Genomic DNA, 56,248 nt, shown 5'->3' on the forward strand with positions numbered 1-56,248 from the left:
CTTCCAGTACCTGGAGGTAGACCTCGTACGGCTGGTCGCCGCCGCCGTGCTCCGCGGCGTACGGCAGGCCGAGCAGGCCGGATTCGGAGAGCAGGGTGAAGACCTCGCGCGGGAAACGGCCCGCGTCCTCCTCCTCGGCGGCCCTCGGGGCGATCTCCCGCCGGGCTATCTCCCGGACGAGGGTGAGCAGGTCCCTCGCCTCGTCCGTCGGCAATTGACGCTCCACCGGCTGCGGGTCGCGGTCGGACATGGCGTCGGTCTCCTCCCTGGTGGGGAACCGGCGGCACGGCCCACGGGTCAGGGCGGCTCCGCCTGATCGTTCCGTTACGGCCACGGTGCGCACTCCCGGATCACGGAAGCCCGCTGACCAGCGGCTGCGCTGAGTATGCCCGAACATCGGACTTCCGTCACCAGTTAACGACCGCTCACTCAAACATTCCAGCCGGGCGCCGGACGGGGGTGTCGCGGGGAGGTCTCCGGGGCGGGTGGGACACGCCCGGGACCGCACACCCGGGACCGCCCGGGCGCGGCCGGAAACCGCTCCCCCGGCGTTGACCTACTGGTCTAGTCCTCCTACGGTCCAGGACCGGCGCGTCAGCGCGTGCGGGTGTTTCTCTCACGGATGCGAGGAGGCACGATGCGGCATTCTCAGCGGCTTCGGATGCGAACGCTGGTCTCGGCTGTGTGCGCGGCTGCGATCGGCGCCGGACTGCTCCTGGGGGCGGGAGCCGTCAGCGGGGACCGGGACGGGGCCCTCCCGCGCGGCGCCGCGCCGGGGCTGATCAAGTCCCTGGAGTAGGCGCCCGGTTCAGAGCAGGCCCAGCTGGGTGACCAGCATCGCGGTGACCACGACGAGGACCCAGCCCAGCACGTGTTCGAGGATCTTGGGCCCGTCGTCGCGGGGACCGCCGGTGCGGGCGCGGGTGGCGGTGGCGGAGTGTGCGGTCATGCTGGTACTCACAGAGGTCGGACGTACAGAGCGGTCTCCCCCACCCGTCCGTCCACCTTGCCACCCGCGACGGCGCACGCGGCGATGAGCTTGCTCACATGGGTCAGCGCACCCCCACCGCGGCCAGGGCCTTGCGCTGGTGGGCGCTCGGGCGGGCCGGGAAGTAGAGGTAGCAGACCCCGCCGGTGCCGGAGGAGACCGCGCCGGTGGCGTTGTACCGCTTCGTCCGCAGCCAGATGTTCTCGAACTCCCGGCGCTTGTACACCCGTCGTACCGCGTCGTCCCCCGGCGAGGCCGGGTCGTTGGCGATCACATCGCCGTCCGCGGTGAAGCCGATCACCGTCATGAGGTGTCCGGACGTGCCGTAACCCGCCCCGGTCAGCTCGGCGCTCAGGAACGACTGGGACGTTATGGCCGGGATGCCGGCCGCGATCAGCGTCTCCAGGTCCGTCAGCGAGGCGAGCCGGGTGACGACGCCCTGGAGGTCGGCGAAGGTCGCCGCGTAGGCCGCGTTGAACGGCCAGTTGCCGCAGCCCTCGTACTGGTAGTCGTAGGTGAAGCGCGCGGCCGCGTCGACCTGCGGATCGGCGTAGGACGGGTCGATCCAGGACAGTTGGTCGGCCCTGAGCCGGCCGCCCCAGTACTCCACGATCATCTGCGAGGAGGTCGGGCTGCACCACGCCTCGCCGCCGTTGTCGTACTGCGGGTACTGGCCCTTGTGGATCTCCTGCGAGTAGCGCGGCACCACCAGTTCCTGCGCGAGGCCGGGCGTGGAGGCCGGGACGGTGAAGCGGTCGGGGATGTCGGAGCCCATCGCGCCGAGCCGCCACACGGTCGGGGTGAGCCGGGTGCCCGGCCTGCGGTAGAGGGTCAGGCGCAGCCGGTACGAGGCGAGGCGCAGCCCGGTGCTCGCGTCGTCGATGGCGAAGGTGTCGGTCCAGACGCTGCTCCTGCCGTCGCTCTGGCCGTCCACCGAGGTCCGCTTGATGTCCTGGTCGCCGGCCGCCCAGCGGCCCATCACGTACCAGGGCGTCTCGCCGCCGTCCGAGTACGTCCCGCTCAACTCCACCTGGATCCAGGTGCCGTCGGGGGTGTGCGCGTTCCAGGAGGCGACGACCTCGGTGGCCGGGACCGTGAGCCGGTACCGCGGGCCGGTCCAGGTGGCGTACTCCCAGGTCGCGGTGGTGCCGGTGTGCGGGTCGGTGTAGTCGGCGGTGCCCGCGGGGGCGCCGATCCGCACGCCGGGGCGGGGGCCGGAGACCGGACGGGCGCCCTGGGCGGTGCCGGTGCGCCACTCGCTGTAGGTGGTCCAGGCGTGGTAGTCGACGGGGCGGGCCCCGGTCGGACCGGGCTCGTCGGCCACGGCCACCCACGCGATGGCGGTGCCCCGCTGGGCGGCGGCCGCGGCGGGCGTGGCGGGGGTCACCGGGCTGCCGGTGCGCGCCCTGAACCTGCTGACGGCGGTCACGGCGGCGGTGACGGTGACGGTCGCCATGCGTGTCGTCGGGCTGCTGCTGGTCTCCGCGCTGATGGTGGTGCCGGGGCCGGGGCCTTGAGGCGCGTGGACGCGCCGTGCGCGGTACGGATCAGATGAGGTCCATGGCCGCGATCTCGTCGGGGCGGCCGTAGCTGATCGGGCCCTGGAAGCGGCGGCGGGCGGTGGCGAACCACCAGATGGTGGCCACGAGCAGGACGACGGCGAGCGCGATCGGCGCGTAGTTGAAGGAGTCCACGGTGATCGGGGACGCCTGCGGCAGCATGAACAGGACGCTGCTGAGCGCGATCCAGATCACGGCGAGCCAGCCGACCGGCTTGCTCCAGCGGCCCAGGTTCCACGGGCCGGACTCGAAGGCGTCACCGAGCCGCAGCCGCAGGAAGATCGGGACGGCGTAGGCGAGGAACAGGCCGACCACGTTGACGCTCACGATCGCGGTGAAGGCGGTGTGCGACCACCAGCCGGGCACGATGAGGGCGAGCGAGCAGGCCACCGCGAGCCAGACCGCCTTGACGGGCGTACGGGTGCGCGGGGAGACCGAGTGCCACAGCCGGGAGCCGGGCATGGCGCCGTCCCGGGAGAAGGCGAAGATCTGCCGGGTGTTGCTGGTGAGGTTGGCGAGACCGCAGAAGAGCATCGCGCCGATGACGATGAGGAGCATGACCTTGGCGGTGCTCAGGCCGAGGCCGTCGATCAGGATCTGCACGGGCGGCGCGCCGTTCGCGGCCTCCTTGGCGTAGTCCTTAATGCTGTAGACCAGTGCCAGCATCAGGATGAGACCGGTGATCGCCGAATAGCCGATGGCGCGGGTGATCCCCTTGGGCGCGTTGACCGTGGCTTGCACCGTTTCCTCGGACATGTGGAAGCTGCCGTCGAAGCCGGTGAACGTCCAGCTGGTGACGAGCAGACCGAGCATGCCTCCGTAAAGCCCGCTCGTGAAGCCGGTGTTGTTCTCGAAATGCGTGACGAACGACGCCGACTGATGGTGATCCGGTATCACTATGAGTGCGCCCACGATCACGACGAGTCCGATCAGCAGCCACCACACGGAAATGCGGTTGAGGACGGCGACGAGCTGGACCGTGTAGGTGTTGGCGAGCCCCTGGAGCACGATGATCAAGGCCGTGATCAGCACCGTCTGATGGACGGTCGGCTGGTAGGAGGGCCACTGGAGCTGCACGAAGGCCTGGATGAAGGTGGCCGCCGCATAGCCGGTGGCGGCGGTGCCGCCGATCTGTCCGACGAAGTTCAACCAGCCCGTGTACCAGGACCAGGCGCCCTTGTGGCGCTTGGCGAGTTTACCGGCGGAGAAATAGAGGGCACCGCTCGTCGGATACGCGGAGGCGACCTCGCCCATGGCCGCGCCGATGAGCAGAACCATGATCGAGACGCCGATCCAGCCGAATACGAGAATGCGCGGGCCGCCCGCGTTCATACCGAATCCGAAGGACGAGAAGATGCCCGAAAGAATATTGATGATGGTGAAGGAGATCGCGAAATTGTCGAACGCCTTGAAACGGCGGGTGAGTTTCCGCGGATAACCCATCGCATGCAGGGTCGCGTCGTCGTCGAGCACGACCGCGTCTTCTCCGGCGCGGGCCGCGGCCCGGGGAGCAGACATCCGTTCTGACACAGATCGGCCTTTCTCTCGTGCCTCTCGGACGCTCGGGGGGCGGCGCCCGATGAGGGGGGACGGGTGACGGGCAAAAGGGATCAGGCGGGTCCCGGTACGGGCAGCCCGCAGGCACGGCGCGCCCGGGAGAGCTGTTCGGCGGGGTCACCGAAGGCGCTCCAGGGCATGCGTGAGGCGTACGGGCCCATCGCCGTGAAGACCGCGCGGGCCTCGAACTCACGCTGGCCCATGACCAGCGCGTGCGCGAGGTAGGCCAGGTCGAGCACCGGTGTGAAGCGGTAACCGGACACCGCCGGAAGCCAGTTGTGGTAGATCGCGAGCGCGGTGGCACGCCACTGGGGCTGCTCCCAGACGCGGTCGGCGAGCAGTTGGGTCGGGTTGTAGCTCTCCACCAGGGCGACCAGGGGCAGCAGGCGCAGCGCGGAGTCGGCGGGCGCGCGCTGGCTGAGGAAGGCGGCCACGTCCCAGGCGGCGTTGACCGAGCCGCCGTGCCGGGCGAAGAAGGCGGAGAGGAAGCGGTGGTGCGCCTCGCGGTGCCACGGGTCCAGGGTGAGGATGTGCGCGAACAGGCGCCAGGGGCCGGGCGGCGCGGTGAGCAGGCCCTGCGGGGCGGGGTCGCGCAGCCGGTGCAGCCGGGCCATGGCGAGCTTGGCGACCCAGGGAGTGGGGTCCCGCGGGGCCAGGGCCGCGGCCCGCTCGCAGGCGGTGAGCGCTATGCGCTCCAGGGCCTCGGCCCGGTCGTCGTTGCCGTCGGCGGCGCGCAGGGCGCGCTGGACGGCGACGCGGGCCCACATCAGGGCCGCCTCGGGCGAGGGCTCCTCGTCCAGCCAGCGTTCGACCAGGTCGGTGCCGGCCGCCTCGGAGGCGAGGACCAGGGAGCGGTGGGCGCGCAGCGCGAAGTCGTGACGCGTCTCGGCCAGTGCCTCGTACGCGTGCCGATATCGGCCGGCGCGGACATCGACGCAAACGCCGGCCAGGACTCGGTCGTCGGCAGCCGGGTGCCACACATACTGCCCTTCGAATAACTCCGCGGCCATGTCCCCTGCCTTGTCCCCGTACCGTGTCCCCGGCCGCCGCTTCTCGCGGTAGCGCAGGAGGCACCTTACTCAGCACGGCGGACCCCCGGAACGCCGAATTCGACATATCGGTCAGCGATTCGAGAATGTTTATAGAAGTGCGCGGGGGGACGCCGACGGGCGATGGTTCAAGGGGTAACTTTCTTTCGGGGGCACCCTCGGCGGCCCGGCCGCTATGCGCCACTACTAGACTCTTTCCGGAAAACCCCCCACACCGCATCACACCTTCGGGAATCGTCATTCAGCACCTCGCCGCCCGGCTGCGCGGGCTCCCGCCCTCCCTCGGACCGGTCCGGCTGATCGCCGTCGACGGGCACGCGGGCTCCGGGAAGTCGACCTTCGCCGGGCGGCTGGCCGCCGCGCTGGACGGGGCGCCGGTGCTCCATCTCGACGACATCGCCAGCCATGAGCGGCTGTTCGGCTGGACCGATCGGCTGATGACGCAGGTGATCGAGCCGCTGTCCCGGGGCGCGGCGGGGGCCTACCTCCCCTACGACTGGAACGCCCGCGCGTTCGGCCCGGCGCGCCCGCTGCCGCCCGCGCCGGTGATCCTGCTGGAGGGCGTCGGCGCGGGCCGCCGCGCGCTGCGGCCGTTCCTGGCCGAACTGCTGTGGATGGAACTGCCCCGCGAGGAGTCCTGGGCGCGCGGCCGGAGGCGGGACGGGGCGGCGCAGCGGGAGTTCTGGGACGGCTGGGTCGAGGCCGAGCGCGCGCACTTCGCCGATGACCCCACCCGCCCCCACGCCGGGCTCCTGGTGCGCCAGACCGACCGGGGGTACGAGGTGCTGCCGGGGCCCGAGCGACCCCAGGGATCGGGCCAAGGAGTGACCCACAGTGATGGCCCCACCCCCATGTGGTGAAATTGTGAAGGCTCTTGTCGGCCAACTTCCCGAAGTGCCCCAACTTCGCTTGACCGGGGGGTCGTACAGGTCTTACGTTCTCAATGTGCGGCGATTCGAAGCCGCCCGAAGACGCGAAGCCCCCGGTTGTTCCCCCGTGATCGGGGGCTTCGTTCTGCCCGCGCAGCGCTTTCCGGGCCCCTTGCGCGCCGATCCGATCACCCTCGGTCACCAAAGTGTCCGGATTCCGTCCGCCCGACCGCACCGAACGGCCTGTACCGCACCCTTCGGCACCCGGTACCCACGCGGGTACGATGCCCTTGGTGCGACCTTCGGGGACAGCCTCGCGCACCTGCAACTCCGGTCCGCGGCACGGCGGTTCGGCCGCGGCGGCCGCCGGGCGACCGTCCGGCGGTGAACCACGGGGCACGGTCTGTGGGGGACGTGATGGACTTCGGCACGCAGGGCCCCGAGGCCCCGGCCGACCTCGCCTGGCTGCGCGGGGTCGACGCCTACACCATGGGCGCCTATCCGCAGGCGGAGGAGGAGTTCCGGGCCGCGGTGCGGATGGACCCGGGCATGGCCGACGGCTGGCTCGGGCTGCACGCGCTCCGGGTCGACACCACCACCGCGCTGCTGCGGATGTTCCGGCACCGCGAGCGCTTCGGCGAACAGCGCGCCCGGCATCGCCGTACGATCAACTCCTGGTACTGGCTGGGCTGGTGGGTGCAGCCGGTGCTGGAGAGCCCGCGCGATCTGCTGCTGGCGCACGCCTCGCACTGGCTGGACGGCCGGCATGTGCCCGAGCTGGACCGGGCCCTGGCCGGGCTGCCCCCGGTCGACACCGATCCCCAGGTCCGCTTTCTGCACGCCTGCCGCTCCTACCTGGTCAAGGACTGGGAGCAGCTGGTACGGCACACCGATCCGCTGCTGGACGATCCGCTGCTCGGCATAGAGGCGGGGCTGTTCGGCGGCATGGCCCGGGTCCGCCTGGAGATGTACGGCCAGGCCGAACCACTGCTGTCGGCGGCGCTGATGCGCTGCCGCAGCGAGCAGCCGCAGCGCAAGGAGCTGCGCTACTGGCTCGCGCGGGCGCACGAGGGCACCGGCCGCTCCGCCGCCGCGCTCCCCCTCTACCGGGCCGTGCACCGGGTGGACCCCGCCTTCATGGACACCTCGGCGCGGCTCGCGGCGATCTCCGAGGGGGACGGGTACGACGAGGCGGCCGACCTCGCCGCGATCACGCTGACCGGTGCCGGACAGGACACGGTGGACGGGCCCGACGGGTTCGATCCGTTCTTCGGCACCGAGGGGCGGGATCTGCGGCTGCCGGAGCCGGATCTGCCGACCGGGCCGCTGCCAGCCGTCTCCGAACCGGGGGTCCGCGACCGGGGCGGGGTGCCCGGCTCGCCCCTGCCCACCGGGCCGACCGATCCCGCGCTGCTCGAACAGGCGCTCGCCGAGCTGGAGCGGATGGTCGGGCTCGAACCGGTCAAGCGCCAGGTGAAGGCGCTGTCCGCGCAGCTGAACATGGCGCGGCTGCGGGCCGGGCAGGGGCTGCCCGTGCAGCCGCCGAAGCGGCACTTCGTCTTCTCCGGGCCGTCCGGGACCGGCAAGACGACGGTGGCACGCATCCTCGGCCGGGTCTTCTACGCCCTCGGGCTGCTCGGCGGGGACCATCTCGTCGAGGCGCAGCGCGCCGATCTGGTCGGCGAGTACCTCGGGCAGACCGCGGTGAAGGCCAATGAGCTGATCGACTCCGCGATCGGCGGGGTGCTGTTCGTGGACGAGGCGTACTCGCTCTCCAACTCCGGGTACGGCAAGGGGGACGCGTACGGGGACGAGGCGCTCCAGGTGCTGCTGAAGCGGGCCGAGGACAACCGGGACCATCTCGTGGTGATCCTCGCCGGGTACCCCGAGGGCATGGACCGGCTGCTCGCGGCGAACCCCGGGCTGTCGTCCCGCTTCACCAGCCGTGTCGACTTCCCCTCGTACCGGCCCGGGGAACTCACCGAGATCGGGAAGGTGCTGGCCGCGGAGAACGGCGACCAGTGGGACGAGGAGGCGCTGGAGGAGCTGCGGTCGATCGCCGGGCACGTGGTCGACCAGGGGTGGATCGACGAGCTGGGCAACGGGCGGTTCCTGCGCACGCTGTACGAGAAGAGCTGCGCGTACCGGGATCTGCGGCTGTCCACGTACGCCGGGGCGCTGTCCCGGGACGACCTGGCGACCCTGCGCCTCGCCGATCTGATGCAGGCGTACGGCGAGGTGCTGTCGGGGCGGGGCCCGCAGGACCCGTCCCCGACGTAGGAGACGACGTGCCCGAAGGGGCGCGGGGAACCGCGCGAGCGACCCACCACCGAGCCGCACCCGCACAGCCCCCGCACCGCGCCCCCCTGAGCGGCAAGCGCTCTGAGCGGCGAGCGCCTACGTGGCGAGCGCCTGCTCGGGGAAGTCGGGGATCTCCCGGTGCGCGGGGTCGCGGACCTCGCCCACCAGCATCTCCAGGACGTCCTCCAGCGCCACCAGACCGAGCACCTTGCCGGACGCGTCGGCCACCTGGGCCAGGTGCGTGGCGGCGCGGCGCATCACCGTGAGGGCGTCGTCCAGGGGGAGCTCGGCCCGCAGGGTCGTCATGGGGCGCCAGATGTTCTGCGGCACCGCCCGTTCGGAGTCCTCCAGGTCGAGTACGTCCTTGACGTGGACGTACCCCATGAAGGCGCCCTGGTCCGTCGCCGCGACCGGGAAGCGGGAGTATCCCGTGCGCGCGGTGAGCCGCACGATCTCCCCCGGGGTGACCGCGGGCGTCACCGTGACCAGGGACTCACGGCGCAGCAGGACGTCGGTGACCGGGCGGGAACCCAGTTCCAGGGCGTCCTCCAGGCGTTCCCTCTCCTCCGGGCCGAGCAGGCCCGCCTGTCCGGAGTCCTCCAGGAGCCGGTTGAGCTGTTCGCTGGTGACGACCGCCTCGACCTCGTCCCTGGGCTCCACCCGGAACAGCCGCAGCACGGCCTGGGCGACGGCGCCCAGCGACACCGTGATCGGCCTGCACACCCGGGCGAACCAGACCAGGCCGGGGCTGAGCCACAGCGCCGCCTTCTCGGGCGCCGCCATCGCGAGGTTCTTCGGCACCATCTCGCCGATGACCAGGTGGAAGAAGACCACCGCGGCCAGCGCGATGACATAGCCGAGCGGATGGATCACGCCGTCCGGGAGGTGGACGGCCTTGAACACCGGCTCCAGCAGCCGCGCGACGGTCGGTTCGGCGACCGCGCCGAGGGTCAGGGAGCACATGGTGATCCCGAACTGCGCGGCGGCCATCATCTGCGGCAGCCGCTCCAGGCCGTACAGCACCTGCCGGGCCTGGGTGGTGCCGAGCGGTTCGATCTGGCTGCGGCGCACGGACACGAGCGCGAACTCGGCGCCGACGAAGAAGCCGTTCGCCAGCACCAGCAGCGCGGCGAAGACCAGTTGGAGCACGCTCATCGGGCGGCCTCCGCGATGTTCGCCACCGGGGCCGTCCTGACCAGGCGGACCCGTTCGGCGCGGTAGTGGCCGACCTGGCGGACCGCGAGCCGCCAGCCGGGCAGCTCGGCCCGGTCGCCGGGGGCCGGGATCCGGCCGAGCAGATCGGCGACCAGTCCGGCGACGGTCTCGTACGGCCCCTCGGGCACGTCCAGGCCTATCCGCTGGAGGATGTCGACCCGGCAGCTGCCGGCCACGTCCCAGGCGGGCCTGCCGTCCTCGGGCGGGGCGGCGGCCAGCTCGGGCACGTCCTTCGCGTCGTGCTCGTCACGGACCTCGCCGACCAGTTCCTCGACGATGTCCTCCAGGGTGACCACGCCGGCCGTGCCGCCGTACTCGTCCACCACGACCGCGATGGGCTGTTCGCTGCGCAGCCGGGCCAGCAGGGGCTGGACGGGCAGGGTCTCGGGGACCAGCAGCGCGGGGCGGGCGATGCGGCCGACGGGGGTGCGCAGCCGGTCGTGCGCCGGGACCGCGAGGGCGTCCTTGAGGTGGGCCATGCCGACGATCTCGTCGATCTTCTCCCGGTAGACGGGGAAACGGGACAGTCCGGTGGCCCGGGTGAGGTTGACCACGTCCTCGGCGGTGGCCGAGTCCTGGAGCGCGCTGACCTTCACGCGCGGGGTCATGACGTGCTGCGCGGTCAGCTCGCCCAGCGAGAGGGTGCGCACGAACAGGTCGGCGGTGTCCTGCTCCAGGGCGCCGGCCTGCGCGGAGTGCCGGGCCAGGGAGACCAGTTCGCCGGGGGTGCGGGCGGAGGCCAGCTCATCGGCGGGTTCGACGCCGAGGGCGCGGACCAGCCGGTTGGCGACCGTGTTGAGCGCGGCGATCACCGGCCGGAACAGCCGGGAGAAGTGGTGCTGGGGGCCCGCGACGAAGCGCGCGACCTGGAGCGGCCGGGAGACCGCCCAGTTCTTGGGCACCAGTTCACCGATCACCATCTGGATCGCGGAGGCCAGCAGCATGCCGACGAGCACGGCGGCACCGGAGGCGGCGCCGTCCGGCAGGCCGAGCGCGGCGAACGGGGTGGCCAGCAGCCGGCCCAGGGCCGGTTCGGCGAGCATGCCGACGACCAGGGAGGTGATGGTGATGCCGAGCTGGGTGCCGGAGAGCTGGAAGGAGAGTTCCTTCAGCGCGTCCACGACCGTACGGGCGCGCTTGTCGCCGTCGGCGGCGGCCTTCTCGGCCTCGGGGCGCTCGACCGTCACCAGGCCGAATTCGGCCGCCACGAAGAATCCGTTGGCCAGAATCAGCAGGAACGCGGCTGCGAGGAGCAGCAGGGGGGTGGTCACGATGCCGCCGCCTCCCCGGTATGTCGGGTGGGGGCGGCGCAGGTACTACAGGACGATCCGTCCATCGCCGGAGGGATTCACTCCTCGGGTCGCAGGAACCCCTGGCACCGGGCGGCGCACAGGGGCGGAGGCGCGATCGGCGCGGCCTCCGCCCACCAGATTAATCAAGACGCGGGCCGGGCGGGCAGGGTGGGCGACCCGGAGTCGGCCCCGAGTCAGCCCTGATCTTCCCCGGGGCGGACGGCCGAGTGGACCTCGGTGAGCGCCCGCAGCGCCCTGGCGTCGGCGATCGCCCGCTGCTTGGCGAGGCCCGGCTGGATGCCGAGCGCGGGCAGGCTGGTGCCGTCGCTGAGGTTGAGGAACACCCAGGGATCGCCCGGACGGAGGTTCACCTGAAGGATCTCCGCCCAGTCCAGGTGCCGCCTGGCGGCGAAGTTCACGACGGTGACGCCGCTCTCGTCGGCGACGATCTTGATCCGGGCCAGCCGGGCCAGCAGCCAGGAGAGCAGGGCCCCGGTGACCACGAAGCTCATCCGCTCCCCCGGGCCGAGGCCCTCCAGGAGCAGGGCGACCCCCGAGATGGTGAGGAAGATCGCCACGGCGGCGATGAGCAGGATGGCCCGGGTGTGGCCCGGCCGGAAGGTGACGGGCAGGGTGGGCAGGTCGGACATCACATACCCCTCAGAGGCGGCAGGCGTGGATGGCCGTGGTCAGGATGGCGCGGGCGCCGATGGCGTAGAGGTCGTCCATGATCCGCTGCGCCTCCTTGGCGGGGACCATGGCGCGGACCGCGACCCAGCCCTCGTTGTGCAGCGGGGAGACGGTCGGGGACTCCAGGCCGGGGGTGAGGGCGACGGCCTTCTCCAGCTGCTCGACCCGGCAGTCGTAGTCCATCATCACGTACGTGCGGGCGACCAGGACGCCCTGGAGGCGGCGCAGGAACTGCTGGACCTTCGGCTCGGCGGCCTCCTCCGCGTCCGCGCCGGTGCGGCGGATCACGACGGCCTCGGACTTCATGATCGGCTCGCCGAAGACCTCGAGGCCCGCGTTGCGCAGGCTGGTGCCGGTCTCCACGACGTCGGCGATGACCTCGGCGACGCCCAGCTCGATCGCGGTCTCCACGGCGCCGTCCAGGTGGACGACGGAGGCGTCGACGCCGCTGTCGGCGAGGTGCCGGGCGACGATGCCCTCGTACGAGGTGGCGATCGTACGGCCCTTCAGGTCCGCCAGGCCGTTCGCGGTGCCCGGCTTTCCGGCGAAGCGGAAGGTGGAGCGGGCGAAGCCCAGCGGGAGGATCTCCTCGGCGTCCGCGCCGGAGTCGACCAGCAGGTCGCGCCCGGTGATGCCGATGTCGAGGCGGCCGGAGGAGACGTAGATCGCGATGTCGCGGGGGCGGAGGTAGAAGAACTCGACCTCGTTGCCCGGGTCGACGATCCGCAGTTCCTTGGCCTCCCGGCGCTGCCGGTAGCCGGCCTCATGCAGCATCTCCGCCGCAGGGCCGGACAGGGAACCCTTGTTGGGGACGGCGATGCGCAGCATGAGGACGGCTTCCTTTGCGGTGAAGGGGGTTGGTGCGGCGTGCCGCGGCGGAGCGCGGCGGTTCGGTCAGAGGTGGGCGTAGACGTCGTCCAGGGAGATCCCGCGGGCGACCATCATCACCTGGACGTGGTACAGCAGCTGGGAGATCTCCTCGGCTGCCGCCTCCTTGCCCTCGTACTCGGCGGCCATCCAGACCTCGGCGGCCTCTTCGACGACCTTCTTGCCGATGGCATGGACCCCCTTGCCGACCAGTTCGGCGGTGCGGGAGGTGGCGGGATCGCCGTGGGCGGCCTTGTGCTGGAGCTCGGTGAAGAGCTCCTCGAACGTCTTCTTGGACATGGTGGTCCTTACCCTACGCGCTCCGACCGGCGCCTCAGTGCCAGGGTTCGGATACCGAACGCAGCGTCGCGGCCGTCGAGACAGCCGCGATCACCGCCTCGTGGCCCTTGTCCTCGCTGGAGCCCTCGATGCCGGCCCGGTCCAGGGCCTGCTCCTCGGTGTCGCAGGTGAGCACGCCGAAGCCGACCGGGACGCCGGTCTCCACGGAGACCTGGGTGAGGCCCTGGGTGACGCCCTGGCACACGTAGTCGAAGTGGGGGGTGCCGCCGCGGATGACGACGCCGAGGGCGACCACCGCGTCGTAGCCGCGCGCGGCCAGCACCTTGGCGGCGACCGGGAGCTCGAAGCTGCCCGGCACCCGGATCAGGGTCGGCTCGTCGATCCCCAGGTCGCCGAGGGCGCGCAGGGCGCCGTTCACCAGACCGTCCATCACCTTCTCGTGCCACTGCGCCGCGATGACGGCGACCCTGAGGTCGCCGACGTTGCGTACGGACAGTTCCGGTGCACCCTTGCCGCTCACGTCTCTCCTAAGTGCCTTCTTGCTCGACTGGTGTTGCTGGTGCTGCTGGTGCTGCTTGTCTGCCGGTTCTACCGGTTCTACTGGTTCGGGCAGGTGGCCGGGGTGTCCAGCCAGGGCAGGTCGTGGCCCATCCGGTCCCGCTTGGTGCGCAGGTAGCGCAGATTGTGCTCGCCCGCCTGGACGGGCATCGGCTCGCGCCCGGCGACCCGCACGCCGTGGCGCTCCAGCGCGGCGGCCTTGTCGGGGTTGTTGGTCATCAGCCGGACGCTGCGCACGCCGAGGTCGGCGAGGATCTGGGCACCGGCCCCGTAGTCGCGGGCGTCGGCGGGCAGGCCCAGTTCCAGGTTGGCGTCGAGCGTGTCGCGGCCCTGCTCCTGGAGCTCGTAGGCGCGCAGCTTGGACAGCAGACCGATACCCCGGCCCTCGTGCCCGCGCAGATAGACCACCACGCCGCGGCCCTCGTCCTGGATGCGGGCGAGGGAACTGTCCAGCTGGGGACCGCAGTCGCAGCGCAGCGAGCCGAAGACGTCGCCGGTGAGGCACTCGGAGTGCACCCGGACCAGGACGTCCTCGCCGGTGCCGATCTCGCCGTGGACGAGGGCGACGTGCTCGACGCCGTCGACGGTGGAGCGGTAGCCGTGCGCGGTGAAGGTGCCGTGCCGGGTGGGCAGCAGGGTCTCGGCCTCGCGGCGGACGGTGGGTTCGGTGCCGCGGCGATGGGCGATCAGGTCCTCGATGGAGATGATCGTCAGACCGTGCTTGCGGGCGAACGGGATCAGCTCGGGCAGCCGCAGCATCCGGCCGTCCTCACCGGCGATCTCCACGATGGCGCCGGCCGGGCGGAGCCCCGCGAGCCGGGCCAGGTCGACGGCGGCCTCGGTGTGGCCGTTGCGCTCCAGGACGCCGCCGGGGCGGGCGCGCAGCGGGAAGACATGCCCGGGGCGCACGAAGTCGGCGGGCCCGGCGGTGCCGCTCGCGAGCAGCTGGAGGGTGGTGGCGCGGTCGGCGGCGGAGATGCCGGTGGTCACGCCGTGCGCGCCGGAGGCGTCCACGGAGACGGTGAAGGCGGTCTTCATCGACTCGGTGTTGTCCTCGACCATCTGCGGCAGCCGCAGCCGGTCGAGTTCCGCGGCCTCCATGGGGGCGCAGACCAGGCCCCGGCACTCGCTCATCATGAAGGCGACGATCTCGGGGGTCACCTTCTCGGCGGCGATGACGAGGTCGCCCTCGTTCTCCCGGTCCTCGTCGTCGACGACGATCACGGGGCGCCCGGCGGCGATGTCGGCGACGGCCTGCTCGACGGCGTCGAGGGTGAACTCCTCGATGCCGTCACCGTCGAAGGAGTAGGAGTAGGGGTCGTAGAGCGGGGTGGCCGGGGTCATGCCGGTGCTCCTTCCAGAACGGGCCGCGGGCTCTTGCGGGAGCGCAGCCACCAGTCGCGCATGCCCCACAGGACGAGTGCGCCGTAGATGACGTAGACGAAGCCGGAGAAGGCGTAGCCGTTGGCGAAGTTGAGGGGGACGCCGACGAGGTCGACGAGCAGCCAGGCGAACCAGAACTCGACCATGCCCTTGGCCTGGGCGTACATCGCGACGACGGTGCCGACGAAGATGTAGGCGTCCGGCCAGGGGTCCCAGGACAGTTCGGGGAACGCGGTGAACAGCAGGGCGACGGCGACGGTGCCGATCGCGGCGGCGCCGACCAGCGCGGCGCGCTCGCGCCAGCTGGCGAACCGGGGGGAGATGTGGCCGTCACCGGCGCCGCCCCGGCCGCGGTTCCACTGCCAGAAGCCGTAGAGGGCGACCACCATGACGACGGCCTGCTTACCGGCGCTGCCGGTGAGGTGGCCGTAGAAGGCGGCGAAGAGGACGAGACCGGAGACGAACTGCACCGGCCAGCTCCACAGGGATCGGCGCCAGCCGAGGGCGAGTCCGATCAGGCCGAGGATGTTGCCGGTCATGTCGGACCACAGGATGTGCTGTCCGAAGAGGGTGAACGCCTCGGTGTTGAGCGAGTTCACCGGCCGGCCTCCTGTCCGCTCCCGTCGGCGCGGCCCGCCGTGAGGAGCCGCTCGACGTACTTGGCGATGACGTCCACCTCGAGGTTGACCGGGTCGCCGGGCTGCTTCACGCCGAGCGTGGTCAGGGCGAGGGTGGTCGGGATGAGGCTGACGGTGAAGTGGTCGGCGCCGGCGTCCACGACGGTGAGGCTGATGCCGTCGACGGTGATGGAGCCCTTCTCGACCACATAGCGGGCGAGGTCGGCGGGCAGGGAGATCTTCACGATCTCCCAGTGCTCGGAGGGGGTGCGCTCCAGGACCTCGCCGGTGCCGTCGACATGGCCCTGCACGATGTGGCCGCCGAGGCGGGCGCCGACGGCGGTGGGGCGTTCGAGGTTGACGCGGGAGCCGGTGGTGAGCGCGCCCAGGCTGGAGCGCTTCAGGGTCTCGGCCATGACGTCGGCGGTGAACTCGTCGCCCTCGTGGTCGACGACGGTGAGACAGACCCCGTTCACGGCGATGGAGTCGCCATGCCGGGCGCCGTCGGTGACGACGGGGCCGCGGAGCCGGAAACGGGAGGCGTCGCCGAGGTCCTCGACGGCGGTGACTTCACCCAGCTCTTCGACGATTCCGGTGAACACTTCCCGGGTCCTCCTGCCTCATGGGGCACGGACTCCGGGGCCTGTCGACGGACGACAGAATCTACGGATGAGCACACGCTGGGGACGTCGCCGACGACGGCTCGCCCGAATACGGACGAGACCGGATACGGCGGCGCGCACACGGAACGCATGCCCGCCCGCCGCGCACTGCCTCCCATCCGGACTTTAACCGTCGGTCCAGGAATTTCACCTGGTCAACCGGTCGCTGGAGGCGACCGGGTCGCGGACTGTAACCGCCGGTTCGGACTTTCACCGACCCCGGAGTGCGCTGCTTCTGGTACACGGCCAGTGTGCCACGCCGGGTGGCCGCGCCGACAGGGGGTCCGTGTGGGCTCGCTCACAGTCCGTGTCCCCGCACACGGGCACCACGACACCCGCCGCCAACCCCCTCCCCTCCGGCACAGGTTGGCCCCTCCGCTCCCATTGACCGTAATGGTCTAGTCCTTTTAGGGTGCCGATCGGGCCCGGCGGCGGTGACGACGGCCCTTGCCCGCCGCCGGGTCGCCAGCGGTCCGGAACCGGGGCGATGTCACTTTTCCGGGCGGCTGTCCGGTCTCTTCCGGCAGAGGGCGTCCCGACGGGGGGCGACCGGGTCCGGAGGGACGGAAACGGCATGACCACGATCCTGGTCACCGGGGGCACGGGCACGCTCGGCCGGCATGTCGGCGAGCGGCTGCGGACGGACGGGCAGGAGGTGCGGGTGCTCAGTCGGCACGCCCTGCCGTACGGCGTCGATCTGCGCGCGGGCGGGCCGGATCTGGACGCGGCGCTCGCGGAGGTCTCGACGGTGGTGCACTGCGCGAGCAGCCCCCGGGGCGGGGACGAGGAGGCGGCCGAGCACCTGCTGGCGGCGGCGCGGCGGGCCGGGGTGGGGCATCTGGTGTACATCTCCATCGTGGGGGTGGACCGGGTGCCGTACGGCTACTACCGGACCAAGCGCGCGGTGGAGCGGCGGATCGAACGCTCCGGGATCGGCTTCACGATCCTGCGCACGACGCAGTTCCACGATCTGCTGGTGTCGCTCTTCGGCGCCCTCGCCAAGTCGCCGGTGATGCCGCTGCCCGCGCAGGTCTCCGACCAGCCGGTGGAGGTGACCGAAGTCGCCGCCCGGCTGGCCGATTTGGCCCTCACCGCCCCCGCGGGCCGCGTCCCCGACCTGGGCGGTCCCGAAGTCCGCCCGCTCTCCTCCTTGGCCCGCGCCTACCTCCGTGCCACGGGCCGCCGCCGCGCGATCACCGGCCTCCCCCTCTTCGGCCCGACGTACCGGGCCTTCCGCGCGGGCGGCCACCTCGCACCGGAACGGGCGGTGGGGAAGGGGACGTTCGAGGAGTATCTGGGGAGGCGGTTCGGGCGGGTGGGGTGAGGGTCGGGATTCGAGACGGGTGAAGCGGCGGGGCGGGTCGGCCGGAGTTCGGGACCCAGTTCTGGCGGCCGGTATCCCGCCGGGCGGGCCTCAGGCAGACGGGAGTTCCCGAATCACCGCCACGACGCGCGCGGCCCCGGGCCCCGCGCGGCTACGACGGGACCGGTGACCGCGGCGGGTCGGACCACAGGATGTCCTGGGCCCGGTCGCGGGCGGTCAGGAGGGCGCCGCGCAGGACGGCGGAGCCGCCGAGGGCCCCGGCGCGGACCTCGGTGGGCAGGGGGGACATCCGGCGCAGGCGCCGCGCCACGAGCCCGGCGAGGACGTCGCCACCGGCGCGGCCGATCTCCCCGCCGAGGACCACGCAACCGGGATCGAGCACGGCGACGACGGAGGCGGCGCCGATGGCGATCCGGTCGGCGAGGGCGGAGAGGAAGCGCTCATCGGCACCCACCGCCGTCCCGGCCGGGTCAGCCGCCGTAGCAGGCTCCCGGCCTGCCGGTTCGCCCACCGCACGGGCTTCCTCGCCGCCGAGCGCCTCCCGCGGCCCACGCCCCACCACGGCACCCAACCCCGCCTTCGCCTCCGCAACCGCACCCCGCGCCACGACCGGCTCCCCCGCCGCCGGGATCTCCTCCCACGCACCGCCCCCCACGACCGGCCGCCCCTCCTCCGGCCGAGGCTCCCGCCCCGTCGAGTGACCCGCGACCGGCTCCCCCGTCACCGGGATCTCCTCCCCCGTCGCCGCTCCGGTCGACCGGTTCGCCGGGGCGTCCTCCGGGCTCCCGGTGCCGGTGGGCCGCCCCGCCGTGAGCAGCCGTTCCACCGCTCCCCGTACCAGTTCCGCCGCCCCCGGTCCGTCCGCCGTCGGAGGTGGGCGCAGGCCGTGCTCCGCGGCCAGGGAGACGACCGCCGCGGCGCCCGCCAGGGTGTGGAAGCCGCCGGAGCAGTCCGTGGCGGAGGGGAGCGTGGGGGTGCCCGGGACCGGGAGGAAGCCGATCTCGCCGGTGCCGCCGGAGGCGCCGCGGCGGAGGGTGCCGTCGAGGACGACCGCCGCGCCGGTGCCGTGGCCGAGCCAGAGGAGGACGAAGGTGTCGCGGTCGCGGGCGGCGCCCTCGCGCTGTTCGGCGAGGGCGGCGAGGTTGGTCTCGTTCTCCACCGTGACGCGGGCCCCGGGCAGCCGTTCCTGGAGGGCGGCGGACAGGCTGCGGTGCCACGCGGGCAGCCCCGCGGAGTCGCGCAGGTCACCCGTGGCCGGGTCGATGAGGCCCGGCGCGCCGATGCCGACCGTGTGCGGCCCCTCGACACCGGCCCGCCCGACGGCCCCCGCCACCGCCGCCACCACCCGCTGCACCGCTGGCCCCGTCCCGGTGTCCCCCTCGATCGGCACGGACGCCTCCGCGAGCACCCGCCCCACCAGATCGGCGACCAGCACGGCGACCCCCTCGGTGCGCACATCGAGCGCCGCCAGATGGGCGCGGTCGGCGGCGATGCCGTAGAGCCGGGCGTTCGGCCCCCGGCGGGCCGCGCCGGACTCCCCCACCACGGTGATCAGCCCGGCCGCGCCGAGCCGTTCGACGAGATCGGCGACCGTCGGCCGGGACAACCCCGTCAGCTGCTTCAACTGCCCTGCCGTCAGCGGGCCTTTGTCCTGGAGGAGCCCCAGGGCCAGCCGGTCGTTGATGGCCCTGGCGGTGCTCGGTGATGCGGGCATGGCGGGGATCCTTCCACAAGGGCGCGCCGAAACCGGTCGGGCCCGGCACGCCCGCCCGGTCGTACCCCGGCGCGATAAGCGCTATCTATCAGGTAGGGACCCTGATAGTTTACGGCGCACCGATCGACGGGGAGGAACGCAGACATGGAGGACAGGAGCGGGGTGCGCCGCGCGCGGTACGCCGTCGCGGCCGTGTTCGCCGTCCACGGCGCCGTGACCGGCTCGTTCGCGACCCGGGTGCCCTGGATCCAGGACCATGCCTCGCTCGGCGCGGGCCGGCTGGGCTTCGCGCTCGCCTTCACCGCGCTGGGCGCCTCCTGCGCGATGCCGCTCGCGGGCCGGATCAGCCACCGCTTCGGCAGCCGCAACGCCCTGCGCGGGCTGATCGCCCTGTGGACGCTGTCCCTCGTGCTGCCGTCTCTCGCGCCGAACCTGCCCGCCCTGTGCCTCGCGATGTTCGTCTACGGCGCCTGCGCGGGCATGGCGGACGTGGCGATGAACGCGCTCGGCGTCGAGGTGGAACGGCGGCTCGGCAGGTCGGTGATGTCGGGCCTGCACGGGATGTGGAGCGCGGGCGCCCTGGTCGGCTCGGCCGCCGGTACCCTCGCCGCCCATCTCGGCGCCGACGCGCGCACCCACTTCCTGCTGGCCTCGGCCGTGCTGACCGTGCTCGGCGTGCTCTCCTGCACGTGGGTGCTGGACATACAGCCCACCGAGGACGAGGAGCCCCCTCCCCGGTTCGCGCTGCCGCCCCGCTCGGCGCTGCTGATCGGCATGGTCGGCTTCTGCGCGGTGTTCGCGGAGGGCGCGAGCCTCGACTGGTCGGCGGTGTTCCTGCGGGACCGGCTGGACAGCTCGGCCGGTCTCGCGGCGGCGTCGACCACCGCCTTCATGCTGACCATGGCCGTGGCCCGGATCGCCGGGGACGCGGTGGTGAACCGGTTCGGCGCGGTGCGCACGGTCCGGTCCGGCGGGGTGCTGGCCGTGCTCGGCGGTCTGCTGGTCGTCCTCGCCGGGCAGCCCTCGGTGGCGATGGGCGGCTTCGCCCTGATGGGGCTCGGCATCGCGGTCGTCGTACCGCTGTGCTTCGCCGCCGCCGGGCACGCCGGACCCAACCCCAGCCAGGCCATCGCGGGCGTGGCGACCATCACCTACACCTCGGGGCTGATCGCGCCCAGTCTGATCGGCGGGGTGGCGCAGGCGACCAGCCTGGTGGTCTCGTTCGGCGTGGTGACGGCGCTCGCGTGCGGGCTCGCGGTGTGCGCGGGCGTGCTGCGCTCCGCCGAGCGCGGCGCCGAGCGGGAGGTCAGTCCGCGGGCCGCAGCAGCTCCCGGGCCACGGCCCTGAAGCCGTCGCTCCACGGCGCCGGGCGCAGGGTGGTCGCGTCCAGCCGCACCAGCACCCGGGCGCCCCGGGCGTAGGTCTGGGCGCCGTCCGCCGAGCAGAACCGGAAGCCGTAGGTCAGCCCCGTGTCGCCGAGCCGCTCCAGCCACAGGTGCACGGCGTAGCGGCCGGGGCTGGTGACCGGGGCCTCGTAGCCGATGCGCAGTTCGCGCACCGCGTTGCAGGCGTCCCCGGCCGCCACCCAGTCGCCGTCGAAGCGGATGCCGTGCTCATGCCACAGCTCCGTCCAGGCGCGCTCGACCAGCAGCGGATAGCGGGCGTTGTGCAGCAGGCCGAGCGCGTCGAGGTCGTCGAAGTGGACGGTGACGGGGATCAGCCGGCCGTGCGGGACGGCGGGGGCGGCGGGGGCGGCGGGGGCTTCGACGGTCACGGCGGGGCTCCTGGACAAGGGGGCCGGGGGTGGCCCCCGGGGACGTACGCTTCGCCATACTAAGCGACCGCTCAGCACGTCCGCCGGGACACCCCCGCGCGGGCGGTGTGCACGGACCGCGCCGACGACCAGCGACAATGGTGCGGACAACCCCCTGTCCCCCGGCCCGCCCGGCTGCCCGGACACGAGGACGCAAGGCCGCACCACAGAAAGCGAAACCCCACCATGGACCTCGGCGTGCGCTGGAAACTGCACGGTGACGGGAAGACGCCCGCGCCCGGAGCGGTGGTACGGCCCGACGAACGGCTGTCCTGGCCCCGGACGGTGGGCCTCGGCGCCCAGCACGTGGTCGCGATGTTCGGCGCCTCCTTCGTGGCGCCGGTACTGATGGGCCTGGACCCCAACCTGGCGATCATGATGTCCGGCGTCGCCACGGTCATCTTCCTGCTCGCCACCCGCGGCCGGGTGCCCAGCTACCTCGGCTGCTCGCTGTCCTTCGTGGGCGTCGCCGCCGTCATCCGCGCGCAGGGCGGTACGAGCGCCACGGTGACCGGCGCGACCCTCGCCGTCGGTGTGGTGCTGTTCCTGGTGGGCCTCGCGGTGCAGAAGTTCGGGGCGCGGATCATCCACGCGGCCATGCCGCCCATCGTGACCGGCGCGGTCGTGATGCTGATCGGCTTCAACCTGGCCCCGGTGACCGCCTCCACCTACTGGCCGCAGGACCAGTGGACGGCGCTGCTGGTGATGCTGTTCACCGGGCTCGCGGTGGTCTGTCTGCGCGGCTTCTGGTCCCGGATCGCGATCTTCCTCGGGCTGATCTTCGGCTACGGCATCTCCTGGGTCTTCGACCGGGTCTTCGGCAAGATCCACTCCGTGGGCGGCGACGGCAGGCTGACCGACCACTGGCGCCTCGACCTCTCGGGCGTGTCCAAGGCCGACTGGATCGGTCTGCCGCACTTCCACGGCCCGTCCTTCCAGTGGTCGGCGATCCTGGTCGCGCTGCCGGTCGTCATCGCGCTGGTCGCGGAGAACGCGGGCCACGTCAAGGCGGTCGGCGAGATGACCGGCGACCCGCTGGACGACAAGCTGGGCACGGCGATCTCGGCCGACGGCGTCGCCTCCATGCTGTCCACCGCGGTGGGCGGCCCGCCGAACACCACCTACTCCGAGAACATCGGCGTGATGGCCGCGACCCGCGTCTACTCCACCGCCGCGTACTGGGCGGCCGCCTGCTTCGCCCTGTTGTTCGGCCTGTGCCCGAAGTTCGGCGCGATCGTGGCCGCCATCCCGGGCGGTGTGCTCGGCGGCATCACGGTCATCCTCTACGGCATGATCGGCCTGCTCGGCGCGCAGATCTGGCTCAACGCCAAGGTCGACCTGCGCAATCCGCTGAACCTGGTGCCGGCCGCCGCGGGCATCATCATCGGTGTGGGCAACGTCAGCATGAAGTTCACCAGCAACTTCTCGCTCAGCGGTATCGCGCTGGGCACCCTGGTCGTCATCACCGGCTACCACGCGCTGCGCGCCTTCGCCCCGGCCCACCTCAAGCAGCAGGCGCCGCTGCTGGACGAGGGCACCTCCAGCTACGACCCGGACTCCCCGGAGCCCCCGACCACGGAGTCGTAAGGACCCGTTCCCACCGGGTCGTCCAGAACCCGTTCCCCCGTTCCGGCGACGCACCGGGCCGGTCGGCACCTCGGCCGGGCCCGGGCTGCGACCCTTCCCCCATGTCGCAGTCGTCCCCCGTCATCGGCCCCGCCGGTACCACCGGCCCCGTCGACGCCGTGGTCTCCCGGATGCGGGCGCTGGCCGCCGTCCTGCCCGAGCGGGACGGCGTCGCCGTCTTCAACCGCGTGTACCTCACCGTCACCGAGGACATCGACCGCCGCCTGGGCACCGGGGAGTTCCCCGATCCCCGGGCGGCCGCGGCGCTGGACGTGCGCTTCGCCGAGCGCTACCTCGGCGCGATCGACGCCGCCGAGGCGGACCTGAGACCGCCCGCCTGCTGGCGGCCGTTGTTCCAGCTGCGCCACCATCCCCAGGTACGGCCGCTCCAGTTCGCCTTGGCCGGTGTCAACGCGCACATCGGGCACGACCTGGCCCTCGCCGTGGTGGACGCCTGCCGCACCGTCGGCTGCGAACCCGCCGATCTGGCCGACGAGTTCGACCAGGTCGGCGAGATCCTCACCGCCCTGGAGGAGCGGGTCCGGGAGGATCTGATGCCCGGCCCCGACCTGCTCCAGCTCGCCGATCCGCTCACCCATCTGCTGGGCGCCTGGAGCCTGGAGCGCGCCCGGGACGCGGCCTGGGCGGCGGCGCGGGCCCTGTGGGCGCTGCGGCACAGCCCGGACATCGCCGAGGAGTTCGCCGAACGGCTGGACGCGGTGGTGGGGTTCGCGGGCAGGATGCTGCTGACACCGCTCGCGTGCTGAAAACCGCGCGTGCCTGAAAACCGCGTGTGCCTGAAAGCCCGCGCGCCTGAAAATCGCGTGAGCCCGTCCCCCCTGCTCGGCAAGAACCCGATGGCGAAGGAGCGTTGGCATGACGACCCGGCTCGGACTCGGTCTTCCCCAGATGCGGCAGTTCTCGATCGGCAAGGACGTCCCGGCGGTGGCCCGCGCCGCCGAGGACATCGGCTACGACAGCCTGTGGGTCTTCGAACGGGCCCTGTTCCCGGAGCCCGCCACCCAGGGGCTGTACGGCGTCGACGGGCTGCCCTGGCCCGACCAGTACCGGTCGGTGGCGGAGCCGCTGGTCACCCTCGCCCTGGCCGCGGCGGCCACCGAGCGCGCCGAGCTGGGCACCAGTGTGCTGGTGGCGCCGCTGCATCTGCCGTTCCAGCTGGCCAGGGCGCTGGCCTCGCTCGATGCGGCGAGCGGCGGCCGGGTGCTGGCGGGCCTCGGCACCGGCTGGTCCCTGGACGAGTACGCGGCCGCGGGCGTCCGGCCGTTCGAGGAGCGCGGCGCGGTGCTGGACGAGATCATCGACGTGTGCCGCGCGGTGTGGGGCCCCGATCCGGTCGCCCACGACGGCCCCCTGACGAAGATCGCCCCGGCCGTCGTCGGACCCAAGCCCGCCCGCCCGATCCCGATCCTGCTGGCCGCGGGCAACCGGCGCTCCTGGCGGCGCCTGGTCGACAAGGCCGACGGCTGGCTGCCGGTGGCCATGGGCGGCGCGCGGGTCGCCGACCAGTGGCGCCAGCTGCGCGAACTGGCCGAGGAGCGGGGCCGTACGGAGCCGATCCGCACGGTGCTGCGGGTGAACGCCGAGTTCCGGCGCGAGGGGTACGAGGGCGCCGGCCGCGAGCCGTTCCAGGGCGGCGTGGACCAGATCGTGGGTGACCTGGTGGAGTACGCGGAGGTCGGTCTTGAGGAGATCCTCCTCGACCTCCAGGGCACCGCGCGGGACGCGGCGGAGCTGACGGACGTCGCCGCCGAGGTGTTCGAGAAGGCGCGGGCGGCCGGGGTGTGACCGGCCGCCCGCGCCCCGCCGTCCCGTCTCCCGGGGCGGCGCCCGGTCAGTCCTCCGGGAGCTCCACGGGCGCGATCTCGTCGTAGACGTCGCCCGGTCCGGGGTTGGTCGCGTCGGTCTCGCCGCCGAAGTGGTGCATGACGCCCCAGACCGCGTTCAGCGCGGTCTGGACGGCACCCTCGGCCCAGCCGGCCGTCCAGGAGATGTCGTCACCCGCGAGGAAGATGCCCCGCTTGTCGGCGGGCAGCCGGTCCTGCATGAAGTGTGTGAACAGGCGCCGCTGGTAGCGGTAGTGGCCGGGCAGGTTGGCCTTGAACGCGCCCATGAAGTAGGGCTCGTTCTCCCAGGAGACGGTCACCGGGTTGCCGATGATGTGCTTCCTGATGTCGACCTTCGGGTAGATCTCGCCGAGCGACTTCAGCATGACCTCCATCCGCTCGTTCGCGGACAGCGGCAGCCACTTCAGGCTGTCGTCGCACCAGGTGTACGACAGGCAGATCACCGCGGGCTTGTCCGGGCCGTCGTCCAGGAGGTAAGTGCCGCGCGTCATACGGTCGGTGAGGGTCATCGACATGACGTCCCGGCCCGTCGGGTTTCCCTTGTCGTCGACGGCCTCGTCCAGCCAGAACGGCCGGTCGACGGGGACGAAGAGCTTGCTGGACTCCATGTAGTGGGTGCGCTCGATGGCGGTCCAGTGGTCGATCGGGAACAGCGAGTCGTCGCAGGCGATCTTGGACAGCAGCATCCAGGACTGGGCGGTGAAGATCGCCGCCTGGTAGGTGCGGATGTCGCCGTTCGCGTCCGTCACGGTGATCTGGTTGCCCGCGGTGCGGTGCAGCCGGGTCACGGCCGGGCGGGGCTCGCCGTTCGGGTGCAGGGAGGCGAGCGAGGTGCCGTACGGCCAGTGGACGATCTTCGCCGGCTCCCGCTCCCACAGGCGCAGCGGCAGCTGCTGGGAGCCGCCGACGATGCCGCGGTGGTGGTCGTCGGCCTCGGTGTAGACGACGCGCAGGATCTCCAGGATGGAGTTGGGGAAGTCGGTGTCCCAGCCGCCGGTGCCGAAGCCGACCTGGCCGAAGATCTCGCGGTGCCGGAAGGACTTGAAGGCATCGGAGTCGCACAGGAAGCCGTAGAAGGTCTGGTTGTCGAGCTTCTCGACCAGCTTCGCCCAGATCTCGCGGATGCGCGGCACGTCCCGCTCGCGCATGGCGCGGTTCATGTCGGAGAAGTCGGCGCCCTCTTCGAGACACTTGTTCCATGCCTCGGCGACGTCCCGGTAGACCTGGGGCAGGTCGTCGACGGTGACGGCGTAGTGCGACTCGCCCTTGAGGTCCACGACGGTCGACGGGGTCGCCTCGGCCAGCGGGTTGGGGAAGGGCCGGGTGGTGAGGCCGACCAGGTCGATGTAGTGCTGGAGGGCGGTGGAGGACGGCGGGAAGCGCATCGCGCCCAGCTCGCAGTTCAGCTCCTCGCCGCAGCCCTCGAAGCCCACGGTGCGCAGCCGGCCGCCGAGCTGGTCGGCCTCGTAGACGACGGGCTTGAGGCCCATCTTCATCAGCTCGTAGGCGGCGATGACACCGGAGAGACCGCCGCCGATGACGGCGACCTCGGTGCCGTGCTCGGTCGCCGGGATCTGGCCGATGCCCGCCGGGTGGGCGAGGAAGTCGTCGTAGGCGTAGGGGAAGTCCGGGCCGAACATGGTGATCGGCGGCTGCTGCCCGTCGGTGTGCTCGACGGCGTTGGGCACCGTGGACGTCATGGGGTACGGACTCCTTGCGCGAAAGAACTGAGAGAGGTGAAGGCGGGCCGAGGGGGCGTCGGGTCAGCTCAGGGAGCCGTACAGGCCCGGACGACGGTCCTTCAGGTAGGGGTTGGCCGCGCGGGAGGCGGCCAGGAAGGCCGGGTCGGCGTCGGCGAACACCAGCTGCTCGGCGCGGCCCGCACGGGTCCGCGGGACGCCGTCGGGTCCGGCGAGCACGGAGAGGCCGACGAACTCGAACTCCCCTTCCTGGCCGACCCGGTTGACGTACGCGACGTACATCTGGTTCTCGAAGGCGCGCACCGGGATCATCGACTCGGCGACGAACTGGTACGGGTGCATCTGCGCGGTCGGGACCAGCAGCAGGTCGGTACCGGCGAGGGCGTGGGCCCGGACGTTCTCCGGGAACTCGACGTCGTAGCAGATCAGCAGGCCGACGGTGAGGCCGTTCAGCTCGGCCTGTACGACCTGGCGCTCGCCCGGGGTGAAGTGGTCGCGCTCGAAGCAGCCGAAGAGGTGGGTCTTGCGGTAGTTCGCGAGCCGGGTGCCGTCGGCGGAGATCAGCTGGGCGGAGTTGTAGACCGTGTCGCCGTCGCGCTCGGGGTAGCCGTAGGCGAGGGCGAGGCCGTGCCGGGCGGCGATCCTGGCGATCGCGGCGGCCGAGGCGCCGTCGGCGGGCTCGGCGAGGCGGCCGATCGCGTCGCCGATCGCGTAGCCGGTGAGGAACATCTCGGGCGCGGTCAGCAGCGCGGTGCCCGCGGCGGCGGCCCGGCCCGCGGCCTCGTCCAGAACCCGGAGGTTCTCGGCGACGGAGCCGGGGTGGCCGGAGCTCTGGAGCAGGGCGGTGCGCATGCGTCTACCTCACCGGTCACGGAGGGGGTTCGGGGTCAGATAGACGGTACGGTCGGCGCGCTCGGCCGGACAAGGAGCAGCCGTTGCGCGCCGGTGCGCGGTTCGTTGCGTGCGCGGGGCGCGGGGCGGCGATTCGTTGCGCGCCCGTGCCCGGGAGCCGCCTGGGGGCGCTGTGCGGGCGCCCCCGTGCGCTTCGGAGCCCGCGTTACTTGCCGGTGCCGACCGGGTCGACGGTGATGCCGGGGCCGCCACTCTCGGTGACGGGGACGTTGATCCCGGCGTTCAGGGTCGTGGAGTGGGTCTCGTTCGGCGGGGTGACGACGAGCTGGGTGAAGGTCTCGCCGGAGCCGCCCGAGTTGTTCGGCGGGTAGTGCAGGGTGAAGCGGGTCTCGGCGCCCGGCTGGAGGGTGACGGTGGGGGCGGTGAGCTTGCTGCGGGAGGCGCTGACCGTGCCGTCCTTGCCCTTCAGGTCGACGCCCGGGAAGCCGTGCAGGGTGCAGTTGGCCGAGCCGGTGTTCTTCATGTTGACGATCAGCTCGCCCTCGCCCATGCCCCCGGAGGTGCTGAAGGACAGGTGGGCGGTGGTGCAGCCGGCACCGGAGGCACGGCCGGAGCCGGTGGGGCCGTGGGCGCTGCTCGACTGGCCGCCGTTCTGACCGGTGGAGCCGCTGGCGCCGGATCCCGTGGACCCCGTGGCACCGGTGGAGCCCGTCGAGCCGCCGGAGCCCTGGGTGCCCGAGGTGTCCGAGGCCGCGCTGCTCGGCGCGGAGGAGTCGCCGCCGGAGTTGTTGTCACTGCCCCCGCAGGCGGTGAGCGACAGGCCCGCGGCGACGGCGACGGCGAGCAGCGAGATCTTCTGGACGCGCATGATTCCCCTTAGGAGGTACGGCTGACGTGCTGTTCCCTGAGACAACCGGGGTGGATCAGGGGTTCCGGTCGACACCGGTCCCCTACACGGCTGTTACAAAACATGGCGGTGACAGACACTAGATCTCGCGCAGCCGGTCGACGATCTCCCGCAGCAGCCCGGGGTCGGCGGTGGGGCCGCCCGCCGGGTCGCGGCGGGGCGCGGCGATGCGGACGAGCCCGGCCTCGGCCAGGTCGCCGAGCAGCACCCGCACCACGGTCAGGGGCAGATCGGCGTCGGCGGCCAGTTCGGCGACCGGGCGCGGGCCGCGTCGTACCAGTTCCAGCAGGGCGGCGCTCGCGTGGTCGACACCGGCCTGGGCGGCGTCGGCGGTCTCCAGGGCGGTGACCCGGGACATCAGGTCGATGGCGTGCCGGTCGGAGGGCCGGGTACGGCCCCGGGTCACGGTGTAGGGCCGCACCATCGACCCGGTCTCGTCCTCGTACCAGTGCTCGTCGCTCACGGCGGGATCATGGGGTGGCACGGGCTGCCGCGTCCAGACGGCTGCCGAGGCGGCGGACCAACAGGGCCATCTCGTGGGCGAGTTGACCGACGTCGGTGTTGGCCTCGCTGAGCACGGCGAGCCGGCTGCCGTGCCCCGCCGGGGTGATGAACAGGTAGGCCTCGTCCAGCATCACCATGGTCTGGCGCACCTCTCCCGCGGCGAACCGCTCTCCCGCGGAGCGGGCGAGGCCGTGGAAGCCGGAGCAGACGGCGGCCAGGTGCTCGATGTCCTGCTGGGGCATGCCCTCGGAACTGCTCAGCGCGAGGCCGTCGGCGGTCAGCAGCACGGCCTGGCGGACGTGGTCGGTGCGCGCCACGAGGTCGTCCAGCAGCCAGCCGAGGTCCGTGCCGGGTGTTCCGGCGGGTGCGGTGGGCCGGTTGCGGGTCTGGTCGTCACCGTGCATCGTCGGTGTCCGTCCCTTCGTCGACGTGGGTGTTCACGGTGTCGCGATCAGTGGCCCCGGGCCGCGCGGGCATCCCCTTGCGCCCCTGGTCGAGCCCTCGCTGGAACGCCCCGAAGATCGACCTCATCTCCTCGGCATCGACCTCCCGCCGCCCGCTCGCCACCCGGTCCCGCGGCTCGTCCCGCAACTGGTGCGCGAGGGATGCCTGACGGACCCGGGTGGGGAGGGCGGGGGCGACCGCGGACTCGGCCTCGGGGGTGCCGGGGCGCCTGGTGGGCAGGACCGGGGGCGGGGTGCTCGCCGGGGCGCCGGTGTGCGGAGACCCGGACGGCGTACCGCCCTCGCGAGCACCGGGCCGCCGGGTGGGCAGGGGCGGGGGTACGGGGGCGCCTTCGGCAGCGCCGGGCGGAGGCTCCCAGGGGGCGGGACGCCTCGCGGGCAGGGGGTCGGGCCGGGCGGGCGGGTGCGACGCGTCGCCGGGCCGGGAAACGGGCTGATCCACGTGCGGCGCCCGCCAGGAGGCTCCCGGCTCGGACGGCGGCGGCACGGGCGATGCGGGGGCGCCGGACCCCCTCGCGGGCCAGGGCTCCGGTGCCCCCGGCGCGCCGGACCCCCTCGCGGGCCAGGGCTCCGGTGCCCCCGGCGCGGCACCGGACGCGGGCGTGCCCGGCCTCCTCCGCGACGGCGGGGGCTCGGACGGCGCGTCCCACGCGACACCCGAGTCGTGCGCACCCGGCTGCTCGGACGGCGTGAGCCACCCGGCACCGGACTCATGCGCACCAGGCTGCTCGGACCGCGTCAGCCATCCGGCACCGGGCTCATGCGCACCAGGCCGTCCGGACGGCGTCGGCCGCCCGGCACCGCGCCCGGACGCACCCGGCCCCCGGTTCGTCGGCGCCTCGGGCCCCGCAGGACCGTTCCCGCGCCGTGCCGGCAGCGGTCGTACCTCGGCATGCTCCTCAGGCGGCAGCGGCGCCCGCGCTCCCCCGCGCTCGGCGCCTCCGCGCTCGGCGCCTCCGTGCTCGGTGCCTCCGTGCTCGGGGCGTGCCCCCGGCGGCGCGGTCACCGGCTCGGTGTCCGGCGGTGTGCCCGTCCCGCCCGTCCCCGCCAGGATCGTCTCCGGGAGGAGGACCGCCGCGGTCGTACCCCCGTACGGGGAGTCCCGGAGGCTGACGTCGATGCCGTGGCGGGCGGCGAGGCGGCCGACGACGTAGAGGCCGAGCCGGTCGTGGCGGGTGGGGTCGAAGGCGTCGGGGTCGGTGAGGGTGCGCTCGGCGTGGGCGTGCGCCTCGGCGTCGAGGCCGAGCCCGCGGTCGTCGATCTCCAGCACGGAGCCGCCGCCGACCCGCCCGGTGCGCAGCGTCACCTGGGTGTGCGGCGGCGAGAACACCGTGGCGTTCTCCAGGAGTTCGGCGAAGAGGTGGACGACATCGGCGACCGCGTCCGCCGCGATCCCGGTGTCCGGCATCGGCGGCACCACCACCCGCGCGTAGTCCTCGATCTCGCCGACCGCCGAGGAGACGACCTGCGCGATGGGCACGGGCCGGCGCCAACGGCGGCCGGGCGCCGAGCCGGAGAGGATGATCAGGCTCTCCGCGTGCCGCCGCATACGGGTGGTGAGATGGTCGATGCGGAACAGCTCGCGCAGGACGTCGGGGTCCTCGGTGCGCCGCTCCAGCGTGTCCACCAGCTTCAACTGCCGGTGCACCAGCGCCTGGTTGCGGCGCGCGATGTTGAGCAGCACCGCGAACAGGCCCCGGCGCAGCGTCGCCTGCTTCACCGCGGCCTCGACGGCGGCCAGCCGCGCCGTGTTGAAGGACCGGCCGACCTGCCCGATCTCGTCGTCGCGGTCCCCGGCGGCGGCGAGCGGCGGCGCCTCGGCCGCCGCGTCCACTTCTTCACCGGCGCCCAGGCGGCGCATCACATCGGGGAGTTGCCGCCCGGCGAGCACATCGGCGGCGTCCCGCAGTGCCTCCAGGCGACGCGAGATGCGCCGCGCGCCGCGTACCGCGAACCACAGCGACAGCCCCGCGACGATCAGCCCGGCGGCACCGGCGATCGCCGCCTTGGTCAGCTCCTGGTAGGCGAACGCCCGCCCGCGCGCGGCGGAGTTGTCACCGGCCTCGGTGCACAGATCGCGGTACTGCTTGACGATCCGGTCGACGGTCGAGCGCCAGCTGTCCGCCGCGACCGCCTGGGACGCCCCGCCGGCCCCGGCCCGCAGCAGCGCGTCCTCGCCCTGGTTCAGCGCGCGGTACAGCGCGCCGTCCTGGAACTTCTCGAACAGCGCCCGGGAGTCGGCGGGCAGGTCGGGCACATAGGTCTGCTGGAAGACGCGCCGGTCCTCGATGGTCTGGGTGAGCGCGTTGTACTGGCCCGGGGTCAGGGTGGTGCCCGCCGCCCGCGCGCCGACGACCAGCGCGTCCTCGCGGGAGACGAACTCGCGCACCCGGACCAGCTCGAAGACGGTCTCGGTCTCCCGGGCGAGCTGCCCGGCCTGGAGCGCGGTCAGCGTGGACTGCACATCGAAGGTGGGCTCGATCAGCGCGCTGTACTGCTCGACCGCCTGGTCCCAGCTGATCTTCCGGGTGAGCACCCGCTGCCGCAGCCCGTCCAGCCGGTCGGTGGCCGTGACCATCGCGTCCAGCGACTGCCGCTGGCGCGCCGTGAGCCGGCTCCGGTCGCCGCCGCGGATCGCCTGCCGCATGGCGTCGACCACCTGGTCGGTACGGCGCTGCTGGCCGAGCAGCCGGCCCGCCCCCGCGGCGTCCCGGCCGCCCGCGCCCAGATAGGCGGCGGACATCCGGCGCTCGATCTGGATCTGCCCGACCGCGGTGTCCACGGGGGTGCCGAAGTCGTCGTACACCCCCTGGACCCGGATCAGCGCGCGCAGCTCCGCGGTGACCGACACCATGGCGAAGCCCCACAGGGTCATCAGGGCGACGGCCGGTGCGAGCGCGAGCGCCACGATCCGGGTGCGGACGGTGGTGGGACGGCCGAGGGGCCAGCGCATGAAAGACCTACCGGTATTACCAGTCAGTAGAGAGCTCGCACAACTTACGGGACGGTCACCTCGAACCGCAACGGTGACCTGCGGTAACCCCAGGTCAGCTCACAGGAAACGCAAAGGAGACAAGGACCGCGGCATGGTCGGAGGGCCATTCGTTTTCGGCCACGTCCGGCCAGGGGCGGGGGTTCCCGGTGACCACGGTGCGCGCGCCCAGGACGGTCAGGCCCCGGTGCAGGACGTAGTCGATCCGGTCCTGCGGCTCGGCCCGGCCGCTGCCGTCCTCGTGCAGCGGGTGGATCGGCGACCAGGTGTGCCCGGGGGCCGCGGCGGGGTCGGGGTGGGCCTGGCGGTAGGAGTCGGCGAGCCCCGCGTCCTCGGCGGCCTTCGTCACCGGCCAGGCCACATCGGGCCGGTCCAGGTGCGAGGGGCAGTTGAAGTCGCCGGTCAGGATGACCGGGACGCCCTCCTTCGACGCCTGCCCGATCCGTTCCAGCACCTCGCGCATCTGGGTGAGCCTGACCTCCTCGTGGGCGATCAGCTCGGCCGCCGCCAGCCCGTCGAAGGCGGACTCGTAGGGCCCGTACGGCGTGTAGTGCAGATGCGCGGTCCATACGTCGACCGCGCGGCCGGGCGCGACCTGGACGCGGACACCGGCGGCGCCGTAGAAGCCGACGTCCGGGTCGCCGAGGCGGGCGGTGATCGGGTGGCGGCTGATGACGCCGAGGTTCTCGCCCGCCCGTTGGTAGTGCCAGCCGAGGGCCTCGGCCAGCTCCTGGGCTGCGGTGCCACCGGTCTCCTGGAGCCCGACGACATCGGCGCCGCTGTCCTGGATCACCTTGATCTGCTTGGCCCGGTGGTCGTCGACCTTCGCACCACCGAGCCAGAGGTTCCAGCTCAGGACGGTCAGCGCGGGCGCGGCCATGGCACTCAGCTCCGAGGTGGTGACTCCCGCCAGGCTGTCACGCACGGTCCGGCCGGGCGCGGCGCCGATCGGGGCGAGCGAGGGCACGGCGAGCACCGCGCACCCGGCGGCCTCGGCGGAGGCCACCCCGGTCGCGGTGTCCTCGACGGCCACACAGGCGGCCGGTTCGACGCCGAGGGCGCGGCAGGCGGCGAGGTAGGGCTCGGGGTCGGGCTTGGTGCGGACGGTGTCGTCGGCCGTGACGGAGTGGGCGAACCGGTGGGCGCCGAGGGCCTCGATGACGATGTCGGCGACCGCGCGCGGGGACGCGGTGACCAGCGCGGTCGGGACGCCGTCGGCGGCCAGCGCGTCCAGCAGGGCGAGGGCGCCGGGGCGGGGCACGATCTTGGCGCGGACCCGGTCGGCGAACTCGCGGTGGAGTCCGGCGGCGAGGTCGTGGGCGGCCCGCCCGGTGGCGTCGGCGAGCCAGTGGGCGGTGTGCTCCACCGGGCGGCCGAGCACGTCCGGCTGGTCGGCCTCGGTCAGCGGCCGGCCGGCGACGGCCTCGACCGCCTCCCACCACAGGTGCTCGGTGTCCACGAGCGTGCCGTCCATGTCGAACAGGACTGCCTGGAGCGGGAGTCGGGGGTTGTGGGGGGTGGTCACGTGGGTGTCTGTCCTCAGTTCTCGGTGCGGGCGGCCACGAGCACGGGGCGCTCCGGCAGCGACGCGGTGACGGCGGCTCCGGCGCCCAGGCCCGCGGCCTCGTGCGCGGGCAGGTCGGCCTTGGCCTCGGTGCCGTCGGCGAGCCGTACGGTGAGCCGGACGACCGCGCCGAGGAAGGCGGTGGCGACGACCCGGGCGCCGCCCTGCTCGTCGGCCCGCACCCGCAGGTTCTCGGGCCGTACCAGGACGTCCACCGCGCCGTCCGCCGTCTCGCCGTCGGCGGGCAGCCGCTGTCCGAGCACCTCGACGGTGCCGTCCTTCAGCCGGCCGGGGATCCGGCTCATGGTGCCGACGAACTCGGCGACGAAGGCGGTGGCGGGGCGGCCGTACAACTCGGCGGGTTCGGCGCACTGTTCGAGCCGTCCGGCGCGCATCACGGCGACCCGGTCGGCGATCGACAGGGCCTCCTCCTGGTCGTGGGTGACGAACAGGGTGGTGATGCCGAGTTCCTGCTGGAGCCGGCGGATCTCCTCGCGCAGGCTCAGCCGCACCTTGGCGTCCAGCGCGGACAGCGGCTCGTCGAGCAGCAGCACGCGGGGGCGCAGGGCGAGGGCGCGGGCGAGCGCGATGCGCTGCTGCTGGCCGCCGGAGAGCTGGTGCGGGAACCGCTCCCCCTTGTCGCCGAGGCCGACCAGTTCCAGCAACTCGGCTGCCCTGGAACGCCGTTCGGCCGCGCGTACGCCCCGCATGCGCAGCCCGAAGGCCACGTTGTCGACGGCGTTCAGATGCGGGAAGAGGCTGTACGACTGGAAGACCATCCCGGCGTCGCGGCGGTGGGCCGGCACCCGGGTGATGTCCCGGCCGTCCACCAGTACCGCGCCGGAGTCGGGGTGCTCGAACCCGGCGAGCATGCGCAGGGCGGTGGTCTTGCCGCAGCCGGAGGGGCCGAGCAGGGCCAGGAACTCGCCCGGGCGGACGGTGAGGTCGAGCCCGTCGAGGGCGACGGTGGTACCGAACTCGCGGCGCAGACCGCGGAATTCGACGGTCGCGGCCTGTTCGGTGGCGGTCTTCTCAAGTGTGGTGGCGGTCATGGTGTGTTGTCATCCCCGGGAAGGAGCGGTTCGGTTGCGTCCGCCGCCGACACCGGCGAGCGCGAGGAGCAGGGCCCAGGTGACGAGCAGGCTGAGCACGGACACGGCGACGGACATCTGGGCCTGGTCGCTGCCGACGTTGTAGATCCATACGGCGAAGGGCTGGTAGCCGAGCAGCTGGGCGACGGTGAACTCGCCGAGGACCAGCGCCAGCGTGAGGAAGGCCGCGTTCAGCAGCGCCCCGCGCAGATTGGGCAGTACGGCCCGCACCAGCGCCTTGGGCCAGGAGGCGCCGCAGCTGCGGGCGGCCTCCACCAGGGTGCGCACGTCGATGGCGCGCAGGCCCGCGTCCAGCGCCCGGTACACGAAGGGCAGCGCCATCACGACGTAGGCGAGGACCAGGACGACGGGGAAGCCGGGGTTCTGGATCGCCACGAAGGTCTGGAACAGCGGGGTCCTGGACAAATGGTCCGGGCCCCACTTGAGCACGCTGACGATGCCCGCGACGAACGCGATCGGCGGCACCACCAGCGGCAGCGAGCAGACCACCTCGACCACCGGCCGCAGCCGGGGCGCGCCGAGCCGCAGGGCGACCACGGCGGGCACCATCAGCAGCAGCACGACCACGATGGTGGCCACCGCCAGCTCCAGCGACAGCAGCAGGCTGGAGACGAAGCCGCCGGTGGAGAGGATCTTGGTGTAGGCGTCGAAGCTGATGCCGTCGGGGTCGTCCACCGTGAAGACCACGGAGGCGGCGAGCGGGACCAGAAAGTACAGGGCGGCGAGGCCGAGGACGGCCCACCGCCAGGGGGTCAGGCGTCGAGCCATCGGGCGCTCCGGCGTTGCAGGGGCAGGTACACGGCCATCACCAGACCGGCCACCAGGACCATGTCGAGGCTGAGGGCGAGGGCGACGTTCTCCTGCCCGACCAGGACGTTGCCGGACAGGGCGTCGGCGATCTGGAGGGTGACCAGCGGGACCGCGCTGCCGACCATGGCGGCGGCGGTGGCGTAGGCGGCGAAGGCGCTGCCGAACAGCAGCACGAATCCGCCGAGCAGGGAGGGCGCGAGCACGGGCAGGGCCACGTGCCGCCAGTACTGCACGCCGGTGGCGCCGTTGTTCAGCGCGGCCTCCCGCCACTGGGCGCGCAGGCCGTCGAGGGCGGGGGTGATGGTGAGGACCATCAGCGGGATGAGGAAGTACAGGTAGACGAGGACCAGGCCCCAGAAGCTGTACAGGTCCCAGCCGCTGTCCTTCAGGCCGAGGTGCAGGGTGAGCACGCCCGCGTTGCCGAGGGTGGCCACGAAGGCGAAGGCCAGCGGGACGCCGCCGAAGTTGGCGAGCACGCCGGAGGCGGTCAGCACGGCCTCGCGCAGCGCCCGGGAGCGGGAACTGGCGACGGCCTGGGCGAGCGGCAGTCCGAACAGGGCGCCGAGCACCGCGGAGATCGCGGACAGCTTGACGCTGCCGAGCAGGGCGGTGAGGTACGCGCCGTGCAGCGAGGCCGTCATGTTGGCGCCGGTGTAGGAGGTGGCGCCGGTGGTGGCGTCCTTCGCGGTGAAGGCGCCGTCGAGGATCGCGAGGGCGGGCAGGCCGAAGGCGACGGCGGTGAAGACCAGCAGCGGCAGCACGGCCAGCCAGCCCGGGGCGCGGCGCCGCCGCTTCGCCGAAGCGACGGGCGCCACGTCCGTACGCGGGAGAGCGGTGGTCATCCGGAGACGGCCTTACCCCAGCCCTGCGCGATGACCGTCTTGGCCTTGCTCTGCTCGGCCTCGGTCGGGAAGGACGCCGAACCGGTGACCTTGGGCAGCTTGGCGGCGGCCGCCTTGTCGAGGGTGCCGGCCGACTCCATGGAGGTCATCAGGGCCGGGCGGGCGTAGCCCTTGAGCCACAGGTTCTGGCCCTCGGCGCTGTACAGGAACTCCTGCCACAGGCGGGCGGCCGCGGGGTGCGGGGCGTCCTTGGTGATGGCCTGGGAGTAGTACTGGGCGTACTGGCCGTCGCTCGGCACGACGACCTTCCAGTCGAGGCCCTTGGACCTGAACTCGTCGGCGTAACCGGCGTTCAGGTAGTCCCAGTCGATGGAGATCGGGGTCTCGCCCTTCTCCACGGTGGCCGGGGTGGACTCGACCGGCGTGTAGTTGCCGTTCTTCTTCAGCTTGGCGAAGAAGTCCAGGCCGGGCTGGATGTCGCCGAAGGAGCCGCCGTTCGCGAGCGCCGCCGCGTAGACGCCGCCGAAGGCCGAGCCGGACTTGGTGGGGTTGCCGTTGAGCGCGACCTGGCCCTTGTACTGGGGCTTGAGCAGGTCCTTGAAGGTGGTCGGGCACTCCTTGACGCGCTTGGCGTCGCAGCCGATGGAGATGTAGCCGCCGTAGTCGTTGAACCAGCGCGCCTGCGGGTCCTTCTGGCCGGCCGGGATGTCGCCGAAGGAGGCCACCTTGTAGGGGGCGAGCAGGCCCTGCTGGGCGGCGCTGAGGGCGAAGGAGCTGCCGAGGTCGAGGACGTCGGGGGCGCGGCCTTGGCCCTTGCGGGAGGTGACGGCGTTGATCTCGTCCTGGCTGGAGCCGTCGGGGCTCTCGTCCTGGATCTTGATGCCGTACTTCTTCTGGAAGGCGTCGATGATCGCGCCGTAGTTCGCCCAGTCGCGGGGCACCGCGATGATGTGCAGCGAGCCCTCCTTCTTGGCCGCCTTGACGAGGGCGTCCATGCCGCCGAAGTCGGCCGCGGAGGCGGCGGTGGCGGCGCTCTTGCCGTCCTTGGTGGTGGTCGACGCGTTGTCGGGGGCGGCGCCGCAGGCACTCAGCGCGAGCGCGGCGACGACGGCGAGGGAGCCGCCGAGCACGGCGTTTCTCGGCAGGGACAACTTCACGGTCTCTCCAGGGGAAGCACGGGGGTGAGGCGCTACGAGGGTTGGTAGACCCGCTCGACAAACTTGTCTGAACAAGTCGGCCTCAGTACGCCCGGCTCCGGTGTCCTGTCCGTAAACACGGAGGGAACATCAGCCGCCGTTTCCCTGCACAGTTACGGCTCTCCCGGAACACTGTGAAACGTCGATTAGGCTGGTCACGCTGTGCACAGCCGCCTACGCAGAGGGGAAGCATGACGGCGCGACACGAGGAGATCGCCGACGAGCTGCGCCGCGCGATCGACCGCGAGCAGTACACGGTCGGCAGCCGGCTGCCCTCGGAGTCGGAGCTGGCCGCCCACTACGGCGTCTCGCGCGGCACGGTCCGCCAGGCCGTCGCCGCGCTCACCGCGGAGGGGCTGATCGGCTCCCGCCAGGGCGCCCGCCGCGTGGTCCTCGCGAGCCGCCGCAGCCAGAGCTTCGAGGAGTTGCGCAGCTTCGCCCAGTGGGCCCGCGCGATGGGCCGCGAGGCGACCGGCCGGGTGGTCGAGCAGACCTATCGGCCGGCCACCCACGAGGACGCCGTACGCCTCCAACTCCCGCTGCGCACACCCGTGTTGCACGTCCTTCGGCTGCGCGGCCTGGACGGCGAGCCGGTCCTGCTGGAGCGCACGGTCTACGCCGACTGGATCTCCCCCGCCGTCGAGTCCATCGAGCCGGACTGCCCCTCGGTCACCCAGCGCCTGTACGACGACACCGGGCTGGTCTTCGCCTACGGCGAGCACATCATCGACGCGGTCGGCTGCGGCGCCCGCGACGCCGAACTGCTCCATGTCCGCCGCACCAGCCCGCTGCTGCGGGTGCGCCGCGTGACGACGACCCGGGAGGGCCGCCCGGTGGAGTGGTCGGACGACCGCTACCGCCCGGACGCGGTGACGTTCAGCGTGCACAACTCGATCGGCAACAACGCGCTGTCGCGGAAGACGGCGGAGTAGGTCCCCCGGGCCGGATTCCGCCCGCGCCGCTCACCCCGGCGCCCCGGAGGAGAACCTCCGCAGCAGGGGTGACAGCACCAGCACGGACTTCGTCCGTTCCACGAACGGCTCGCCCGCGATCCGTTCCAGGACCCGTTCGAAGTGCCGCATGTCGGAGGCGAAGACCTGCGCGATCGCGTCCGCCTCCCCGGTGACCGTCGACGCCGCCACGACCTCCTGGTACCGCTCCAGGCCTCGCAGGATCGTCTCCGGCGAGGTGTTGCGGCGGCAGTAGATCTCGATGTACCCCTCGGTCTCCCAGCCGAGCGCCCCGGGATCCACCCGCACGGTGAATCCGGTGATCGCTCCGGTGGCCCGCAAGCGGTCCACCCGCCGTTTCACCGCGGGCGCGGACAGTCCGACCAGTTGCCCGATGTCCGCGTAGGAGCGGCGGGCGTCCTCGGCGAGGGCGTGCACGATACGTTCGTCGAGATCGTTCAACACAGCGGGTGGTTCACTTACTTTTTCGCGAGACGGGACCGGCGGAAGCCGTATACGAAGTAGAACACGAGCCCGACCGCCAGCCAGACACCGAACACCGTCCAGGTCACGGTGGACAGGCTCCCCATGAGCCACACGCAGAAGGAGAAGCCGAGCGCGGGCAGCAGCGGCGACAGCGGCACCCGGAAGGTGCGCCGCATCCCCGGCCGCGTCCGCCGCAGCACCACGACCGCCACATTGACGAGGGCGAAGGCGAACAGCGTGCCGATGCTGGTGGCGTCGGCCAGCTGCCCGAGCGGGACCGCCGCCGCGAGGACGCCGCAGAACAGGGACACGATGACGGTGTTGGCCCGCGGGGTGCCGCTCCTCGGGTGCACCCGCTCGAAGATCCTCGGCATGAGTCCGTCGCGGGACATGGCGAACAGGATGCGCGTCTGGCCGTAGAGCACGGTCAGCACCACGCTGGCGATGGCGACGACCGCGCAGAAGGCCAGCAGGGTCGCCCAGAAGCGCTGTCCGGTGACGTCCCGCATGATCTGGGCCAGCGCCGCCTCGGAGCCGCTGAAGGAGCGCCACGGCCGCGCGCCGACCGCGACGGCCGCGACCAGCACGTACAGGGCCGTCACGATGACCAGCGACAGCATGATCGCGCGGGGCAGGTCGCGCGGCGCGTCCTTCGCCTCCTCGCCCGCGGTGGAGGCCGCGTCGAAGCCGATGTACGAGAAGAACAGCGTGCCGCCGGCCGCGCTGACCCCGGCCATGCCGAGCGGCATGAAGGGCGTGTAGTTCCCGGCCCGTACGCCCATGAGGCCGACCGCGCAGAACAGGATCAGGGCGGCGATCTTCACGCACACCATCACGGTGTTGACCCGCGCGGACTCCTTGGCGCCGCCGAGCAGGAACACCATGGCGAGCAGGACGACGATCAGGGCGGGCAGGTTGAAGACGCCGCCGTGGCCCGGCGGGGCGGACAGGGCGGCCGGGAAGGTGAAGCCGAGGGTGCCGTCCAGCAGTTCGTTCAGATACTGGCCCCAGCCGACCGCGACGGCGGCGACCGAGACGCCGTACTCCAGGAGCAGGCACCAGCCGCAGACCCAGGCGATCAGCTCGCCCATCGTGGCGTAGGCGTACGAGTAGGAGGAGCCGGCGACCGGGATGGTGCCCGCGAGTTCGGCGTAGGACAGGGCCGAGAACAGCGCGGTGAAACCGGCGAGCACGAAGGACAGGATGACGGCGGGGCCCGCCTTGGGGACGGCCTCGCCGAGGACCACGAAGATGCCGGTGCCGAGCGTGGCGCCGATGCTGATCATGGTCAGCTGCCACAGCCCGAGGGAGCGCCGCAGCGTTCCGCCCTCGCCGTGGCCGCCCTCGGCGACCAGGAGTTCCACGGGCTTGCGGCGCATCAGGCGCGCACCGAGGCCCGCGGACGGCTGCTGACGCGTGATCATCGCGTCCACGGTACGTCACCTGCCGCGACACCGCGCCCCACCGCCGGGCGCGGCGATGGGGCGGGGCGGGCGCGGGATCAGCTCCAGCTGGCGTGCAGCGGCTTGCCCTCGGCGTATCCGGCCGCGCTCTGGACACCGACGATGGCCCGCTCGGCGAACTCCTCCAGCGAGTCGGCACCGGCGTAGGTGCAGGAGGAGCGGACGCCCGCGATGATCGAGTCGATCAGGTCCTCGACACCCGGCCGGGTCGTGTCGAGGAACATCCGGGAGGTGGAGATGCCCTCCTCGAACAGCGCCTTACGGGCGCGGTCGTACGACGACTCCTCCGAGGTGCGGTTGCGCACCGCGCGCGCGGACGCCATGCCGAACGACTCCTTGTAGGGGCGGCCGTTCGCGTCGTGCTGGAGGTCGCCCGGGGACTCGTACGTACCGGCGAACCAGGAGCCCACCATCACGTTCGAGGCACCGGCGGCGAGCGCCATGGCCACATCGCGCGGGTGGCGGACACCGCCGTCGGCCCAGACGTGCTTGCCGTACTTCTTCGCCTCGGCGGCGCACTCCAGGACCGCGGAGAACTGCGGGCGGCCCACGCCGGTCATCATCCGGGTGGTGCACATGGCGCCGGGGCCGACCCCGACCTTGATGATGTCCGCGCCCGCGTCGATCAGGTCCTTGACGCCCTCGGCGGAGACGATGTTGCCCGCGACGATCGGCACCTGCGGGTCGAGGGCCCGCACCACCCTGATCGCGTTGATCATCGACTCCTGGTGGCCGTGCGCGGTGTCGATGACGAGGGTGTCCACGCCCGCGTCGAGCAGTTCCTTGGCCTTGCCCGCCACATCGCCGTTGATGCCGACGGCGGCGGCGACGCGCAGCCTGCCGTTCGCGTCCACGGCCGGGGTGTACAGGGTGGCGCGCAGGGCGCCCTTGCGGGTGAGGATGCCGGCCAGCCGGCCGTCCTTGTCGACGGCCGGGGCGTAGCGGCGGTTGTGCGCGTCGAGGGTGTTGAAGGCCTCGCGCGGGTCGATGTCCGCGTCCAGCAGCAGCAGGTCCTTGGACATGACCACTTCGAGCTGGGTGAAGCGGTCGACGCCGGAGAGGTCCGCGTCGGTGACGACGCCGATGGGCCGCCGCTCGCCGTCCACGACCACACCCGCGTTGTGCGCCCGCTTGGGCAGCAGCGCGAGGGCGTCGGCGACGGTCTGGTGCGGGGCCAGCACGATGGGGGTGTCCAGCACCAGGTGGCGGCTCTTCACCCAGGAGACCACGTCGATGATCACATCGTTCGGGATGTCCTGGGGGATGACCACGATGCCGCCGCGGCGGGCCACGGTCTCGGCCATGCGGCGGCCGGCGATGGCGGTCATGTTGGCGACGACGAGCGGGATGGTCGTTCCCGTGCCGTCCGGCGAACTGAGGTCCACGCCCTGCCGGGAGCCCACGGCGGAGCGGCTCGGCACCATGAACACGTCGTCGTACGTCAGGTCGTACGTGGGCCGGATGTCATTGAGGAAACGCACGTGCCGCACATCCCAGTCGTTCAGAGGTGACCCCCCGACGGGTGCGCCAGGGGGAAAAGAGCACGTACTTCATTCTCCCATGACCCGGGCCCACGCGTCCCCGGGCGGAACCTCCAGGGTGGCAGGTCCGGCTTCGGAGGATCCGCCGAAGGCTCCTTCCCGGTCAGCGCAGCGCGGTGCGCGCCTCCCGCAGGAACGCCTCGCGGGCCCGGTCCAGCGCGTCCGGGCGGGCGTCGCGCCGCACCTGCTCCAGGAGCGCGGTCGCCGCGGCCGCCACCTCGCCGGGTCCTTCCAGGAGCACCAGGTCATGGGCCCGCTGGAGGTCCGTACGGTCCCCGGGCCGGCCCTCGCCGGTCCGCCGGGTCTCGGCGACGGCGCCCACCGCTTCGAGGAACCGGACATACGCCTGCCGCCGCTGGTCGTGGACGCGCGCCGCCCGCTGCTCGGCGGTGCTCAGCCGCAGCGCCTCCAGGGCGGCCGCCGCCTGGCGTTCCCCTGCCTCCCGGGTGGAGCGCGCCGATATGACGCTGCCGCCGAGCGCGGCACCGGCGCCGATGAGCGCGGCCAGCAGGGCGATGAGCCACTCGTTCATGGAGTGCATTCTGCATGGACACGGCACACCACCGGGCCGATTCGGCCGTCCTCGGTACGATCACCTGGCCGGCCCGGCGCGCCACCGGCGCCCGGTGGGAGACGGAGCGCGCCGAGTGGACGGGAGAGTCGGGTGAAGGACGGGCGGGCGACGGGCGACGGGCGCACCGTCCTGTTCGCCGCGCGGTCGCAGAACGCCCTGCACCGGCTGCTCGACACGCTCCCCGTCTTCGCGGGCGACGACCGGGTGCACCGCTACTTCACCCTCGTCCCGGGCTCCGCGTTCTCCCTGGACGCCCTCAGCGCCATCGACCGCGCGGGCGGCCGCACCCTGCCCTGGAGCGAGGCCCTCGAACAGACCTTCGCACTGATCCTCGCCGCCAGTCCCAAGGGCGATCTGCACGCCCTGCACGGCCCCCGGGTGCTGCTCCCGCACGGCGCCGGGTTCAACAAGTCGGTGCCGGGCGAGGGCACCGAGGACTCCGCCTCCGGGCTGGACCCCGCCCATCTGCTGCGGCCCGACGGCGCCCCGCTCGCCACCCGGTACCTGTTCTCCCACCCCAGCCAGATCGCCCGGCTGGCGCCGCTCAGCCCCTCGGTGGCGGCCCGTTCGACGGTCGTCGGCGATCCGCTGCTGGAGCGGTTCCTGGAGTCCCAGGACCGCCGCGACCGCTACCGCGCCGCCCTGCGCACCGGTGCCCGCACCCTTGTCGCGCTGCTCTCCACCTGGGGCCCGGAGTCCCTGATCGGCCGCCGTCCGGGCCTGCCCGCCGAACTGGCCGCGGCCCTCCCCCACGACGAGTACCAGCTCGCCCTGGTCCTGCATCCGAACGAGCGCGCCCGGCGCGGGACCCTCGACCTCGCCGAGTACCTGGACCCCGCCCGCCAGGCCGGTCTGATCCTGCCCGCGGTCCACGAGGAATGGGCGTCGGTCGCCATCGCGGCGGACCTCCTGATCACCGACCACGGCTCGGCGGCCCTCTACCCGGCCGCCCTCGACCGCCCCCTGCTCGGCGCCTACGACGGCGGCCGGGAACTCCTTCCCGACAGCCCGATGTCCGCCCTCCTCTCCGGCGTCCCCCGCCTCTCCCCGCACCTCCCCGGCACGCAGACCGCGTCCCGCCTGGCCACGGCGGTCCGCGCCCACCGCCCGGGCGGCAGCCGCGCCCTCGCCGAACCGGCCTTCGCCGAACAGGGCCGGGCGCTCGACCGGCTGCGGGAGACCCTGTACGACCTGCTGGACCTCACCCCGCCCGACCGCCCCGTGCTGCCCCGCCTGCTCCCCGACCCGGCACCGGCACCGCTCGCGCCCGCCGCCTTCGCGGTCCGCATCGAGTACGACGACCGGGGGACCCCGCGGGTGCTGCGGCACCCGGCGCATCTCGTACCGCCCGCGCCCGCGCACCACCTGTCCGCCGAAGTGGGCGCCGCGCACCGCCGGTTCACCCAGAGCGCGGCCCTGCTGCACCGCCGCGCGGGCGAGCACCCCGGGGCCTGGACGGAACCGGCCGACGAGTGGACCCTGCGCACCCTGGCGGACCACCCCGGCGGCCATCGCACCGCCGCGCTCGTCCTGTCCCCCACCCACTGCCTGCTGCGCCGCCGCTCGGGCCCGCTGCTGTCCGTGCGGCTGGGCCCGGGCGACGGCACACGCCGGGCCGCGCCCGTCGATCCGGTGGCCGTCCTGTCGGCGGTGCACGCCGCGCTGCTCGCGGGGCGGGGCGCCCCGGGCACCGACCTGGTCTGCGCGGTGGGCCCCCACAAGGTGGCGGCCCAGCTGACCCCGGCCACCGCCGAAGAGGCCGCCCTACCGGTCTGACCCGGCCACGGGCAGCCCGAGCCGCTGCCACAACTCCCGGGCCGCAGCGCGGTGTTCCTCCGCCTCGCGCTGCTCGCCGAGGCTCGCGGCGAGTTCCGCGAGGGCGTCCAGCACCCGGGCCTCGTCCCGCACACCCCGTACGGCGCGCGTGCCCTCCAGCGCCGCCCGGTACCGTGCGGCCGCCTCCTCGCCGCGGCCCTGCCCGGCGTACACCCCGCCCAGGGCGAACTCCGCGCGCCCGGTGAGCCGGGTGCGGCCGCCTGCGGCGAACTCGTCCCGGGCCCGCTCCAACAGCTCGGCGGCGCGCTCCAGTTCACCGAGGTGCGCGAGGGCCTCGCCGAGCCGGTACCGCTGGAGGGTGGCCCCGTAGGCGTTGCCGATCTCCTCGTGCACCGCACCGGACGCCTCGAACTCCCGGGCCGCGTCCGCCCAGTTGCCGCGTGCCGAGCCGAGCATGCCCAGGAACTCACGGGTGGAGGCGGCCAGTTTGCGCTCCCGCGCCGAGGTGCCGAAGGCGCCCTGGACCGTCGACCACGCCTGGGTCAGCTGCCGCTCCGCCTCCTCGAACTCCCCCTGCTCCCACAGCGGCCGGGCCAGCTGGCAGCGCATCCGGACCAGCAGCGGAAGATCACCGGCCTGCTGGGCGGCGGCCACGCCCCTGCGGAAGGCGTCGATGTGGTCGCCGTAGTGCGGGTGGTTGAGGAAGTGGGTCCACAGGGGTTCGCAGAGGGCGGCCGCCTCGGTGAGGCCCCAGTCCGCGTCCCCGGCGCTGCCGACGGTGTGGGCGAGGCGGACGCAGCCGAACAGGGCGTGCCGCTCGGCCTCCAGCCAGTGGTAGGCGCGGGCCGCCGCCTCGCCCCGGGCGTCCCCGGGCTGTTCGAAGAGCACATCGCGGGTGCCGGGCACCGGCGGTGCCTCGGCCGCCGTCTTCAGGCGCGGTCCGGCGGCGGTCAGGTCCGCGCGCTGGGCCTGGCGCAGATACCAGCGCACGAGCCGCCGCAGCGCCTGTGCGCGCTCGCCCTGGTCGCCGTACGTCTCCGCGCGGCGGCGGGCGTGGGCGCGCAGCAGCTCAGGGAGGCGCTCGCGGCCGTCGGTGCCCCGGCCGTCCAGCAGTCCGGCGGCGCGCAGTTCGGCGAGTGCGTCCTCGGTGGCATCGAGGTCCCGGCCGAGCAGGACGTCGGCGGCGGCGAGGGTGAAGGAGGGGCCGGGGAAGTGGCCCAGCAGCCGGTAGAGGCGGGCCGCGCCGGGGCCGAGGCTGTCGTAGGCCGCGTCCCACACCTGTTCGACCACGGGGATGCCCCTCTCCCTCAGTTCGGTGCCGAGCCGGTCGAGGAGCCGGGCCAGCGGCGGCTCCTGGTGGCGGCGCAGCCAGCTCCCGGCGATGTGCAGCGCGGCCGGAAGCCCCGAGCACAGGTCGAGCAGCCGGCGCGTCTCCTCCGGCTCACCGGCGAGCCGGGCGTCCTTGGTGACCCGTTCCAGCAGTTCCAGGGCGTCGGCGGGGTCGAGCGGTGCCAGCGGGAACTCGGTGGCCGCCCCCGCCTGGAGGTCGTACAGCGGCCCATGGCTGGTGACGATCACCAGGCTGTCGCCCGAGGCGGGCAGCAGCGGTTCCACCTCGGTGCCGTGGCGGGCGTTGTCGATGACGAGCAGGAGCCGCTTGCCGTGGGTGAGGGACCAGTACTGGCGGGCCCGCTCCCGGAACACGGGCGCGATCCACTCCGCGCCGAGGCCGCGCAGCAGCTCGCCGAGGACGTCGGCGACCTCCACGGCGCCGTCGCGGCGCACGTCGTCCAGGTCGACGTAGAGCACGCCGTCCGGGTGGTGCCGGTGCAGGGCGCGGGCGGGGCGGAAGGCCAGTTCGGTCTTGCCGGTGCCGGCCTGGCCGCGCAGCAGCAGGCACAGCGGGCGGGTGCCGCCGTCCTCGGCGGGCCGCCGCTCCCTGACCAGCTGCCGGGCGCGCGCCTGCTCCCGCTCACGGTCCACAAAGTGCGCCGGCTCCGCCGGAACCTGATACACCACGTCTGACTGGCCCCCGTCCCGCATCGCTCGGCATCACCACGAGCCTATCGGCAAAGGGGAGTTGGCATGCCGTGCTGTGCGGGTGTCGGCCGGACGGGTGTGACCGGGCAAGGCACGGCGGCCGGTACGAAGGCCCTCAGGCCAGGGCGAGAGCCACCGTCAGCGCCGCGGTGCGCTCGCTCGCCTCGGTGAAGACCTCGCGGGCCACCCGCCATTCGTCGGGCCGGGCCTGTGCGTACGGTTCCCATCCCGTGACGACGAGCAGCAGCCCGCGTTCGGCGGCCTCGGGCGGCCAGACCGGGGGGTCGGAGAGGCTGTCGAGGAGCGCGTCCCAGTTCCGGCCGAACCAGTCGGGCAGCTGGAGGGCGCGTGCCACGGCGTCCATCAGGCCGGACTTGTCCGTGACCCCGGCGAGGTCCAGGGTGACGACCCGGCGGTCGGTGAGGTTCTCGGTCATCTCAGTACCGCCCGGAACGAGTTGTAGTGATCATCGGTGTAGTAGAACTCCCCGCCCTGCCCGGTGATGACACGCCGCGCCCCGCGGTCGCGTGAGCCCGGTGTCGGCACGGTGTACTCGTGGTAGTAGCCGCGCTGGTGCTTCGGCAGATGCCGTTCGAAGTTCCCGAAGACGATCCCGTCCCGCGCATAGGGGTAGGGGCCGCCCCGGTCGATGAGCGCCAGCGTCCGCCGCGCCTCGGCCGGCAGCCGCGACGCGGACACGGTCGCCATGCCCTTGGCCCAGCCGGGAGTGGCGGCGGACCCGGAGGACGCGCCGGTACGGGTCCCCGTCGTGCCGTGGCCGGTCGTCGCCGTCGGGGAGCACCCGGCCAGCAGGACGGCGAGGACGACGAGCAGCCCCGCGAAGAGCCGGGACAGGGGCCGGGACAGGGACCGGCCGGACGTCCGGGGACGGGGCCGTTCGGGCGGCGGGGGGACGGAGCGGAGCGACGACGACATGCGGACGATGCTGCCATGGCGGCCGCGGGTACGACGACAGGACGACGCCCCCGGCCGGCACCCGCCCGGCCGGGGGCGTCGCGCAGCCCTGTCGGCGTCCCGCAGGCCCCCTACTCGCAGATCCCCTTACTGCCCGTCGGGGTCCTGGCGGCTCAGCGCGGGCTTCGGTGTCGGGCCCGCCGTCATCAGGTAGTCCGCGGCCGAGGTGTCCGTGACCAGGCTGGTGACCAGCCCGGAGCGGAGCACCGCGTCGATCGCGGACGCCTTGCGCTGGCCACCGGCGATCGCGACGACCTCCGGGATACGGCGCAGCTGGTCGGCCTTGACGGTGATGCACCGCTCCCCGAGGTCCCGCCCGATCCGGCGCCCCTCGGCGTCGAAGAGATGCGCGGCCATCTCGGCGGCGACACCGAGCGAGGCGTAGTGCGCCCGCTCCTCGTCGCTGAGCATGTCGTGCACCGTCGAGATGCCCGGCTCCCAGGAACCGATGGAGACGCAGGCGACCGTGACCTTGTCGAAGTACTCGAAGGCGCGGGCGATCCCGGTCTGGTTGCGCAGGGCCGCCGCGGTGGCGGCGTCCGGCAGCAGCATCGGCGCGTAGATCGGGTGGGCGTCGCCGCCCGACACCTGCGCGGCACGGCGCACGGCCTCGACCGAGCCGCGCTCGGAGGTGCCGGCGTCGTACACACCCGTCAGCTGCACCACCGTGCACGGCGGCAGCCGGTCGAGCGCGGCCGCCATGTGGATGGTGGAACGGCCCCAGGCCATCCCGAGCACGTCCCCCTCGTTGACCAGTTCGCCGAGCAGGTCCGCGGCGACCTCGCCGAGGTTCTCGGGGTCGGGGGTCTCCTCGGCCTCGGCCGGGGACTCGACCACGACGGCGTGCCGCAGGCCGTAGCGGGCGCGGAGCGCGTCGGAGCGCTCGGCGTCCAGCTCGGCCGGTACGCGGATCTCGATGCGTACGAGATCCCGTTCGAGAGCGGTCTCCAGGACCCGGGCCACCTTGAAGCGGCTGACGCCGAACTCCTCCGCGATCTGGATCTTGGACTTGCCCTCGAGGTAGAAGCGGCGGGCCATGGCCGCCGCCTGGACCAGCTCAGCGGGTCCCATCCGCATGGCTGACCGGCCCGCCGACATACCCGACACGGCGATCTCCTCACTGCTGTTCACACTCTGGATTCGCCGTTCATCCTTGCAGATTCGGCGCAACTGATCCGCCCTGATGGGCGGCGTTCTCTCAACCGTTCACGTAGCCGTGGCTCAGTGGTCGCATGCCCAGGACGCCTTGGCGGTGGCCGTCTCCGCCTGGGCGCGCAGGGCACGCACCGCCTCCTCCGGGTCCTGCGCCCCGTACACCGCGGAGCCGGCCACGAACACATCGGCGCCCGCCTCCGCGCACCGCTCGATCGTGGACGCCGAGACACCGCCGTCGACCTGGAGCCACAGCTGGAGGCCGTGCTTGGCGATCAGCTCACGGGTGCGGCGGATCTTCGGCAGCATGATGTCGAGAAAGGCCTGGCCACCGAAGCCCGGCTCGACGGTCATGATCAGCAGCATGTCGAGTTCCGGCAGCAGGTCCTCGTACGGCTCGATCGGTGTCGCGGGCTTGAGCGCCATGGAGGCGCGCGCACCCTTGGCGCGGATCTCGCGGGCGAGACGGACCGGGGCGGCGGCCGCCTCCACATGGAAGGTGACCGACGAGGCGCCCGCCTCCACGTACTGAGGAGCCCAGCGGTCGGGGTCCTCGATCATCAGATGGCAGTCCAGCGGGGTGTCCGTCGCACGGGCCAGGGACTCCACCACCGGCACGCCGAGGGTGAGGTTGGGGACGAAATGGTTGTCCATGACGTCGACGTGGAGATAGTCGGCGCCCTGGACCGCCTTGGCCTCCTCCGCGAGGCGTGCGAAGTCGGCGGACAGGATGCTGGGGTTGATCTGCGCGGCCATGCCCCAAGACTGCCATGTCCGAGGCACTGATGTTCGCGCCCGTCCACAGGCGAGACCGTTCATCATACTGATCCGCTGCTCATCGGATGGTCTGCCCGTGCCTGTGGATAACCGAAGGCGACGAAGCCGACGCACACGGTGAAACAGGGACCGCGCAGCCGCTCTTCGCGACCGTCAGCCGGCCGTCCTGCGGATCAGCGCGAGGTACATCGCGTCAGTGCCGTGCACATGCGGCCACAGCTGGATGTCCGGGCCGTCCCCGAGCGCGGGGACCCCGGGCAGCAGCGGCCGGGCGTCGACCAGTTCGGCGTCCGGGTACTGCTTGAGCACATCGGCGACGACCACCCGGGTCTCGGCGAGGTGCGGAGAGCAGGTGGCATAGCCGACCACGCCGCCGACGCGCACCGAGTCGAGCGCAGTGCGCAGCAGGGCGCGCTGGAGAGGAGCGAAATTGTCCAGGTCCTCGGGACGCCGGCGCCAGCGCGCCTCGGGCCGTCGGCGCAGCGCGCCGAGCCCGGTGCAGGGCACGTCCACCAGCACCCGGTCGAAACTGCCGGGCCGCCACGGCGGCCGCGTGCCGTCCGCCGCGATGACCTGGTACGGCCCCGGGTTGCCTGCCAGCGCCTTGGCCACCAGACCGGCCCGGTGCGGCTGCTTCTCCGAGGCGAGGAGCAGCGCACCGCGTTCGGCGGCGAGCGCCCCCAGCAGAGCGGCCTTGCCGCCGGGTCCCGCGCAGCCGTCGAGCCACTTGGTGTCCGGCCCCTCCAGAGGCGCGTTGGCCAGCGCGAGGGCAACCAGCTGGCTGCCCTCGTCCTGCACCCCGGCGCGGCCCTCGCGCACCGCCTCGACCGCGCCCGGCTCGCCGCCCTCGGCCAGCCGCACGGCATACGGCGACCAGCGCCCGGCCTCCGCGGCCTCCTCACGCAGCAGTTCCTCGGCGGTGGCCCGGCCCGGCCGCGCGACCAGCGTCACCCGGGGCCGCTCGTTGTCGGCCGCGAGCAGCTCCTCGATGCCGGCGCGCCCGCCGCCCAGGGAGTCCCACAGCGCGGAGACCACCCAGCGGGGGTGGGAGTGCACGACGGCGAGGTGGTCCTCGGGGTCCTCGTCGTAGGGCGGCGCGACCTGGTCGATCCAGCCGTCGAGATCGTTCTGGGCGATCTTGCGCAGCACCGCGTTGACGAACTTGGCCCGCCCGTCGCCCAGCACGACCCGGGCGAGTTCCACGGTCGCGGACACCGCGGCGTGCGTCGGGATCCGGGTCCCGAGCAGCTGGTGCGCGCCGAGGCTCAGCACGTCCAGCACCGGCGGGTCGACCTCGCGCAGCGGCCGGTCCACACACGCGGCGATCACGGCGTCGTACGTGCCCTGCCTGCGCAGCGTCCCGTACACCAGCTCGGTCGCGAGCGCGGCGTCCCGCGCGTCGAAGTCGTCCTTCTCCCGCGCCTTCCGCAGCAGCGGGGGCAGCACGAGATTGGCGTACGCGTCCCGCTCGTCCACCGCCCGCAGCGCCTCGAAGGCCAGAATGCGGACGGGGTCCTTCTTGGGACGCCGATAGGGCTTGGCGGGCTTATGGCCCCGCCGCGACTGCTCGCTCACGAAAAAGGTGCTCCGGAGGTGAAAAGGGGTATGCGGCCAAGCCTACGTCGAAGGGGGTGACCGGGAGTGCGGGGGTGCGGAGAGGGGCGTGGACGCGGCGGGGCAGGGCACAGGCCACCTCGCCCCCGGGCCCACCGGGGGCGCCCCGTCGACCTCGTCCGGGACGGCCGGCCTCAGCCGCCCAGTGTCTCGCCCTCGCCGATCCGTGCCCCCCGGGCCCAGTCCGCCGCGCGCATCGGCTTCTTGCCCTGGGCCTGGACCCAGAGGAGTTCGACGGCGTAGGAGCCGGTGCCCACGTGGACGTTGTTCTTGCCCGCGGCGAGGTGGCCCGGGGCGAGGTCGGTCCGCTCGGGGACGGAGGCGAGCTGGATGAGCTTGAGCCGTTCGCCGCGGAACGTGGTCCAGGCGCCGGGCGCCGGGGTGCACCCGCGCACGACCCGGTCGACGCGGAGCGCCGGCGCCGCCCAGTCCACCTCGGCGTCCTCGACGTTGATCTTCGGCGCGAGGGTGATGCCCTCGCCCGGCTGCGGTACGGCCTTCAGGGTGCCGTCCTCGATGCCGTCCATGGTCGCCGCGAGCAGCCCCGCTCCGGCGAAGGCCAGCCGGGTGAGCAGGTCGCCGCTGGTGTCGGTGGGCCGGATCTCCTCGGTCACCGTCCCGTACACCGGCCCGGAGTCCAGGCCCTCCTCGATGAGGAAGGTGGACGCGCCCGTGATCTCGTCGCCCGCCATCAGCGCGTGCTGCACGGGCGCCGCGCCGCGCCAGGCGGGCAGCAGCGAGAAGTGCAGGTTGACCCAGCCGTGGGCCGGGATGTCGAGGGCCACGCGGGGCAGCAGCGCGCCGTAGGCGACGACCGGGCAGCAGTCCGGGGCGATCTCGGTGAGCCGCGCCAGGAACTCGGGGTCCCGCGGCTTGGCCGGCTTGAGCACCTCGATACCGGCCTCCTCCGCCCGCTCGGCCACGGGCGACGCGACCAGCCTGCGGCCCCGGCCCGCGGGGGCGTCGGGCCGGGTGACGACGGCGGCCACCTCGTGCCGCCCGGAGGCGAGCAGGGCGTCCAGGGCGGGAACGGCGACCTCGGGGGTACCGGCGAAGACGAGCTTCATGGGCGGGATCGGGCCTCTCGGGCGGGGATCGGACGGGCAGCGCACCAGTCTATGACCGCCCGGGAACCGGCACCGCGCGGAGCACGGCGCCGGTCAACTGGCCCGGCGCGCGCGTCAACTGGAATCGGGGCGGCGCACGGGTGGACTGACGGCGTACGCATATGCCCGCACGCCCCCACCCCGTGACCAGCGGAGCGTATACGCGTTGGTCAAGAAAGAGTTGACCACATAGGGCCGCTTCGGCCGCCCGATTCCTTTCAACGCCGGTTCGAGAGGCTTGTTCATGGCCGACCATGCAACCCACGACGCCCAGGCTCGGGCCAGCCTGCACTTGCTGGTGCGGGACATCGAGCGGGTCCGTCGGCAGGTGGACGCACTGCGCACGCTCACCGCCCAGTTGGGCAATGTCTACCGTCCGCGCCGCACCGGCCCGTCCACGGGCTTCGTCGTCTACGGACGCGCCCCCGCCCCGACGGTCCGTCTCGCCCAGGAACTCCGCGACAGTGTCGAGACCCTGGTCACGGCCGCCGTGGACTTCGACCGCTCGCTCGGCTTCTCCTGGGACGCGGTGGGTTCGGCGCTCGGGGTCACCAAGCAGGCGGTGCACCGCCGTTACGGCGCCCGCCGCGCCGCGACCCAGGCGGCCGCCGAGGCCGAGCGGACCCCGGAGCCGTCCGGCACCCGCACGCTCAATGTGAACGCCGGTTTGCCCACGATGCCGGTGCCGACGGTCCCCGCCGCCCGCTCCATGCCCACCCAGCCGACCTCGGGCAGCCCCACCTTCCGGGAGGACGCCCGCCCGACGGCCTTCCCGGGCCCGCGCAACGGCTGACCGGCCCCGCGGCGCGACAGCCACCGGCCCCGCCCTCCCGGGAACCTCAGGGAGACCTCCGGGAGGGGCCGGACCCGCTCATCGTCCGGCGCTGCCCGGCCCCGCCCTCACCCGATGTCCGGCGGATCGACCCTCACCCGCACCGGCTCCCCGCTCCCCCGGGCCATCCGCGCGGCCTGTGCGGTCTTCAGGGCGGAGGCCAGTGCCGAGCCGCTGCCCAGAGGGACCCGTACGAGGGCCCGCTCCCAGTGCTCGCCGGGCGGCGCCGCCCCGGGCCTGCGCGGACCGACGGGCGGCGCGGGCGGCACCGGAACCGGCCCCAGCACCTCCGCGTCCGACGGCAGTTGGACGGCGGCCAGGAACTCGGCGAGAGCCTCGGGCGTCCCCGACACGGCCGCCATCCGGGACACCGGCGGAAAGCCCAGCTCGGCCCGCTCGGACAGCTCCCGCAGGGCATGCCCCACCGGGTCCCAGCGCACCAGCGCCTGCACGGGCCGCAGGGTCGGCTCGGCCACCACGACCACCGTGCCGCCCTCGCCCTGCGGCCGCACCAGCGCCCCCGCGGCGATCCACCGGCGCAGCGCGTCCTCACCGGCCCGCAGATCGGGTCGTACGAGCATGGCCCAGCCGTCGAGCAGCAGCGCCGCCGCGTAGCCGCCCTCGGCGACCGGTTCGGCGCCCGGGGTGCTCACCACCAGCGCGGGCGCGGAGGGCACGGTGTCCAGTACGTGTTCGCGCCCCGAGGTGCGCACCGGTACGGCGGGAAAGGCGCGGCCCAGTTCCTCGGCGGTGCGCCGGGCGCCCACCACCTGGGCGCGCAGCCGGAAGCCACCGCACTCGGGGCAGTGCCAGTTGCCCTCCGCGCGCCCGCACCAGCCGCAGCGCAGCACGCCCGCGTCCTGGCCCTGGAGCGGCCCGGAGCAGTGCACGCAGCGGGCGGGCGCCCGGCACCGGTCGCAGGCCATGCGCGGGGCGTATCCGCGGCGCGGCACCTGGACCAGCACCGGTCCGTGCCGCAGCCCCTCGCGGGCCGCCTGCCAGGCGAGGGTGGGCAGCCGGGCGGCGCGGGCGGCCTCGTCGCGGGCGAGGTCCTGGTCCCCGACGGTGCGGACGAGGGGCGCGGACCGCCGTATCTCTTCCCGTCCGGCGATCAGGGGGCGTGCCCAGCCGCTCTCGACGAGTTGGGCCGCCTCCACGGTGCAGGAGAAGCCGCCCAGCAGGAAGGCGCACTTGTCGAGGGTGGCGCGCAGCAGCAGGACGTCGCGTGCGTGCGGCTGGGGGGCGTGCTGCTCGCTGTGGCTGTCGTCGCCGTCGTCCCAGATCGCGACGAGCCCGAGGTTCTCCACGGGCGCGAACATGGCGGCCCGGGTTCCGACGACCGCGCGCACGGATCCGCGTCGTACCGCGAGCCACTGCGCGTACCGCTTCTCGGGCCCGGCGTCGGCGGTGAGCAGGGCGTGGTGGCCCTTGCCGAGCAGGGCGGTCAGGGCGGCGTCGACGCGGGCGGCGGCCCGTCCGTCGGGTACGACGACGAGCGCGCCGCGCCCCGAGGCGAGGGTGGCGGCGACGGCGCGGGCCAGTTCCTCGCTCCAGCGCGGTCCCGGCAGCGCGCCCCACACGGCCCGGGGGGCGCCGCCGTCGGCCAGTGTCCGCAGGAAGGCGCCGCCCTGTTCGTAGCGCGTCCAGGAGCCGGGGTCCGGTGCCTCGGGGGGTGGCAGGGGTGTGGGTGAGGTCCGCTGTTCGGCGCGGGCGCTGCGGGGCGGTACGGCGAGTTGGAGGACGTCGGCGAGGCTGCCGGCGTACCGGTCGGCGACGGCGCGGGCGAGGCCGAGCAGTTCCTCGCTGAGCACGGGCTCGGGGGACACGACCTGGGCGAGTGCGGCGAGGGGGCCGGAGTAGTCGGACTCGGCCCGCCGCTCGATGAGGAAGCCGTCGATGAGGCCCCCGCCCTCGCGGCGGCCCTCGCGCACCCGGTGTCGTCCGGCGCCGAAGCGCACGCGCACCCGTACGCCGGGCTGTGCCGCTTCGTCCAGTTCGGCGGGGACCGCGTAGTCGAAGTAGCGGTCGAGGTGGAGGACGCCCTTGTCGACCAGCACGCGGGCGATCGGCAGTCGCTCCGCGAGCGCGGCGCCCCGCCAGGTCCGCGGTTTGGCCCGGGGTGTCCTGGCCTTGCGCACGCTCTCCCGGATGAGCGCAAGCTGCTCCGGCGGCGCCCCTTCGGCCCCGCCTTCCCCGTCCGCCCGGGGCCCCCCGTTCTCGCTGCTCACGCTTGCATTCTTACCAAATCCCACTGACAACGGCCCAGGGCGCCGGTGCCCGCCCGAGTTCGTCCCGGTCGCGGCCGCGCGCCGTAGGGCACCCACCGGTCAATTCGCTACCGGCGTGCCCGGGGCCCTGCCTACGCTCGCCCCCATGACCGAACCGACCATGACCGGACCGACACCTGACCCGCTGGAATGTCTGAGAGAACGCCTCGTCGCCCCCGGGGAGTTGGTGACCGGCGCCGTCGCCGGTTTCGACGGGGGCGATGTGCTGGTGCTGCTGGCCGGCGACGCGCCGGGACTGCCCTCAGGTCGGGTCCCTCGGCACGAACTGACCTGGCGCGATGTCCGGGATCCGGCGGACGTGCTCACGGTGGGGCAGCGGATCCGCGCGGAGGTGACGATGCGCGGCGGGTACGACGGCCGGACGCTGCTGTCCGCGCGGGCGTGCGAGGACGAGGCGTTGTACGGCTTCCTCCTGGGTCTCGGGCGCGGGGACGTCGTCGCGGGGACGGTGTGCTCCGTGCACCGCTTCGGGGTCTTCGTGCGGATCGACGGTGAGCCCGGGCATCCGGTCTACCCGGGGAGCGGGTTCATCAATGTGCCGCAGCTGTCGTGGTCCCGGTTCGAGGATCCGGCGGAGGTGGTGGTGCCGGGGCAGCGGATCCGCGTCGAGGTGCTCGCCCCGGACACCCGCCGGGGCCAGGTCGCGCTGTCCCTCAAGGCGCTTCAGGACGATCCCTGGGACGAGCTGGCCGTGGCCGCCGGGGACGTCCTGGCCGGGCCGGTGACCAAGGTCATCCCCTTCGGGGTCTTCGTGCGCGTGGACGAGTGCGTGGAGGGCCTGGTGCACTCCGACGAACTGGGCGGGCGGAGCCCAGAGGAGGGTCAGGAGCTTCGGGTCAGGATCCTGGATGTCGACCGCGCGGGGCGCCGGATCCGGCTGGGGCTCGCGGGCTGATCCCCGACCCGGAAGGGCGACGAGGCCGGTGACAACGCCGAGGCCCGGCCCCCCGAAGGGGAGCCGGGCCTCGGCGCGACGTGTGGGATCAGACGCCGGCGGCCTTGCGCAGGGCGTCCACGCGGTCGGTGCGCTCCCAGGTGAAGTCGGGGAGCTCGCGGCCGAAGTGGCCGTACGCCGCGGTCTGGGCGTAGATCGGGCGGAGCAGGTCGAGGTCGCGGATGATCGCGGCCGGACGCAGGTCGAAGACCTCGTCGATGGCCTTCTCGATCCGGTCGGTGTCGACCTTGTGCGTGCCGAAGGTCTCCACGAACAGGCCCACCGGCTCGGCCTTGCCGATCGCGTACGCCACCTGCACCTCGCAGCGCGAGGCCAGGCCCGCGGCCACGACGTTCTTGGCGACCCAGCGCATCGCGTACGCGGCCGAGCGGTCCACCTTGGACGGGTCCTTGCCGGAGAAGGCGCCGCCACCGTGGCGGGCCATGCCGCCGTAGGTGTCGATGATGATCTTGCGGCCGGTCAGGCCCGCGTCCCCCATCGGGCCACCGATCTCGAACCGGCCCGTCGGGTTGACCAGGAGACGGTAG

At 73.1% G+C, this 56,248-nt stretch carries 53 protein-coding genes and 1 riboswitch (1 of these 54 only partly in view); of the genes, 13 read left to right on the forward strand and 40 right to left on the reverse strand.

The window, feature by feature from the left end; translation table 11 throughout:
- A protein-coding gene (locus ACLF5H_RS18195; protein WP_421677055.1) for an acyl-CoA dehydrogenase family protein crosses the window boundary here: on the reverse strand, positions 1–250 show its 5' portion. Its footprint begins 923 nt before the window's first position; the window shows 250 of its 1,173 coding nt (coding positions 1–250); its start codon is at positions 248–250; its stop codon lies beyond the left edge, outside the window.
- A gap of 387 nt (positions 251–637) precedes the next feature.
- On the opposite strand from ACLF5H_RS18195, the gene ACLF5H_RS18200 reads away from it, so the two are divergent.
- Positions 638–799, forward strand: a complete 162-nt coding sequence (locus ACLF5H_RS18200) for a hypothetical protein (RefSeq protein WP_421677056.1) — start codon at positions 638–640, stop codon at positions 797–799.
- 9 nt (positions 800–808) lie between these two features.
- On the opposite strand, the gene ACLF5H_RS18205 is transcribed toward ACLF5H_RS18200, so the two are convergent.
- Positions 809–949, reverse strand: a complete 141-nt coding sequence (locus ACLF5H_RS18205; protein ID WP_421677057.1) for an SCO1431 family membrane protein — start codon at positions 947–949, stop codon at positions 809–811.
- A 103-nt stretch (positions 950–1,052) separates the two neighbouring features.
- Positions 1,053–2,375, reverse strand: a complete 1,323-nt coding sequence (locus ACLF5H_RS18210) for a peptidase C39 family protein (RefSeq protein WP_421677058.1) — start codon at positions 2,373–2,375, stop codon at positions 1,053–1,055.
- On the opposite strand from ACLF5H_RS18210, the gene ACLF5H_RS18215 reads away from it, so the two are divergent.
- Positions 2,326–2,505: a metal ABC transporter permease gene (locus ACLF5H_RS18215; RefSeq protein ID WP_421677059.1), complete on the forward strand. Its 180-nt coding sequence runs from the start codon at positions 2,326–2,328 to the stop codon at positions 2,503–2,505. The two genes, ACLF5H_RS18210 and ACLF5H_RS18215, sit on opposite strands and share 50 nt — an antisense overlap.
- A gap of 30 nt (positions 2,506–2,535) precedes the next feature.
- On the opposite strand, the gene ACLF5H_RS18220 is transcribed toward ACLF5H_RS18215, so the two are convergent.
- Both ACLF5H_RS18220 and ACLF5H_RS18225 read right to left on the reverse strand, forming a co-directional pair.
- Positions 2,536–4,065 carry an amino acid permease gene (locus ACLF5H_RS18220; RefSeq protein ID WP_421677060.1) on the reverse strand — a complete coding sequence of 510 codons (1,530 nt, stop codon included), beginning with the start codon at positions 4,063–4,065 and terminating at the stop codon, positions 2,536–2,538.
- Between the two features lie 92 nt (positions 4,066–4,157).
- Positions 4,158–5,114: a hypothetical protein gene (locus ACLF5H_RS18225; protein ID WP_421677061.1), complete on the reverse strand. Its 957-nt coding sequence runs from the start codon at positions 5,112–5,114 to the stop codon at positions 4,158–4,160.
- A 278-nt stretch (positions 5,115–5,392) separates the two neighbouring features.
- Here ACLF5H_RS18225 and ACLF5H_RS18230 point away from each other — a divergent pair, with 278 nt between their 5' ends.
- Together ACLF5H_RS18230 and ACLF5H_RS18235 are read left to right on the forward strand one after the other, a co-directional pair.
- Entirely contained in the window at positions 5,393–6,013 is a 621-nt protein-coding gene (locus tag ACLF5H_RS18230; RefSeq protein ID WP_421677106.1) for a uridine kinase family protein, read from the forward strand.
- Positions 6,014–6,439: 426 nt separating this feature from the next.
- Complete coding sequence (locus ACLF5H_RS18235) at positions 6,440–8,302, forward strand: AAA family ATPase (RefSeq protein ID WP_421677062.1); 1,863 nt, start codon at positions 6,440–6,442, stop codon at positions 8,300–8,302.
- Between the two features lie 117 nt (positions 8,303–8,419).
- Here ACLF5H_RS18235 and ACLF5H_RS18240 read toward each other — a convergent pair whose 3' ends face one another.
- The 9 genes from ACLF5H_RS18240 to ACLF5H_RS18280 form a co-directional block, all read right to left on the reverse strand.
- Positions 8,420–9,478 (reverse strand): hemolysin family protein, encoded by a 1,059-nt coding sequence (locus ACLF5H_RS18240; protein ID WP_421677063.1) that lies wholly within the window; start codon positions 9,476–9,478, stop codon positions 8,420–8,422.
- Entirely contained in the window at positions 9,475–10,809 is a 1,335-nt protein-coding gene (locus ACLF5H_RS18245; RefSeq protein ID WP_421677064.1) for a hemolysin family protein, read from the reverse strand. The genes ACLF5H_RS18240 and ACLF5H_RS18245 overlap by 4 nt, the downstream gene beginning before the upstream one ends.
- Before the next feature lie 215 nt (positions 10,810–11,024).
- Positions 11,025–11,480: a PH domain-containing protein gene (locus ACLF5H_RS18250; protein ID WP_421677065.1), complete on the reverse strand. Its 456-nt coding sequence runs from the start codon at positions 11,478–11,480 to the stop codon at positions 11,025–11,027.
- Between the two features lie 10 nt (positions 11,481–11,490).
- Positions 11,491–12,348: an ATP phosphoribosyltransferase gene (gene hisG, locus ACLF5H_RS18255; protein WP_421677066.1), complete on the reverse strand. Its 858-nt coding sequence runs from the start codon at positions 12,346–12,348 to the stop codon at positions 11,491–11,493.
- Positions 12,349–12,414: 66 nt separating this feature from the next.
- Entirely contained in the window at positions 12,415–12,687 is a 273-nt protein-coding gene (locus ACLF5H_RS18260) for a phosphoribosyl-ATP diphosphatase (RefSeq protein WP_007491392.1), read from the reverse strand.
- A 34-nt stretch (positions 12,688–12,721) separates the two neighbouring features.
- Positions 12,722–13,207 (reverse strand): 6,7-dimethyl-8-ribityllumazine synthase, encoded by a 486-nt coding sequence (gene ribH / locus ACLF5H_RS18265; RefSeq protein WP_145490188.1) that lies wholly within the window; start codon positions 13,205–13,207, stop codon positions 12,722–12,724.
- A 77-nt stretch (positions 13,208–13,284) separates the two neighbouring features.
- Positions 13,285–14,589, reverse strand: a complete 1,305-nt coding sequence (locus ACLF5H_RS18270) for a bifunctional 3,4-dihydroxy-2-butanone-4-phosphate synthase/GTP cyclohydrolase II (RefSeq protein WP_421677067.1) — start codon at positions 14,587–14,589, stop codon at positions 13,285–13,287.
- Complete coding sequence (locus ACLF5H_RS18275; RefSeq protein WP_421677068.1) at positions 14,586–15,227, reverse strand: nicotinamide mononucleotide transporter family protein; 642 nt, start codon at positions 15,225–15,227, stop codon at positions 14,586–14,588. Before ACLF5H_RS18275 ends, ACLF5H_RS18270 begins: the two co-directional genes overlap by 4 nt.
- Positions 15,224–15,847, reverse strand: coding sequence for a riboflavin synthase (locus tag ACLF5H_RS18280; RefSeq protein WP_421677069.1), 624 nt, complete (start codon positions 15,845–15,847; stop codon positions 15,224–15,226). The genes ACLF5H_RS18275 and ACLF5H_RS18280 overlap by 4 nt, the downstream gene beginning before the upstream one ends.
- A 161-nt stretch (positions 15,848–16,008) precedes the next feature.
- Positions 16,009–16,139: riboswitch (FMN riboswitch) on the reverse strand.
- 342 nt (positions 16,140–16,481) lie between these two features.
- Between ACLF5H_RS18280 and ACLF5H_RS18285 the strand changes: the two genes are divergently transcribed.
- A complete protein-coding gene (locus ACLF5H_RS18285) occupies positions 16,482–17,231 on the forward strand; it encodes an SDR family oxidoreductase (RefSeq protein WP_421677070.1) in 750 nt (249 codons plus the stop codon).
- Between the two features lie 151 nt (positions 17,232–17,382).
- Here ACLF5H_RS18285 and ACLF5H_RS18290 read toward each other — a convergent pair whose 3' ends face one another.
- Positions 17,383–18,945 (reverse strand): ROK family transcriptional regulator, encoded by a 1,563-nt coding sequence (locus ACLF5H_RS18290; protein ID WP_421677071.1) that lies wholly within the window; start codon positions 18,943–18,945, stop codon positions 17,383–17,385.
- A gap of 144 nt (positions 18,946–19,089) precedes the next feature.
- On the opposite strand from ACLF5H_RS18290, the gene ACLF5H_RS18295 reads away from it, so the two are divergent.
- Positions 19,090–20,292 carry an MFS transporter gene (locus ACLF5H_RS18295; protein ID WP_421677072.1) on the forward strand — a complete coding sequence of 401 codons (1,203 nt, stop codon included), beginning with the start codon at positions 19,090–19,092 and terminating at the stop codon, positions 20,290–20,292.
- Here ACLF5H_RS18295 and ACLF5H_RS18300 read toward each other — a convergent pair.
- Complete coding sequence (locus ACLF5H_RS18300) at positions 20,252–20,719, reverse strand: acyl-CoA thioesterase (RefSeq protein WP_421677073.1); 468 nt, start codon at positions 20,717–20,719, stop codon at positions 20,252–20,254. The genes ACLF5H_RS18295 and ACLF5H_RS18300 overlap by 41 nt on opposite strands.
- Before the next feature lie 225 nt (positions 20,720–20,944).
- On the opposite strand from ACLF5H_RS18300, the gene ACLF5H_RS18305 reads away from it, so the two are divergent.
- From ACLF5H_RS18305 to ACLF5H_RS18315, 3 genes are all read left to right on the forward strand, one after another.
- Positions 20,945–22,345 carry a uracil-xanthine permease family protein gene (locus tag ACLF5H_RS18305; protein ID WP_421677074.1) on the forward strand — a complete coding sequence of 467 codons (1,401 nt, stop codon included), beginning with the start codon at positions 20,945–20,947 and terminating at the stop codon, positions 22,343–22,345.
- 101 nt (positions 22,346–22,446) lie between these two features.
- On the forward strand, positions 22,447–23,151 hold the full coding sequence (locus tag ACLF5H_RS18310; RefSeq protein ID WP_421677075.1) for a DUF5995 family protein: 705 nt from the start codon (positions 22,447–22,449) through the stop codon (positions 23,149–23,151).
- Between the two features lie 109 nt (positions 23,152–23,260).
- Positions 23,261–24,190: a TIGR03619 family F420-dependent LLM class oxidoreductase gene (locus ACLF5H_RS18315; RefSeq protein ID WP_421677076.1), complete on the forward strand. Its 930-nt coding sequence runs from the start codon at positions 23,261–23,263 to the stop codon at positions 24,188–24,190.
- A gap of 46 nt (positions 24,191–24,236) precedes the next feature.
- Here the strand turns inward: ACLF5H_RS18315 and ACLF5H_RS18320 are convergent, their stop codons facing one another.
- The 11 genes from ACLF5H_RS18320 to ACLF5H_RS18370 form a co-directional block, all read right to left on the reverse strand.
- Positions 24,237–25,949 carry a flavin monoamine oxidase family protein gene (locus tag ACLF5H_RS18320; RefSeq protein WP_421677077.1) on the reverse strand — a complete coding sequence of 571 codons (1,713 nt, stop codon included), beginning with the start codon at positions 25,947–25,949 and terminating at the stop codon, positions 24,237–24,239.
- A gap of 63 nt (positions 25,950–26,012) precedes the next feature.
- Positions 26,013–26,801, reverse strand: coding sequence for a carbon-nitrogen hydrolase family protein (locus tag ACLF5H_RS18325; protein ID WP_421677078.1), 789 nt, complete (start codon positions 26,799–26,801; stop codon positions 26,013–26,015).
- Positions 26,802–27,006: 205 nt separating this feature from the next.
- Positions 27,007–27,669, reverse strand: a complete 663-nt coding sequence (locus ACLF5H_RS18330; RefSeq protein WP_421677079.1) for a DUF4232 domain-containing protein — start codon at positions 27,667–27,669, stop codon at positions 27,007–27,009.
- A 118-nt stretch (positions 27,670–27,787) separates the two neighbouring features.
- Positions 27,788–28,171 (reverse strand): DUF742 domain-containing protein, encoded by a 384-nt coding sequence (locus ACLF5H_RS18335; protein ID WP_365199463.1) that lies wholly within the window; start codon positions 28,169–28,171, stop codon positions 27,788–27,790.
- 7 nt (positions 28,172–28,178) lie between these two features.
- Positions 28,179–28,616, reverse strand: a complete 438-nt coding sequence (locus ACLF5H_RS18340; RefSeq protein WP_421677080.1) for a roadblock/LC7 domain-containing protein — start codon at positions 28,614–28,616, stop codon at positions 28,179–28,181.
- Entirely contained in the window at positions 28,606–31,629 is a 3,024-nt protein-coding gene (locus ACLF5H_RS18345; protein WP_421677081.1) for a nitrate- and nitrite sensing domain-containing protein, read from the reverse strand. Before ACLF5H_RS18345 ends, ACLF5H_RS18340 begins: the two co-directional genes overlap by 11 nt.
- Before the next feature lie 94 nt (positions 31,630–31,723).
- Positions 31,724–33,193 (reverse strand): HAD-IA family hydrolase, encoded by a 1,470-nt coding sequence (locus ACLF5H_RS18350; RefSeq protein WP_421677082.1) that lies wholly within the window; start codon positions 33,191–33,193, stop codon positions 31,724–31,726.
- A gap of 14 nt (positions 33,194–33,207) precedes the next feature.
- On the reverse strand, positions 33,208–34,284 hold the full coding sequence (locus ACLF5H_RS18355; protein WP_421677083.1) for an ABC transporter ATP-binding protein: 1,077 nt from the start codon (positions 34,282–34,284) through the stop codon (positions 33,208–33,210).
- Between the two features lie 9 nt (positions 34,285–34,293).
- Complete coding sequence (locus ACLF5H_RS18360; protein ID WP_421677084.1) at positions 34,294–35,112, reverse strand: ABC transporter permease; 819 nt, start codon at positions 35,110–35,112, stop codon at positions 34,294–34,296.
- Entirely contained in the window at positions 35,097–35,996 is a 900-nt protein-coding gene (locus ACLF5H_RS18365; RefSeq protein ID WP_421677085.1) for an ABC transporter permease, read from the reverse strand. The genes ACLF5H_RS18360 and ACLF5H_RS18365 overlap by 16 nt, the downstream gene beginning before the upstream one ends.
- Positions 35,993–37,153: an ABC transporter substrate-binding protein gene (locus ACLF5H_RS18370; RefSeq protein WP_421677086.1), complete on the reverse strand. Its 1,161-nt coding sequence runs from the start codon at positions 37,151–37,153 to the stop codon at positions 35,993–35,995. The genes ACLF5H_RS18365 and ACLF5H_RS18370 overlap by 4 nt, the downstream gene beginning before the upstream one ends.
- A gap of 230 nt (positions 37,154–37,383) precedes the next feature.
- Between ACLF5H_RS18370 and ACLF5H_RS18375 the strand changes: the two genes are divergently transcribed.
- Positions 37,384–38,124 carry a GntR family transcriptional regulator gene (locus ACLF5H_RS18375; RefSeq protein WP_421677087.1) on the forward strand — a complete coding sequence of 247 codons (741 nt, stop codon included), beginning with the start codon at positions 37,384–37,386 and terminating at the stop codon, positions 38,122–38,124.
- 30 nt (positions 38,125–38,154) lie between these two features.
- On the opposite strand, the gene ACLF5H_RS18380 is transcribed toward ACLF5H_RS18375, so the two are convergent.
- The 4 genes from ACLF5H_RS18380 to ACLF5H_RS18395 form a co-directional block, all read right to left on the reverse strand.
- Entirely contained in the window at positions 38,155–38,607 is a 453-nt protein-coding gene (locus tag ACLF5H_RS18380; RefSeq protein WP_421677088.1) for an Lrp/AsnC family transcriptional regulator, read from the reverse strand.
- 14 nt (positions 38,608–38,621) lie between these two features.
- Complete coding sequence (locus ACLF5H_RS18385; protein WP_421677089.1) at positions 38,622–40,052, reverse strand: amino acid permease; 1,431 nt, start codon at positions 40,050–40,052, stop codon at positions 38,622–38,624.
- A gap of 77 nt (positions 40,053–40,129) precedes the next feature.
- The gene (locus ACLF5H_RS18390) at positions 40,130–41,572 is read right to left on the reverse strand and encodes a GuaB1 family IMP dehydrogenase-related protein (RefSeq protein ID WP_421677090.1); all 1,443 of its coding nucleotides are present in this window, start codon (positions 41,570–41,572) and stop codon (positions 40,130–40,132) included.
- A 163-nt stretch (positions 41,573–41,735) separates the two neighbouring features.
- Positions 41,736–42,164, reverse strand: a complete 429-nt coding sequence (locus tag ACLF5H_RS18395) for a hypothetical protein (protein ID WP_421677091.1) — start codon at positions 42,162–42,164, stop codon at positions 41,736–41,738.
- 132 nt (positions 42,165–42,296) lie between these two features.
- On the opposite strand from ACLF5H_RS18395, the gene ACLF5H_RS18400 reads away from it, so the two are divergent.
- Positions 42,297–43,982 carry a translation initiation factor 2 gene (locus ACLF5H_RS18400; protein WP_421677092.1) on the forward strand — a complete coding sequence of 562 codons (1,686 nt, stop codon included), beginning with the start codon at positions 42,297–42,299 and terminating at the stop codon, positions 43,980–43,982.
- Here the strand turns inward: ACLF5H_RS18400 and ACLF5H_RS18405 are convergent.
- The 7 genes from ACLF5H_RS18405 to fmt form a co-directional block, all read right to left on the reverse strand.
- Positions 43,971–45,965: an NB-ARC domain-containing protein gene (locus ACLF5H_RS18405; protein ID WP_421677093.1), complete on the reverse strand. Its 1,995-nt coding sequence runs from the start codon at positions 45,963–45,965 to the stop codon at positions 43,971–43,973. The genes ACLF5H_RS18400 and ACLF5H_RS18405 overlap by 12 nt on opposite strands.
- 172 nt (positions 45,966–46,137) lie before the next feature.
- Positions 46,138–46,458 (reverse strand): barstar family protein, encoded by a 321-nt coding sequence (locus tag ACLF5H_RS18410; RefSeq protein WP_421677094.1) that lies wholly within the window; start codon positions 46,456–46,458, stop codon positions 46,138–46,140.
- Entirely contained in the window at positions 46,455–46,958 is a 504-nt protein-coding gene (locus tag ACLF5H_RS18415; RefSeq protein ID WP_421677095.1) for a ribonuclease domain-containing protein, read from the reverse strand. The genes ACLF5H_RS18410 and ACLF5H_RS18415 overlap by 4 nt, the downstream gene beginning before the upstream one ends.
- Before the next feature lie 126 nt (positions 46,959–47,084).
- Complete coding sequence (locus tag ACLF5H_RS18420) at positions 47,085–48,128, reverse strand: sugar-binding transcriptional regulator (protein ID WP_037650986.1); 1,044 nt, start codon at positions 48,126–48,128, stop codon at positions 47,085–47,087.
- A gap of 90 nt (positions 48,129–48,218) precedes the next feature.
- The gene (rpe, locus tag ACLF5H_RS18425; RefSeq protein WP_421677096.1) at positions 48,219–48,905 is read right to left on the reverse strand and encodes a ribulose-phosphate 3-epimerase; all 687 of its coding nucleotides are present in this window, start codon (positions 48,903–48,905) and stop codon (positions 48,219–48,221) included.
- A gap of 174 nt (positions 48,906–49,079) precedes the next feature.
- Entirely contained in the window at positions 49,080–50,501 is a 1,422-nt protein-coding gene (locus ACLF5H_RS18430) for an RsmB/NOP family class I SAM-dependent RNA methyltransferase (protein WP_421677097.1), read from the reverse strand.
- A 173-nt stretch (positions 50,502–50,674) separates the two neighbouring features.
- Complete coding sequence (gene fmt, locus ACLF5H_RS18435; RefSeq protein WP_421677098.1) at positions 50,675–51,607, reverse strand: methionyl-tRNA formyltransferase; 933 nt, start codon at positions 51,605–51,607, stop codon at positions 50,675–50,677.
- A gap of 283 nt (positions 51,608–51,890) precedes the next feature.
- On the opposite strand from fmt, the gene ACLF5H_RS18440 reads away from it, so the two are divergent.
- Positions 51,891–52,439 carry a hypothetical protein gene (locus ACLF5H_RS18440; RefSeq protein WP_085562564.1) on the forward strand — a complete coding sequence of 183 codons (549 nt, stop codon included), beginning with the start codon at positions 51,891–51,893 and terminating at the stop codon, positions 52,437–52,439.
- A 107-nt stretch (positions 52,440–52,546) separates the two neighbouring features.
- Here ACLF5H_RS18440 and ACLF5H_RS18445 read toward each other — a convergent pair whose 3' ends face one another.
- Positions 52,547–54,706: a primosomal protein N' gene (locus ACLF5H_RS18445; protein ID WP_421677099.1), complete on the reverse strand. Its 2,160-nt coding sequence runs from the start codon at positions 54,704–54,706 to the stop codon at positions 52,547–52,549.
- 145 nt (positions 54,707–54,851) lie between these two features.
- On the opposite strand from ACLF5H_RS18445, the gene ACLF5H_RS18450 reads away from it, so the two are divergent.
- Entirely contained in the window at positions 54,852–55,661 is an 810-nt protein-coding gene (locus ACLF5H_RS18450; protein WP_421677100.1) for a S1 RNA-binding domain-containing protein, read from the forward strand.
- Between the two features lie 88 nt (positions 55,662–55,749).
- Here the strand turns inward: ACLF5H_RS18450 and ACLF5H_RS18455 are convergent.
- A partial coding sequence (locus ACLF5H_RS18455; protein ID WP_421677101.1) for a methionine adenosyltransferase domain-containing protein occupies positions 55,750–56,248 on the reverse strand: 499 nt, incomplete at its 5' end.

Origin of the sequence: Streptomyces sp. LaBMicrA B280, assembly GCF_049222185.1 — a bacterium.
GTDB classification, from domain to species: domain Bacteria; phylum Actinomycetota; class Actinomycetes; order Streptomycetales; family Streptomycetaceae; genus Streptomyces; species Streptomyces murinus.

Bases quoted from the DNA above. Each gene is read 5' to 3' on its own strand.
- ACLF5H_RS18305 (WP_421677074.1), top strand. From the start codon at position 20,945: ATGGACCTCGGCGTGCGCTGGAAACTGCACGGTGACGGGAAGACGCCC.
- ACLF5H_RS18310 (WP_421677075.1), top strand. From the start codon at position 22,447: ATGTCGCAGTCGTCCCCCGTCATCGGCCCCGCCGGTACCACCGGCCCC.
- ACLF5H_RS18205 (WP_421677057.1), bottom strand. From the start codon at position 949: ATGACCGCACACTCCGCCACCGCCACCCGCGCCCGCACCGGCGGTCCC.
- ACLF5H_RS18295 (WP_421677072.1), top strand. From the start codon at position 19,090: ATGGAGGACAGGAGCGGGGTGCGCCGCGCGCGGTACGCCGTCGCGGCC.
- ACLF5H_RS18415 (WP_421677095.1), bottom strand. From the start codon at position 46,958: ATGTCGTCGTCGCTCCGCTCCGTCCCCCCGCCGCCCGAACGGCCCCGT.
- hisG (WP_421677066.1), bottom strand. From the start codon at position 12,348: ATGCTGCGCATCGCCGTCCCCAACAAGGGTTCCCTGTCCGGCCCTGCG.
- ACLF5H_RS18440 (WP_085562564.1), top strand. From the start codon at position 51,891: ATGGCCGACCATGCAACCCACGACGCCCAGGCTCGGGCCAGCCTGCAC.
- ACLF5H_RS18360 (WP_421677084.1), bottom strand. From the start codon at position 35,112: ATGGCTCGACGCCTGACCCCCTGGCGGTGGGCCGTCCTCGGCCTCGCC.
- ACLF5H_RS18240 (WP_421677063.1), bottom strand. From the start codon at position 9,478: ATGAGCGTGCTCCAACTGGTCTTCGCCGCGCTGCTGGTGCTGGCGAAC.
- ACLF5H_RS18270 (WP_421677067.1), bottom strand. From the start codon at position 14,589: ATGACCCCGGCCACCCCGCTCTACGACCCCTACTCCTACTCCTTCGAC.
- ACLF5H_RS18320 (WP_421677077.1), bottom strand. From the start codon at position 25,949: ATGACGTCCACGGTGCCCAACGCCGTCGAGCACACCGACGGGCAGCAG.
- ACLF5H_RS18250 (WP_421677065.1), bottom strand. From the start codon at position 11,480: ATGTCCGACCTGCCCACCCTGCCCGTCACCTTCCGGCCGGGCCACACC.
- ACLF5H_RS18290 (WP_421677071.1), bottom strand. From the start codon at position 18,945: ATGCCCGCATCACCGAGCACCGCCAGGGCCATCAACGACCGGCTGGCC.
- ACLF5H_RS18395 (WP_421677091.1), bottom strand. From the start codon at position 42,164: ATGAACGAGTGGCTCATCGCCCTGCTGGCCGCGCTCATCGGCGCCGGT.
- ACLF5H_RS18330 (WP_421677079.1), bottom strand. From the start codon at position 27,669: ATGCGCGTCCAGAAGATCTCGCTGCTCGCCGTCGCCGTCGCCGCGGGC.
- rpe (WP_421677096.1), bottom strand. From the start codon at position 48,905: ATGGCCGCGCAGATCAACCCCAGCATCCTGTCCGCCGACTTCGCACGC.
- ACLF5H_RS18235 (WP_421677062.1), top strand. From the start codon at position 6,440: ATGGACTTCGGCACGCAGGGCCCCGAGGCCCCGGCCGACCTCGCCTGG.
- ACLF5H_RS18225 (WP_421677061.1), bottom strand. From the start codon at position 5,114: ATGGCCGCGGAGTTATTCGAAGGGCAGTATGTGTGGCACCCGGCTGCC.
- ACLF5H_RS18365 (WP_421677085.1), bottom strand. From the start codon at position 35,996: ATGACCACCGCTCTCCCGCGTACGGACGTGGCGCCCGTCGCTTCGGCG.
- ACLF5H_RS18215 (WP_421677059.1), top strand. From the start codon at position 2,326: ATGGCGGTGCCCCGCTGGGCGGCGGCCGCGGCGGGCGTGGCGGGGGTC.
- ACLF5H_RS18220 (WP_421677060.1), bottom strand. From the start codon at position 4,065: ATGTCTGCTCCCCGGGCCGCGGCCCGCGCCGGAGAAGACGCGGTCGTG.
- ACLF5H_RS18340 (WP_421677080.1), bottom strand. From the start codon at position 28,616: ATGCACGGTGACGACCAGACCCGCAACCGGCCCACCGCACCCGCCGGA.
- ACLF5H_RS18355 (WP_421677083.1), bottom strand. From the start codon at position 34,284: ATGACCGCCACCACACTTGAGAAGACCGCCACCGAACAGGCCGCGACC.
- ACLF5H_RS18345 (WP_421677081.1), bottom strand. From the start codon at position 31,629: ATGCGCTGGCCCCTCGGCCGTCCCACCACCGTCCGCACCCGGATCGTG.
- ACLF5H_RS18410 (WP_421677094.1), bottom strand. From the start codon at position 46,458: ATGACCGAGAACCTCACCGACCGCCGGGTCGTCACCCTGGACCTCGCC.
- ACLF5H_RS18375 (WP_421677087.1), top strand. From the start codon at position 37,384: ATGACGGCGCGACACGAGGAGATCGCCGACGAGCTGCGCCGCGCGATC.
- ACLF5H_RS18315 (WP_421677076.1), top strand. From the start codon at position 23,261: ATGACGACCCGGCTCGGACTCGGTCTTCCCCAGATGCGGCAGTTCTCG.
- ACLF5H_RS18285 (WP_421677070.1), top strand. From the start codon at position 16,482: ATGACCACGATCCTGGTCACCGGGGGCACGGGCACGCTCGGCCGGCAT.
- ACLF5H_RS18450 (WP_421677100.1), top strand. From the start codon at position 54,852: ATGACCGAACCGACCATGACCGGACCGACACCTGACCCGCTGGAATGT.
- ACLF5H_RS18260 (WP_007491392.1), bottom strand. From the start codon at position 12,687: ATGTCCAAGAAGACGTTCGAGGAGCTCTTCACCGAGCTCCAGCACAAG.
- ACLF5H_RS18385 (WP_421677089.1), bottom strand. From the start codon at position 40,052: ATGATCACGCGTCAGCAGCCGTCCGCGGGCCTCGGTGCGCGCCTGATG.
- fmt (WP_421677098.1), bottom strand. From the start codon at position 51,607: ATGAAGCTCGTCTTCGCCGGTACCCCCGAGGTCGCCGTTCCCGCCCTG.
- ACLF5H_RS18325 (WP_421677078.1), bottom strand. From the start codon at position 26,801: ATGCGCACCGCCCTGCTCCAGAGCTCCGGCCACCCCGGCTCCGTCGCC.
- ACLF5H_RS18200 (WP_421677056.1), top strand. From the start codon at position 638: ATGCGGCATTCTCAGCGGCTTCGGATGCGAACGCTGGTCTCGGCTGTG.